33 protein-coding genes and 1 pseudogene are annotated in these 42,835 nt (G+C 60.6%); 16 read left to right on the top strand and 18 right to left on the bottom strand.

Going from position 1 to position 42,835, the window contains the following annotated elements; translation table 11 throughout:
• Positions 1 to 397: 397 nt before the first annotated feature.
• Entirely contained in the window at positions 398 to 1,270 is an 873-nt protein-coding gene (locus tag Q0X28_RS01950) for an SDR family oxidoreductase (protein ID WP_053962082.1), read from the top strand.
• A gap of 188 nt (positions 1,271 to 1,458) precedes the next feature.
• Here the strand turns inward: Q0X28_RS01950 and Q0X28_RS01955 are convergent, their stop codons facing one another.
• The gene (locus tag Q0X28_RS01955; protein WP_298575925.1) at positions 1,459 to 2,025 is read right to left on the bottom strand and encodes a cupin domain-containing protein; all 567 of its coding nucleotides are present in this window, start codon (positions 2,023 to 2,025) and stop codon (positions 1,459 to 1,461) included.
• Positions 2,026 to 2,182: 157 nt separating this feature from the next.
• Between Q0X28_RS01955 and Q0X28_RS01960 the strand changes: the two genes are divergently transcribed.
• Positions 2,183 to 4,042 (top strand): phosphoenolpyruvate carboxykinase (GTP), encoded by a 1,860-nt coding sequence (locus Q0X28_RS01960; protein ID WP_298575927.1) that lies wholly within the window; start codon positions 2,183 to 2,185, stop codon positions 4,040 to 4,042.
• Between the two features lie 407 nt (positions 4,043 to 4,449).
• Here Q0X28_RS01960 and Q0X28_RS01965 read toward each other — a convergent pair whose 3' ends face one another.
• The 4 genes from Q0X28_RS01965 to coaBC form a co-directional block, all read right to left on the bottom strand.
• Entirely contained in the window at positions 4,450 to 6,039 is a 1,590-nt protein-coding gene (locus Q0X28_RS01965) for a hypothetical protein (RefSeq protein ID WP_298575929.1), read from the bottom strand.
• 520 nt (positions 6,040 to 6,559) lie between these two features.
• Positions 6,560 to 6,967, bottom strand: a complete 408-nt coding sequence (panD, locus tag Q0X28_RS01970; protein ID WP_296239619.1) for an aspartate 1-decarboxylase — start codon at positions 6,965 to 6,967, stop codon at positions 6,560 to 6,562.
• 15 nt (positions 6,968 to 6,982) lie between these two features.
• Positions 6,983 to 7,870, bottom strand: coding sequence for a pantoate--beta-alanine ligase (panC, locus tag Q0X28_RS01975; RefSeq protein ID WP_298575930.1), 888 nt, complete (start codon positions 7,868 to 7,870; stop codon positions 6,983 to 6,985).
• 69 nt (positions 7,871 to 7,939) lie between these two features.
• The gene (gene coaBC / locus Q0X28_RS01980) at positions 7,940 to 9,223 is read right to left on the bottom strand and encodes a bifunctional phosphopantothenoylcysteine decarboxylase/phosphopantothenate--cysteine ligase CoaBC (RefSeq protein ID WP_298575931.1); all 1,284 of its coding nucleotides are present in this window, start codon (positions 9,221 to 9,223) and stop codon (positions 7,940 to 7,942) included.
• Positions 9,224 to 9,322: 99 nt separating this feature from the next.
• On the opposite strand from coaBC, the gene panB reads away from it, so the two are divergent.
• Positions 9,323 to 10,123 (top strand): 3-methyl-2-oxobutanoate hydroxymethyltransferase, encoded by an 801-nt coding sequence (panB, locus tag Q0X28_RS01985; protein WP_298575932.1) that lies wholly within the window; start codon positions 9,323 to 9,325, stop codon positions 10,121 to 10,123.
• On the opposite strand, the gene Q0X28_RS01990 is transcribed toward panB, so the two are convergent.
• Positions 10,120 to 12,099, bottom strand: coding sequence for a ribonucleoside triphosphate reductase (locus tag Q0X28_RS01990; RefSeq protein WP_298575933.1), 1,980 nt, complete (start codon positions 12,097 to 12,099; stop codon positions 10,120 to 10,122). The two genes, panB and Q0X28_RS01990, sit on opposite strands and share 4 nt — an antisense overlap.
• A 416-nt stretch (positions 12,100 to 12,515) precedes the next feature.
• Here Q0X28_RS01990 and Q0X28_RS01995 point away from each other — a divergent pair, with 416 nt between their 5' ends.
• The gene (locus Q0X28_RS01995; protein WP_298575934.1) at positions 12,516 to 13,799 is read left to right on the top strand and encodes a lipase family protein; all 1,284 of its coding nucleotides are present in this window, start codon (positions 12,516 to 12,518) and stop codon (positions 13,797 to 13,799) included.
• Between the two features lie 60 nt (positions 13,800 to 13,859).
• Here the strand turns inward: Q0X28_RS01995 and Q0X28_RS02000 are convergent, their stop codons facing one another.
• Positions 13,860 to 14,705 carry a hypothetical protein gene (locus tag Q0X28_RS02000; RefSeq protein WP_298575935.1) on the bottom strand — a complete coding sequence of 282 codons (846 nt, stop codon included), beginning with the start codon at positions 14,703 to 14,705 and terminating at the stop codon, positions 13,860 to 13,862.
• Positions 14,706 to 15,042: 337 nt separating this feature from the next.
• Here Q0X28_RS02000 and Q0X28_RS02005 point away from each other — a divergent pair, with 337 nt between their 5' ends.
• From Q0X28_RS02005 to Q0X28_RS02035, 7 genes are all read left to right on the top strand, one after another.
• A complete protein-coding gene (locus Q0X28_RS02005) occupies positions 15,043 to 16,314 on the top strand; it encodes a GDSL-type esterase/lipase family protein (protein WP_298575936.1) in 1,272 nt (423 codons plus the stop codon).
• A gap of 208 nt (positions 16,315 to 16,522) precedes the next feature.
• Positions 16,523 to 17,500 (top strand): GDSL-type esterase/lipase family protein, encoded by a 978-nt coding sequence (locus Q0X28_RS02010; protein WP_298575937.1) that lies wholly within the window; start codon positions 16,523 to 16,525, stop codon positions 17,498 to 17,500.
• Positions 17,501 to 17,539: 39 nt separating this feature from the next.
• The gene (locus Q0X28_RS02015; protein ID WP_298575938.1) at positions 17,540 to 19,237 is read left to right on the top strand and encodes an ABC transporter substrate-binding protein; all 1,698 of its coding nucleotides are present in this window, start codon (positions 17,540 to 17,542) and stop codon (positions 19,235 to 19,237) included.
• A 3-nt stretch (positions 19,238 to 19,240) separates the two neighbouring features.
• The gene (locus Q0X28_RS02020; protein ID WP_298575939.1) at positions 19,241 to 20,167 is read left to right on the top strand and encodes an ABC transporter permease; all 927 of its coding nucleotides are present in this window, start codon (positions 19,241 to 19,243) and stop codon (positions 20,165 to 20,167) included.
• Positions 20,160 to 21,206, top strand: coding sequence for an ABC transporter permease (locus Q0X28_RS02025; RefSeq protein ID WP_298575940.1), 1,047 nt, complete (start codon positions 20,160 to 20,162; stop codon positions 21,204 to 21,206). The genes Q0X28_RS02020 and Q0X28_RS02025 overlap by 8 nt, the downstream gene beginning before the upstream one ends.
• A 4-nt stretch (positions 21,207 to 21,210) precedes the next feature.
• Positions 21,211 to 22,929, top strand: a complete 1,719-nt coding sequence (locus Q0X28_RS02030) for an ABC transporter ATP-binding protein (RefSeq protein WP_298575941.1) — start codon at positions 21,211 to 21,213, stop codon at positions 22,927 to 22,929.
• Positions 22,930 to 23,020: 91 nt separating this feature from the next.
• Positions 23,021 to 23,488, top strand: a complete 468-nt coding sequence (locus tag Q0X28_RS02035; RefSeq protein ID WP_298575943.1) for a hypothetical protein — start codon at positions 23,021 to 23,023, stop codon at positions 23,486 to 23,488.
• Between the two features lie 149 nt (positions 23,489 to 23,637).
• On the opposite strand, the gene Q0X28_RS02040 is transcribed toward Q0X28_RS02035, so the two are convergent.
• Together Q0X28_RS02040 and Q0X28_RS02045 are read right to left on the bottom strand one after the other, a co-directional pair.
• On the bottom strand, positions 23,638 to 24,198 hold the full coding sequence (locus tag Q0X28_RS02040; RefSeq protein ID WP_367270666.1) for an AMP-binding enzyme: 561 nt from the start codon (positions 24,196 to 24,198) through the stop codon (positions 23,638 to 23,640).
• Positions 24,199 to 24,942, bottom strand: a pseudogene (locus Q0X28_RS02045) (AMP-binding protein); the annotation flags it as partial.
• Positions 24,943 to 24,960: 18 nt separating this feature from the next.
• On the opposite strand from Q0X28_RS02045, the gene Q0X28_RS02050 reads away from it, so the two are divergent.
• Complete coding sequence (locus tag Q0X28_RS02050; RefSeq protein ID WP_298575945.1) at positions 24,961 to 25,164, top strand: hypothetical protein; 204 nt, start codon at positions 24,961 to 24,963, stop codon at positions 25,162 to 25,164.
• Between the two features lie 348 nt (positions 25,165 to 25,512).
• On the opposite strand, the gene Q0X28_RS02055 is transcribed toward Q0X28_RS02050, so the two are convergent.
• The 4 genes from Q0X28_RS02055 to Q0X28_RS02070 all read right to left on the bottom strand — a co-directional run bounded on the left by Q0X28_RS02055 (position 25,513) and on the right by Q0X28_RS02070 (position 32,022).
• Positions 25,513 to 27,237, bottom strand: coding sequence for an FAD-dependent oxidoreductase (locus Q0X28_RS02055; RefSeq protein ID WP_298575947.1), 1,725 nt, complete (start codon positions 27,235 to 27,237; stop codon positions 25,513 to 25,515).
• A 460-nt stretch (positions 27,238 to 27,697) separates the two neighbouring features.
• Positions 27,698 to 29,539, bottom strand: coding sequence for a hypothetical protein (locus tag Q0X28_RS02060; RefSeq protein WP_298575949.1), 1,842 nt, complete (start codon positions 29,537 to 29,539; stop codon positions 27,698 to 27,700).
• 348 nt (positions 29,540 to 29,887) lie between these two features.
• Positions 29,888 to 31,009, bottom strand: coding sequence for an alpha/beta hydrolase (locus Q0X28_RS02065; RefSeq protein ID WP_298575951.1), 1,122 nt, complete (start codon positions 31,007 to 31,009; stop codon positions 29,888 to 29,890).
• A 212-nt stretch (positions 31,010 to 31,221) separates the two neighbouring features.
• The gene (locus Q0X28_RS02070; protein ID WP_298575953.1) at positions 31,222 to 32,022 is read right to left on the bottom strand and encodes an SDR family oxidoreductase; all 801 of its coding nucleotides are present in this window, start codon (positions 32,020 to 32,022) and stop codon (positions 31,222 to 31,224) included.
• Between the two features lie 170 nt (positions 32,023 to 32,192).
• On the opposite strand from Q0X28_RS02070, the gene Q0X28_RS02075 reads away from it, so the two are divergent.
• The 3 genes from Q0X28_RS02075 (at position 32,193) to Q0X28_RS02085 (ending at position 35,447) form a co-directional block, all read left to right on the top strand.
• Positions 32,193 to 32,699 carry a ferritin gene (locus tag Q0X28_RS02075; protein WP_298575954.1) on the top strand — a complete coding sequence of 169 codons (507 nt, stop codon included), beginning with the start codon at positions 32,193 to 32,195 and terminating at the stop codon, positions 32,697 to 32,699.
• 289 nt (positions 32,700 to 32,988) lie between these two features.
• On the top strand, positions 32,989 to 34,239 hold the full coding sequence (locus Q0X28_RS02080) for an acyltransferase (protein WP_298575957.1): 1,251 nt from the start codon (positions 32,989 to 32,991) through the stop codon (positions 34,237 to 34,239).
• A gap of 194 nt (positions 34,240 to 34,433) precedes the next feature.
• On the top strand, positions 34,434 to 35,447 hold the full coding sequence (locus tag Q0X28_RS02085; protein ID WP_298575962.1) for a pirin family protein: 1,014 nt from the start codon (positions 34,434 to 34,436) through the stop codon (positions 35,445 to 35,447).
• Positions 35,448 to 35,629: 182 nt separating this feature from the next.
• Here the strand turns inward: Q0X28_RS02085 and Q0X28_RS02090 are convergent, their stop codons facing one another.
• Positions 35,630 to 35,995, bottom strand: coding sequence for a hypothetical protein (locus Q0X28_RS02090; RefSeq protein ID WP_296239554.1), 366 nt, complete (start codon positions 35,993 to 35,995; stop codon positions 35,630 to 35,632).
• Between the two features lie 117 nt (positions 35,996 to 36,112).
• A complete protein-coding gene (locus tag Q0X28_RS02095) occupies positions 36,113 to 39,142 on the bottom strand; it encodes a leucine--tRNA ligase (protein WP_298575964.1) in 3,030 nt (1,009 codons plus the stop codon).
• Positions 39,143 to 39,681: 539 nt separating this feature from the next.
• On the opposite strand from Q0X28_RS02095, the gene Q0X28_RS02100 reads away from it, so the two are divergent.
• Complete coding sequence (locus tag Q0X28_RS02100; protein ID WP_298575967.1) at positions 39,682 to 40,476, top strand: triacylglycerol lipase; 795 nt, start codon at positions 39,682 to 39,684, stop codon at positions 40,474 to 40,476.
• A gap of 114 nt (positions 40,477 to 40,590) precedes the next feature.
• Here Q0X28_RS02100 and Q0X28_RS02105 read toward each other — a convergent pair whose 3' ends face one another.
• The 3 genes from Q0X28_RS02105 to Q0X28_RS02115 all read right to left on the bottom strand — a co-directional run.
• Positions 40,591 to 40,905: a DUF4298 domain-containing protein gene (locus tag Q0X28_RS02105; protein WP_290598809.1), complete on the bottom strand. Its 315-nt coding sequence runs from the start codon at positions 40,903 to 40,905 to the stop codon at positions 40,591 to 40,593.
• A gap of 279 nt (positions 40,906 to 41,184) precedes the next feature.
• Complete coding sequence (locus Q0X28_RS02110; protein WP_290598810.1) at positions 41,185 to 42,318, bottom strand: hypothetical protein; 1,134 nt, start codon at positions 42,316 to 42,318, stop codon at positions 41,185 to 41,187.
• Positions 42,319 to 42,516: 198 nt separating this feature from the next.
• Positions 42,517 to 42,835 (bottom strand): hypothetical protein (locus Q0X28_RS02115; protein WP_298575969.1); only part of this gene is annotated, 319 nt, incomplete at its 5' end.

Below are 42,835 nucleotides of genomic sequence, written 5' to 3' on the forward strand. Positions count from 1 at the left end.
TCCCCGACCCCTCGGCCTCACCCCTTGCCTGCCCTCACCCTTACCCCTCGCCTACACTCCCCGCCCTTATATAGACTCCCCCACTCCCTACATACACGTTGTGAAACAACCTTCAAGAATCGTCACCCCACCATTAAAATTCCAAAGTTGCCATATTTAATACTCGCTAAGAGTGAATAGAGAGGTTTGTATCCTGCACTTTTTCCTTGATTACCTCGAATTTAAAATTTCGTAAGAAACCTAACCATTTCTGTGAACTAGGCCACTAACGTCAATAGCTGTGATGCACGGCACGCACCGCTCATCCCAAAGCAACAGGTCAAGCGCCACACGTGAATCGTCCCCTAGGTTTCACACCGCTGACCCTTTCCCTATCTTTTCAAGGAATGGTTCGACAATGGTCTCATCCCTCATCAAGAAAATTGGCAACACCCTATCCCTCAACAAGGGAACCAAGATCTCCGGACAAACCGTCCTTATCACCGGTGGCACCAGCGGTATGGGCCTCATCATGGCCAAAGAATGTGCAAAACGCGGCGCCAGCGCCATCATCATCTGGGACATCGCCCGCCTAGACGAAACCGTCGCCACCCTTGAAGGGCTCGGCGTCAAAGCCGGCGGCTACAAAGTCAACGTCGCCGACGTCGAGAACGTCAACGCCCAAGCCGAACAAACCCTCAAGGACTTCGGCAAAGTCGACATCCTCATCCAATGCGCCGGCGTGGTCTCCGGCAAGAGCCTCCTCGAACTCACCGACGAACAAATCGACCGCTCCCTCGACATTAACCTTCGCGGCGTGTTCAGCGTCACCCGCGCCTTCCTCGGCCAGATGAAGTCCCGCAACCACGGACACATCGCCGTCATCTCCTCCGCCGCCGGCACCGTCGGCCCCGCCAACATGACCGACTACTGCGCCACCAAGTGGGGCGTCCGCGGCATGCTGGAATCCCTCCGCAACGAGCTCGCCAAGGAACACTCCGCCGTCCAAATCCTCACCATCTACCCGTTCTACGTCAACACCGGCATGTTCGAAGGTGCCAAGACCAAGGTCCCGCTGCTCTTCCCCATCCTGGACCAGTACAAGGTATCCATGAAGATCCTGGACGCCATCGAAGCTGGCCAGCCGGAACTCTTTATCCCGAAGCTCGTGCAGTACGCCACCAGCCTGGTGCGCGTCCTGCCGACCCACTGGTATGACATCGTCAGCACCTGGCTGGGCATCAACGCCTCCATGGATGACTTCGTCGGCCGCCAGAGCCAAAAGAAGTAAGCCTGGCGCTACTATTACGCGGCTTATCAAGCTGCTCTCAAGATGTCTCGCCCGGCGGCATGTGGAACCTCGGCCACACTGTCGCCGGGTGAGTGCGTCTCTGCGTCTGTGTGTACTGCGTTAATGTGTGCTGCGGTTTCAACGCACCGCTTCTTAGGTGTACTGCGTCTTAGATGTGCCGCGCGCGGCTAGCTTTCGTTGTGCGGCAGCAGCATCGTCACCGTAAGGATCGAATCCTCGTGTGCCTCCACGGAATGCCGCAGCATCGGCGTGAGATGGATGATGCGCCCCGGCACCAATTCCACATCCTCCCCCTTCACATGGAAGGTGACGCGTCCCTTCAACACCTGAATGAGGACGGGGTGACGGGCAGCGTGTTCCTGGAGGGTTTGGCCAGCGGCAAAGGCAAATCCCACGACCTTGTCGCTACTGGTGTTAAGCACCTTGAAGGTGCGGGGGCGGGTGAGGAAAGGCTGCACGTCGGGCTGGAATTGCTCGCCGAGGGTATAGGTGCCGTCATCGGAGCCGGCATCGGGGTGGTCTGCGTCGAGCGGGGTGACGCCTTCGGGGAACTCTTGGGGAGCGTTGCCTGCGACACTATTGACTGCAACGTTGCTGGAGGATGCCGCGGTGCCAGGGGTGTCGTCGACGGGAGCGAGGTTGGCGGGGATGGGGTGAGGTGTCGTCATATCCAGTGCAACACGGGAGAATCCGTCACCTTTCCCAGAAATGAGCTTTTGTGGTGAAGGTCTCATTTGTGCTGGTCTGCGCCCAACATAATTCGCCAGTTTAGTTAGGTTAGGCTACCCTAATTAATACCGGTTGGAGAAAGACCCACGAGCTCCCCTTCCCCGCGAAGCACCGCCCGCTGGACGCTCTGCCGACATCACCCCCAACCCACAAGGAAGCCCCATGAGCACCCTAAACGACATCCTCACCGAGGGTGGCATCACCAACCCGAAAGTCCACGAATTCGTTGAAGAGTGGGCCGCTATCACCACGCCCGCCAAGGTAGAAGTCATCTCCGCTGCAGACGACGACCGCCTTCTCGCCGACGCCCTCGCCGACGGCGAAATCTTCGACGCCGGCAAAGACCTCTACTACTCGCGCAGCTACTACAAGGACACCGCCCGCTCCGAAGAACGCACCGTCGTCGCCACCCACAACGAAACAGATAAGGGCGCCTACAACAACTGGCGGGACGCCGCCGAGATCACCGAACGCCAGAAGAAGTACATGGCCGGAGCCTCCGCAGGCAAGACCATGTACGTGGTGCCCTACCTCATGTCCCCCGCCGGCAACCCCCTGGAAGCCTGGGCACGCGGCGTCGAACTCACCGACTCCCGCACCGTCGCCATCCACATGATTCGCATGGCTCGCGTCGACGCCGCCTACGTCAACGACCTCGACGACGACAACCAGTTCGTCCACGCCGTGCATGTCACCGGCGACCTCCCCAACCTAGGCCAAGGCACCGAGGACGACGAGCGCCTCTTCGCCACTGTCGCCGACGAACGCACCATCCTCCACTACGGCTCCTCCTACGGCGGCAACGCCCTCCTCGGCAAGATCGCCCACGGCCTCCGCCTGGCCTGCTACGACGGCTGGGCCTCCGGCAAATTCCTGGCCGAACAGTTCATGCTCATCGGCATCCGCGACAAGGAAACCGGCCGCACCTACCACATCTGCGGCGGCTTCCCCTCCGCCTCCGGCAAGACCAACCTGGCCATGATGCTCGCCCCCGACGCCCTGGGCGACCGCTTCACCGTCGACTTCTACGGTGACGACATTGTCTGGCTGTGGGTCAACCCAGAGGACGGCAAACTCTACGGCATGAACCCCGAGTACGGCGCCTTCGGTGTCGCTAAGGACACCAACCAGACCACCAACCCCACCGCCGTCGCCGCCATCGCCGAGGGCACCAAGACCCTCTTCACCAACGTCGCCTACAACCCCATGACCAAGGACGTCTGGTTCGAGGGCAAGACTCCCGACTACCCGGAGGACGTCACCGGCTGGCTCGACTGGAAGGGCAACCCCATCGCCGACCGCCCGGTGGAACACCAGCGCTCCGGCAAGCCCGGCGACGAATGGGCCCACCCCAACAGCCGCTTCACCACCACCCTGGCGAACGTCCCCAATGTTGCCGGCGACTTTGAAGACCCGGCCGGTGTGCCCATCGACGCCATCATCTTCGGTGGCCGCTGCCGCGACCGCGAGCCGCTCATTCGCGCCTTCACTGACCTGGCCGAGGGAGTCTACGACGGCCTCACCCTTGGTGCGGAAGCTACCTTCGCCGCAGAGGGCAAGGAGGGCCAGCTGCGCTACGACCCCATGTCCATGCGCCCCTTCATGGCCTACCCCGAGGGCGACTACGCCCAACACTGGCTGAACATCCTGGGCGAGGTACAGGATATGCCGATCTTCGCCCACGTCAACTGGTTCCAGCGGGATAAGGAAGACGGCCACTACCTGTGGCCGGGCTACCGAGACAACCTGCGCGCTCTGTTGTGGCTGATGGACCTGAAGGACGGCCGTGTAGAGGGTGTGGAGTCCCCCGTCGGCACCATTCCCGCCAAGGATGAGCTGCTGCTGGACGGCCTCGACATCGCCGAAAAGGATCTGGATACCGTGCTCTCTATTGACCTGCCGCGCTGGCAGCAGGAGATGGAGCTGCGCAAGGAACACCTGGAGTCCCTGCCGAATATGCCGCAGGAAATTTGGGATGCTCACAATGCGGTGGCAGCCCGCATCGATGACGCTGCCAAGTAAAGACGCCCCCAGTGGCAGGCTCTGCCCTGCCAGCGGCGGACCCGATGTCACCCGCCGTGGCTCATCTGTCCCCTACAAGTAACACCTGTGGTAATGGAACAGCACCATCCCACGTTGGTCTGTTCCCCCACCGCGAGTGAGATTGGACAGAAGAAGACCCGCCTCCGAGTTGTTCATTCGGGGCGGGTCTTCTTTTATGGTCACTCCGGGAGATTCTCCAACGATCTCTCTCCGGTGTGTTCACCAAGGAAGTGCGACTACCGATGCCGGGGTGTGTGGGACAGGAACGTTCCCACACTAGAGCGGAACCCACACGCTGGGACACCCGCGGGGAAGGGACCACAGTGGGGTGCCCTCAGCGTTATGAAGGTGGCATCGACGACGTGGCGCTCGCGAGTTGCCGTGTGCTAGGCAGCCAGGCCGTAATCGCTCGGTCGTGCTGGGCTGGCGGCTAGTGACATGGCTGCCTGAGCACGGAGGGCTACAGGAGCACCCTTCTTTCCTTTCTTGGCGTTCTTCTTCGCGTGGGAAGAAGCTTGTGCGGACGTGTTGGCAGCCTTCTTGCCAGCGGCTTTCTTTGTACTCTTGGTACTCTTGGTACTCTTGGCGCCCTTGGCGTTCTTGTTGGCAGCCTTCTTGCCCTTGTTCTTGTTTTTACCCTTGGCCTTGGCCTTGGACTTGTCCTGACCTGCGGCTGCGGCTTCTTCCTTCTGCTTCTTTGTCTGGTTGACGGCTTCGTACTGCGGTCCGCGGTTGGTGTTACCGGAGACGGCGTAGATGAACATTCCGAAGAGGAACACAGCCAGCGCTGCCAGCATCCACGGCAGAGTTGCCAGCGGGATGGTGATAAGGGCGATGGGTCCGATGATAGCCAGGCTGATGATGAAGGCGAAGAGCCAGATTGCAGCAGTGAGGAGGAACAGGCCGGCGATGAACAGCCACGGAGCAAGGATCATCATGAGGCCGAAGAACACACCCACCAACAGGAGCCCGGAGGCCATCAGCACGATGACGCCGAAGACCACGAGGGCAACACCCAGGAGGCGGGCCACCACGGCGAGGGCGGCGAGCACAATCGGGGTGAAGTTGAGGGGGATGGGGATGATCGGCAGGGTAAACACGAAGGACAACCCTGCGAACAGATCGACCACACCGGCGGCGAGCAGGGCGCCGAAGACGATCATGGAGATACCTGCGCCCACTGCCAACAGCCAGGTTGTGCCGGACAGGATGACCAGCGCAATGCCGTTAAGGAAGGCGACGGGTAGGGCCACGATACCGAAGAATACTGCTCCGGTGAGCAGCAGTGCGGTGACCGGCAGGACTAGAGAAAAGGCGATAAAGACAGCAGCTGCCAGACCGGTGATGGGTCCGAGGACGAGGCCGGTAAGGGCGACGAAGACGGAGGCGGTCCGGAGGATGCGGTAGTAATCGTTCTTCCAGTAGCGGCTGTGACGCATGCCTTCGATGATGTCGTAGACCATTTCACCCAGGACGGGGACGCGGGATGCGGATTCTGCGACGACCGCCCACATTCCGTCAATGTCCTCGCCGAGGTTCTTGATGAACTCGGGCGCGTTGGTCAGAGGGGTGTTGTCCTTCCGGGTATCAACAACGCCGGTAAGGGCGACGAGCTGTCCGTGGTGGGCAGTCGAGGCTGCGGTGGTGATGGTGCCCTGCGCTCCGTGGGAGAGGATGTCCCGGCCGGCGAGAAGCAGGCTGGAGTGGAGGAAGGACAGGATGTCTTGGCTGGAGGGTATATGGCTGGCGGGCTGGGCCGGGGCATTGAGCTGCATACGTGCATCCCGTCCGGGGCTGGATGTTAGCGCGCTGCCGAGGTTGTTCGGCGCAGTCACCTGGACGTCACTGGTGGTGACGATGTCGTGTGCACTGCTGGGGAGTGATGGGGTGGGCGCGTCTGCCGCTTGGGCGGCTCCTACTCCTAGTCCACAGGCCAGTGCCAAGAAACTGGCTGCGACTCCCAAAGCGTGTTTCAAGATATCATTTCAATTCTGACTAGTTGACTTATGTTTAGTGGTCACATCACATGTTCCTGTGATGCTAGAAAAGACAATACGAGGACGAATGTCCAAAAGCCAGGTTCTTTCCTAAGTTTTTTTAAGGATGAGAGAGAAATTTGTTACCACTCCGCTCTGTCCTGCATGTTTTTTATTTTCTCACTCATTAAAAACACTCAGTAGCGGAGTTTTTGTTGCCATTATTTATTGTCGTTTCCACCCCGACTTGCACTCCTATATTTGTTAAGTTTACGCTGATTTCGCACAAGACAAAGGGCGCTTTCCTGCTGCGGGAAAGTGCCCTCTAACTATGTCGTGAACAATGTGGCGAGTCTCTCACCATACAAATTGTAGAGAGTTCCTCATATCTATAGTGTAGGCACCATTTTGGGGGACACTGCACACAGGTAATGTAGAGATACACGCAAAAAGGCCCCGGTGATAACACCGGGGCTCTCATTCTTCAGTCAGCTCACAAACGTCGCGCAGGACACCTCATCTAGCCGCGCGGATCGAGCAACCCCGACCCCTCCGGCACACCAGCAGGATCGGAGCCCTCCTCCAGAATCTGGTTCTTCTCATCCACAAAGATGACCTTCGGCTGGTAACTCCGCGCTTCCTCCTCATCCATCAGCCCGTAGCCAATGAGGATCACCATGTCCCCCGGGTGGATAAGGTGGGCGGCAGCACCATTGATAGAGATAATGCCGGAACCCCGCTCCCCCGCAATGCAATAGGTGGACAGGCGGTTACCGTTAGCGATGTCAACAATGTCCACCTTCTCGCCTTCCCACAGGTCAGCAGCCTCCAGGAGGGCAACGTCAATCGTGCACGAACCCACATAGTGCAGGTCCGCCTGGGTGACGGTGGCGCGGTGGATCTTGGATTTCAGCATGGTTCGGAACATGGTAGTGGCACATCCTTAGTAGTCCCAGGGCTGGAGCATCAGTCCCATGTTGTCGATCAGTCGGGTGGTGCCGACCCTGGCAGCCAGCAGCAGACGGGCAGCTACCGTGGCGTCGGCGTAATCGCCCAGTGGTTGCAGGCCGGCGTCGCGAATCTCAATGTAGTCGACGTCGATCTGCGGATACTGGGCTAGGTGGGTGCGGGTGGCGTCAACCACCTCGCGGGGGGTGGCTCCGCCCTCGGCGGCAGCAACGCCAGCACGCAGGCTGGCGGAGAGCTGCTGGGCCAGCGCGTGTTCCTCGGCGGAGAGGTAGCGGTTGCGGGAGCTGAGGGCGAGGCCGCTCTCCTCCCGGCGGATGGGGACGGGGTGCAGGGTAATAGGCAGGTTGAGGTCCTCCACCATCTGCTTGAGGAGGACGAGCTGCTGGTAGTCCTTTTCTCCAAAGAACGCGTGGTTGGCGCGGGAGATACCGAAGAGTTTGGCGCACACGGTGAGGGCACCGGCGAAGTGGCCGGGGCGGGTGGCGCCTTCAAGTTCAGTGGCGAGGGGGCCGGGGTTGACGGTGCTGCGGTACCCGTGCGGGTACATGTCGTTAGCGGTGGGGGCGAAGGCGACATCGACGCCTTCGGCGGCCAGGAGGTCGAGGTCCGCGGAGAGGGTGCGGGGGTAGGAGTCGAGGTCTTCGGTGGGCCCGAATTGGAGGGGGTTGACGAAGATGCTGACGATGACAGTGGCGTTGGGAAGCTCTTTCGCGGCACGGACGAGCTGCATATGTCCATCGTGGAGGGCACCCATGGTTGGGACCAACGCGATGGAGCGGCCGTCGGCGCGGAGCTGGTCCGTGAGGACGCTGAGGTCGCTAGGGGTGGTACATACGTGCAGGGACGTGTTGTCGCTAGTCACTCTTTAATTATGAGCTCACCTTTGCGGAAAGCCAATTGGCGAAGTATGCCCAGCCTGCCTTCTCTTCTCTTAGGACTCGCGGGTGACCAGGAGGGTGCTCAGTTGGTCGAGGATGCGCATGGCGACGCCACGTTTAGACATGCGCGGGATGGGGGTTTCGGCGCCGTCACGCCCCAACAGCCAGCCGGCGTTGGTGGGCTGGCCGAAGGTGGTGTCGAACCCCACCTCGTTGACCATGAGCAGGTGGCAGCCTTTGCGGGCGAATTTCTCGCGGCCCAGCTGGAGCACCGAGTGGTCGAGGTCGCCGGTTTCGGCGGCGAAGCCGACGGTGGTGAGCTGCGGGTAGCGGGTAACGATGTTCGCCAGAATGTCGGGATTGCGGGTGAGGGCGATGCTGCTGGGTTCGCTGCTGGTGCCCTTTTTGAGTTTGGTGTCTGCGGTGGTGGTGGGGCGGAAGTCGGCGACGGCGGCGGCCATGATGACGGCATCGACGGGCTGGGTGTCGAGGAGGCCAGTGAGGGTGTGGTGGAGGTCGAGGGCGCTGGTGACGGGTTCCACGTGCACGCCGGCGGGGAGGTAGGGGAGGTCGTGGGCACCTAGGAGGAGGGTGACGTGGGCGCCTCGTTGGGCGGCGCAGGCGGCGAGGGCGGCGCCTTGTTGGCCGGAGGAGTTGTTGCCCAGGTAGCGCACCGGGTCGAGGGCTTCGCGAGTGCCGCCGGCGGTGACGATGAGGTGACGACCGGTGAGGTCGCGGGGCATGGCGGTGACGGGTGCGGGCGCGGCGGCGGGTGAGCCTGCGGCGGCCAACTCTTGTTCTTCGAGGAGGGCGATGGCCATGTCGGCAATCTCTTGGGGTTCGGGTAGGCGCCCGGCGCCGGAGTCGGGGCCCGTCAACCTCCCCACTGCTGGCTCCATCACCGTGTAGCCGTGCTCGCGGAGGGTGGCGACATTGTGCTGGACGAGGCTGTTGTCCCACATTTGGGTGTGCATGGCGGGGGCGAGCAGTACCGGGCAGGTGGCCATGAGGAGAGTGGTGGTGAGCATGTCGTTGGCGGCCCCGGCGGCAATGCGGGAGAGCAGGTCCGCGGTGGTGGGGACGACGACCACCAGGTCCGCGGTGGCGCCGACGGAGACGTGCCGCACCTGGGGGATGCCGGTGAAGACGCTGGACGTTACGGGCTGCCCGGTGAGGGCTTCTAGGGTGGCGGTGCCGATGAACTTTTCGGCGGCGGCGGTGGGGATGGCGGTGACGGTGTGCCCGGCTTTGGTGAACTCGCGGATGACCATGCAGGCTTTGTAGGCGGCAATGCCGCCGCCGACGCCCACCACAATGTTCTTCCCTGCTTGTGCCATAACGCCTATTCTAGGCTGCTTGCCGCCTGCCTCCTGGGTTGTTGCGTATTTGTGAGGTCTCAGCTGCCCTTTGTGGGGGGAGGTGGCAGACTTGTCAGTATGCAGACACGCGTTTTGGACCTTGCTCAATGGAAGATTGATGGCCACAAGTGGGCCATGTTGACTGCTTACGACTACTCCACTGCCCGCGCTTTCGCCGCCGCCGACATTCCGGTGTTGTTGGTGGGCGATTCGGCCGCGAATGTGGTGTACGGCTACGACACCACCACCCAGGTGAGTTTGGATGAGATGATCTTTTTGACGCGCGGCGTGGTGCGGGGTGCGCCGAAGGCTCTGGTGGTGGCTGATATGCCCTTCGGTACCTATGAGGCGTCCGACGAACAGGCTATCCTCTCCGCCACCCGCATGATGCGCGATTCGGGGGCGCAGATGGTGAAGCTTGAAGGCGGCGTGCGGATGGCGAGCCGGATCCGCGCGCTGGTGAACGCGGGTATTCCGGTGATGGCCCATATTGGGTTTACGCCGCAGTCCGTGCATGCCCTGGGCGGGTTTAAGGTACAGGGGCGGGGTGACGCTGCCGCCCGATTGTTGGCGGATGCGCGTGCCGTGCAGGAGGCGGGGGCCAGCGCGGTGGTGTTGGAGATGGTGCCGGCGGAGGTGGCGAAGGAGGCAACGGAGACGCTGGCTATTCCGACGGTGGGGATTGGGGCTGGCCCGGATACGGATGCGCAGGTATTGGTGTGGTATGACGCTATGGCGGTGCCACAGGATGGCCGTCGCCCTCGTTTTGTGAAGGTATTTGCTGAGGTGGGAGCAGAGATGACGGCAGCTGCTCGCGCCTACCGGGAAGAGGTGGAGGCGGGCACGTTCCCGGCGGCGGAGCACTGCTTCAACGGTTAGCCTCGGTCGTTGGCGGTGGCCATACGGTCGCCGGGGAGGGAGGAAACGGCGCGCGGTGCGGCGACGGGGGAATGCAGGGCGACGCCTTCCCGGAAGCTCTTGCGTTCCTTCTGCTCGGACTGCTTGCCTTTATTGAAGGATTTCACGGGGCGGAAGTAACCCATGACGCGGGTCCACACTTCACACTCCACCGGTTCCCATTCGGCTTCTAGCTGCTCGGCGGTCTTCTTCACTGGCTTGCCGGCGGCTTCGGCGGCGCGGGCGGCGGCAACTTCGGCGTCGTGGTCTGCCTGGCACTTGGGGCAGTATTGGTGTTCGCCGGAGATGTAGCCGTACTTGGGGCTGATGGAGAAGGTGGGGGTGATGGTGATGTAGGGGACGTGGAATGCGGTCAAGCTGCGGCGGACGAGTTCGCGGCAGGTCTTGGCGTCGCTCACGCGTTCGCCCATGTAGAGGTGGAGGACGGTGCCGCCGGTGTACATGGACTGGAGGTCCTCTTGCTGTTCGAGGGCTTCGAAGGGGTCATCGGTGTAGCCGACGGGGAGCATGGAGGAGTTGGTGTAGTAGGGGGCATCGGGGAAGCCGGCCTGCAGGATGTCGGGGAAGCGTTTCTTGTCTTCGCGGGCGAAGCGGTAGCAAGCACCCTCGGCGGGGGTGGCCTCCAGGTTGTAGAGGTGCCCGGTTTCTTCTTGGAAGTCAATGAGGCGGGCACGGATGTGGTCGAGCAGCTGGTAGGCCATTTCGTGGCCGGCGGGGGCGGCGATGTCGTCGTTGTCGTCGGTGAAGTTGCGCACCATTTCGTTGATGCCGTTGACGCCGATGGTGGAGAAGTGGTTGTCGAGGCTGGCGAGGTAGCGCTTGGTGTAGGGGTAGAGGCCGCGGTCGATGAGTTCGTTAACCTTGACGCGCTTCTTTTCCAGGGTGTCTTTGCCCAGTTCCATCAGTTCGTCGACGCGGGCGAGGAGGCCTTTCCAGTCCCCTTTGTGCTGGTAGCCTAGGCGGGCGCAGTTGAGGGTGACGACGCCGATGGAGCCGGTTTGTTCGGCGGATCCGAAGAGGCCGTTGCCGCGTTTGAGTAGTTCGCGGAGGTCGAGTTGGAGGCGGCAGCACATGGAGCGGATCATGCCGGGGTCGAGGTCGGAGTTGATGAAGTTTTGGAAGTAGGGCAGGCCGTATTTGGCTGTCATTTCAAACAGCGGCTCCATGATGGGGGCTTCCCAGTCGAAGTCTTTGCCGATGTTGTATGTGGGGATGGGGAAGGTGAAGACGCGTCCGTCGGCGTCACCTTCTGTCATGACCTCGATGAAGGCTTGGTTGATGAGGGTCATTTCCTCGTGGAGGTCGCCGTAGGTGAAGTCGACGGGTTCGCCGCCGATGAAGGGGACCTGCTTGGCGAGGTCTTCGGGGCATTGGAGGTCGAAGGTGAGGTTGGTGAAGGGGGTTTGGGTGCCCCAGCGGCTGGGGACGTTGAGGTTGAAGATGAGTTCCTGCATCTGCTGCTTGACCTCGTCGAAGGAGAGGTTGTCGAGGCGGACGAAGGGGGCCATGTAGGTGTCGAAGGAGCTGAAGGCCTGCGCACCGGCCCATTCATTTTGGAGGGTTCCCAGGAAGTTGACGATTTGCCCGCAGGCGGTGGAGAAGTGCTTGGGTGGGAGGGAGGCGACGGTGCCGGGGACGCCGTTGAAGCCTTCTTCGAGGAGTTGACGGAGGGACCAGCCAGCGCAGTAGCCGGCGAGCATGTCGAGGTCGTGGATGTGGATGGAGCCGTCGCGGTGGGCGGCGCCGGCTTCGGGGCTGAAGACGTTGCTGAGCCAGTAGTTGGCGACGACCTTACCGGAGGTATTGAGCATCATTCCGCCCAGGGAGTAGTCCTGGTTGGCGTTGGCGTTGACGCGCCAGTCGCTGCGGTCGAGGTATTCGTCGATGGTGGAGGTGACGTCGACGATGGGCCTGGTGGTGGGGTCGGTGTTCGCCATGGTGGTGTCCTTCTGTGTCCTGCGGTGTGTCATCTTCGGGGGTCTCACCCGGGGGAGGGCGCTAAGGATGCCCTTACATTCCCTGGTGGGTGCGCATGTCTAAAGCTACTAGGAAGGTGTGACACGTTTGTGCAGCATATTGCGGCACTATATTTCCTAACCACTAGATGTAGTGGCTTAATGGCGATTTTCTCAGGTTTTTCACAAAAACCGAGGACACTCGTTGTGGTGCGAAAAATCACAATCTCATTTTTTGTTTGGGCGTGTCGTGCGCGCACTACATGGGGTCAGTTCGCTAAGGACACTCGTGGCATTTCTCGGTACATATGGCTTAGCTCATCACCTCTTGTGAAAAGCCCGTAAAAAATGTGAACAGGATCACTTATTTATGGCGAAAAGATGACAGCATATACACCATGAACGTTGCACACCACCACCCACTGCGCCGCACCGGCGTGCTCATCGCCGGTGCCGCCCTCGTCGCCAGCACCACCACTGCCCTCACTCCCACCGCCTCCGCAGCACCCCAGCCCATCTGGGACGACTCCCCCACCCCCGCCTTCTACCAAACCACCCAAGCCCAACGAGGCATGAAGCACGGCACCCTCATCCGCTCCCAGCGGGTCTACGGCAATCCCGTACTGGGCAGCCACCGCGCCTACCGCACCGTCTTCGCCTCCCGCAACACCTTCAATAAGCCCATCACCGGCTCCGCCGCCGTCGTCCTCCCCACCAAGGTCAAGGCCGGCACCCCCATCGTCGTCATCAACGACATGATTAACTCCCTCGGCCGATCCTGCCAGCCCAGCTTCGCCCTCGACGCCAAACACGGCACCGTCTACGCCGAACACAACGAACGCGCCTACAAAGAAGCCCTCGGCTATCTGAAGCGCGGATGGGCCGTCATCCTCCCCGACTTCCTCGGCATGAACGGCGAATACGGCGCCAATATCATGAGCGGGCGCGTCATCCTGGATGCTGTTGACGCCGCCACCACTTCCACCGTCTTTGGCCTCCACACTTCCAAGGCTGTCCTCACCGGCTACTCCGGTGGTGGCATGGCCACCATGTACGCGGCCGCCCAGCAACCCTTCTACTCCCCCCACAGCCACATCATCGCGGCAGCCGCAGGCGGCACCCCCGTCGACTTACCCTGGATGGTCAACCTCTTCCAAAAACTCGGGGACATCCCCAACCCCGCCTTCGGCTATGCCACCGGCGTACTCATCGGCATGGAACGCGAATACGGCTCGCACCGCATGAACGTCTACGGGCGCATGACCCCCCTCGGGAAGAGCATCGTCCGAAAATCCCGCACCCTCTGCCACGACGAGATGCTGAAACTATCCGAAAACCAAACCCCCAAAACCATGTTCGGTGTGACGGACCTACTCTCTATGCAAGACCTAGTGAAGGTTGGCCGGGAGAACTCCCTCACCTACTACCGGCCCATCCCCACGATGCCCCTGTTCATCTACGGCGCCTACACCGACATCGGTGTACCGCTCAGCCTGATGCAGCGCGTCGTCATCCGCTACAAGAAAGCACGCCCCCAGCTTCCCATCGTGTTCGCACCCCAGATTGGCCCCAACCACATGGATGCCTTCCGCCAAGCCCAGCCGCTGGTCCAACGGTGGATGGCCGACCGCTTCGCAGGTAAACCCGCCCCCAACACAGCCATCGCCTTCCCAGAAGGGTGACGGGTCCCAGCACGCTCAGCCGCCTGCTGCGGGGGTTCCCTTCACCTAACCAGTACCACCTTAACCAGCCGGCACCACCGTGGCCTGAGCCTTCAATTTCGCACGCTCCTTCACCACCCATGAAGGGGTGCGGAAGAGCAGACTTTGGTAGTGAAATCCCCATTGTGGATCCATAATTAGCGGGAATGGGACTGGCGTAGTTGACCATGGCGCTTTATCCCCATAGCGCGCCTCGTCCCACCAGTAGATGGAGCACACTACCCCTTTCGGTAGTTTCACCCATGGATTATCACACTGCACCCGCGGCTCAACCCTCAGTGAGAGGGGCAATGTGTCCGACTGTCGCAACAGACGTATCCCGACCGCTGATCGATTGGACGCCAGTGCCCGAACACGTACTGGGCCGGTCAGACTGGTTGGATAGTCCGTTTTCAGTCTTACTCTATTGTCCTTGAGGTTCCGCCATGTCACCTGGTCGGGTATGAAATTCAGCAGAATCCTTTGATTGAGAAAAGGGTTCCTAAACAAGGTGGGATGAGGATCGTGTTCATCCTTAGTCCAGTAGAGAAAAGCTTCCTGAGGGTCAGGAGAAAGCACTGACAATGCATCCTCTAACTGATAGAAAACGGGGTCACCATGATCCTCCTGTAGGTCCTCAATAATCGTGTATCCAGAAATAGGTTCGATGCTGAGAAACCTACTATCAACTGAATTGATAGCCCAATACGGGTCACACCGTTCTGCTTCACTGAACTCTTCACCGTCATCCCCCATCTTCCCGCATTTCATAAGCTGCTGAAGGAAACTCTTTTTGTGGGGATAGATCGACGGCCCATCAGAATGAATCGAAGGATCCCACACCGCAGGGAAATACCCTTCAGGAATCCGAGGCTGGGGACTATTCACTGTCGGAGTCGATGTCGGCACAGTAAAGTCATACATCGGCCCAGCAGAACACGCCGTAAGGCCAGGTATACAGAGGGATAGGACCACAACAGTCCAGAGTGATTTATTCATTCGAGTTCCTCAATATTTTGTGATCTCACTGTTGAGGGGACATCGGTGTACATGAGGGGAGCGTGTCCGGGGGTATGCAGAGTGTATTCCGCTGATGACGCGCCCGTATAGTGTGTGACTATAGTTGGCGTGGGCGAGGTAGACGCTGCTTATTAGGGGGATACTGAGCAGGTTTTTCGCCACTTTCCTCTAGGATTGTCCAATAAGGAAAGAAAGGACGATCAGCATGCTCCGAAAGGCCTCTAGTCTAGCCCTCGGTTCTCTGCTGGCGGTGGGCCTCACAGTGACTATTTCGCCGGCAGGTTTTGCCGACCCTGCACTCGCTGCTGCCCCCTCAGCTTCTCAGTCGGCGGTGCCTGCTGCCCTGATTGCTGCTGCGCACCAACGCCCTGCGGCTGATGATGCGCAGGCTCCGGGTGGTAATGCGCTGGATATTGACTTCGATGCTTTTACGAAGCCGCTTGATGAGCCGAACTATGTGGCTATTGGGGATTCGTATTCCATCGCATCCTTTGCCCTCACCACCATCTGGGAGCCGTGTTTCCGTAACCTGTTGGATTACCCGCATCTCACTTCCGCGCAGACGGGGTTGCCGCTGGTGGAGCCGGCCTGTATTGGCGGTAGTGGTACCGGCTACTGGTATTCGTCGAAGATGAAGGGTACCGATGTGGCGGTGAAAGTGCCGTATCGGGAGCTGCTGAATAAGCAGACCAAGCTGGTGACTATCAACCTGGGTTTGAATGACATCATGCTGGCGTACGACAAGAAGTTGGTGCGCGAGTGCTTCGACGCTACCTACCACAGCAGCGATCGGGACCATAGCGCGTGCGCGGCGAAGGTGGAGAAGCAGTTCCGTCCTCTCATTAAGATCCTGCCGAAGGTGCTGGAGGGCGTTTATAAGGATGCCAAGACGCGCATTGCGAAGGATGGCATGGTGGTGGCCGTCGGCTATGTCGAGATGTTTGACGGCGACAACCTGTGCTGGGATAACGGGTTTATTGGCCCGGCTGACCGTGCCTACATCAACTCGGTGTTTAAGCGGGTGAACCGGGCGGTGCGTATTGCTGCCCGTAAAGCCCGTGTGGCCCAGTACATTCCAGGCGACTATCAGACGGCGGTGACGTCGACGTGCGGTGTTCCTTTCCTACGTTGGTCCAGCTTTACCGGTTTGCCGGAGTTGGCGTACCCCCTGCATCCAACGTTTGCGGGTGCCGTCATGACGTCCCGTGCACTGAGCTCCATGTATTTAGCGAAGCACCCGTACAACGTTCGCCCCACCACGGTAGAGCCTGCTTCCGAGGATAGTGACGAGTCCACCACGCCGACCACCCAGGCGGAGCCTAAGGCTGCACCAGCTAGCAAGGCCACACCATCAAGCAAGGCCACACCATCAAGCAAGGCTGCACCGTCAGCTACGGTGACGTCCTTGCCCAAAGCAACCGCCACGGCGAAGGCCTCCGACACGCCTTCAACTCCAACCATGGAACCGGCCGCCTAACGTGCGTTTGCCGCCGGCACACAGTGCTGGTACCGCCCCTCAGAAGTGCAGAACAAGGACTCTGCGGTGCAAGCCGCAGGCTCCTCTATCTATGTCAGCCCCCTACCACCACGTAGAATTGGTGGATAACAATCTGCAATGCCGCTCCGAGCGGTCCCTCGTGAACCCTCGTGCCAGCGCATAAAGCCACCTAGAAAGAATGCCTAAGATGAAGCCTTCACGACTTATCGCCGGCCTGACCACCAGTACCATCCTCGTCGGTAGCCTCGCCCTCGCACCGCACGCTCTCGCTGAACCCACCACCCCCACCCCCAAGCCAACCCCCGAACCCAACGCGGCACCCGCCAGCCCCTACAGCTACGCGGCCATCGGGGACTCCGCCACCGTCGGAGGATCCTGGTTCGCCCCCATGGGAGATCTGTGTGGCCGTAACCGTACGGACTACCCCAACGTCCTGGCCTCCAACACTGGCCTGCAGCTGAATGAAACCGCCTGCTACAACGCCACCACCCAGAACTACCAGTGGATACGCCCTGCCGGCATCCTCAACTCCCCCAACCCGCCGCAGGTTAAGGCCATCGACAAGAACACCCGGATGGTCACCATCCAGCTGGGCTTGCGCGACATTGTGGGCGACGGCACGAACTCGCTGCTCACCAAATGCGTCAGTAAGTGGGGCAAGCAGTACACCAGCATGGTCAGCGGCCAGCCCACGGAACTCACCGGCAGCCCCTGCCGCGACGCCTACGGCACTACCACTATGAAGAAGTTTGATGGCCTGCAAGCCCGCCTGGCTGCCATCTACGCCAACGCCAAGGCCCGCACCACCAGCGACACCCTCGTGGTTGCGGTCGGCTACGCCCCGCTGTTTAACGGCACCAAGAATTGCTGGGAGGGGCAGCTGATTCCGGCCCGCGACCGCCAGTTCTACAACGACATCTACCGCAAGCTCAACCGCACGATCCGCCAGGCCGCCCGCCAGGCTGGGGTTCCCTCCTTCGTCCCCTCTAAGGACTTGGGTATCCGCTCCAGCTGCGGCGTTCCCGGTTTGCGCTTCACCAGCCTCACCGGCCTGCCGGAGGCCTCCTATCCGATGGGCCCCACTGTTGCTGGCCAGGCACACATCGCTGTCACTCTTGAGCAGATGTGGAAGGACTGGACGAGCACCCACTCGTCGCTGAAGTAGCGTTCCTCCACCGTCACCCACCTAAGGACCCTGGCCACCATGGACCACGCCACCCCCTCCACAGGCACCACCCCCTCCTCGGCCACCCGCCCCCGACGGCTTCCCCGTGCCCTCCTCGCCGGCACCAGCGCCCTCCTCCTGGTCGGAAGCCTCGCCACCCTTACCGGCTGCGGCGGCGGAGGAGACACCACCCCGCCCGGCGTCATCCGCGTCTACGGGTCCGAACCCCAACACCCCCTCATCCCCACCAACACCAACGAAACCGGCGGTGGCGACATCCTCCGCTACCTCTTCACCGGCCTCATCCAATACGACAACGACGGCAAAATGGAGATGGCACACGCCAAATCCATCACCGCCAACAGCAACTCCACCCAATTCACCATCACCCTGAAGCCCGGCTGGACCTTCAGCAACGGCGAACCCGTCACCGCACAAAGCTATGTGGACGCCTGGAACTACGGGGCCTGCGGCAAAAACCTCCAGCTCAACCAAAGCTTCTTCAGCACCATCGAGGGCTACAAAGACGTCATCCCCGCCAACAACACCAACTGCCACATGCGGGGCCTCACCGTCACCAGCCCACTCAGCTTCACCGTCACCCTCAACCAGCCCGAAGCCGGCTTCCCCCTCCGCCTGGGCCACACCCCCTACATGCCGCTCCCCCGCGTCGCCTACCAGGACATGAAAGCCTTCGGCGAACACCCCATCGGCAACGGCCCCTACAAACTCATCGACGGCACCGCCTGGCTCCACAACGACCGGGTCATGACGGAAGTCAACCCCACCTTCAAAGGCGACCCCAAAACCCGCAACAAAGGCATCTGGTGGATCTTCTACACCAACCCCGACACCGCCTACGCGGACCTCCTCGGCGGCATGCTCGACACCGTCGGCAGCACCGTCGGCCCCACCGCCCTCCCCAACTTCCAAACCGACTTCCCCCACAGCAACAGCAACAAACCCACCGCCAGCTCCACCGCCTTCGTTATCCCCGAATGGCTCCCCCACTTCAAGGGCGAAGAAGGCCGCCTCCGCCGCGCCGCCATCTCCATGTCCATCAACCGGCCGCTCATCACAGAGAAAATCTTCTTCGGCACCCGCACCCCCGCCAAAGAATTCACCTCCCCCACCCTAGGCGATGTGGACCTTGACGTGCCCGGCAACAGCGTCCTCACCTACAACCCCACAAAAGCCCGCCAACTGTGGAAACAAGCCAACACCATCAGCCGCTGGAGCGGCACCTTCCACATCGGCTATAACGCTGACGGCGGCCACCAGCAGTGGGTCGACGCAGTCTGCAACAACCTCCACCAGACCCTCGGAATCGCCGCCCACGGCAAGGCCTACCCCACCTTCAAACAACTCCGCGACGAAATCACCCAACGCACCATCAAAATAGCCTTCCGCTCCGGCTGGTCCGGCGACTACCCCTCCGTCTACAACTTCCTCGAACCCCTCTACGTGACGGGCGCCTCCTCCAACGACGGCGACTATTCCTCCCCCGCGTTCGACATGCTCATCTCCCAAGCCGCTGCCTCGTCCTCCGTCACCGAATCGAAGAAGTTCTACCGCAAAGCCCAAGCCATCCTCATGCGGGACCTCCCCGCCATCCCCCTCTGGTACCCCAACGCCTCCACCGCCTGGAACCCGGAGCTGCGGAACGTCCACATCATGTGGAACGGCTACCCCAACTACACGCTCATCGAGAAGCCCACACCTGCCAAGGAGAACTAACACATGGGCTGGTACATCGTTAAACGGATAGGGCAGATGCTCCCTGTCTTCTTCGGCGCCACCTTCCTGATCTACGCCATGGTGTTCCTCACCCCCGGCGACCCCGTGGCAGCCCTCGCAGGTGACAAACCCCTCACCCCCGAACTCGTTGACGCACTCCGCAACCAATACCACCTGAACGACCCCTTCATCGTCCAATACGGGCTCTACCTCAAAGGCATCTTCACCGGAGACTTCGGCACCACCTTCAGCGGCCGCCCCGTCATCGACGAAATCTCCCGCGCCTTCCCCATCACCGTAAAACTCGCCCTCATGGCGCTCGTCATCGAAACCGTCTTCGGCATCGGCTTCGGCGTTATTGCCGGCCTCAAAAAAGGCGGCTGTTTCGACTCCACCCTCCTGGTGGTCTCCCTCGTCATCATCGCCGTCCCCACCTTCGTCCTCGGCTTCGTCGCCCGCTTCCTCTTTGGCATCAAATGGGGCATCGTCCCACCCACCGTCGGAGGCAACCCCAGCTTCGTCAACCTCCTGCTACCCGCCTTCGTGCTGGGGTTGGTGTCCTTCGCCTACGTCCTCCGCCTCACCCGCTCCAGCATTTCTGAGGTGATGGAGGCGGACTATGTGCGTACCGCCACCGCCAAAGGCCTCAGCCGGCCCACTGTGGTGGTTCGCCACATCCTGCGCAACTCGCTGATCCCCGTCGTCACCTTCATCGGCACCGACCTGGCCGGCCTTATGGGCGGCGCCATCATCACTGAAGGCATCTTCAACGTGCCCGGTATTGGTGGCCTGGTCTACCGGGCAGTCATGCTCGGCGAGGCCCCCACCGTAGTGTCCATCGTCACCCTGCTCGTCATTATCTACATGGTGGCCAACCTGCTGATCGACCTCCTCTATGCCGCCCTCGACCCGAGGATCCGCTATGCCTAAACACCCCAACAACCCCACTGCCAAGCTCACCACCAATGCCGGCCAGCCCGACATCGCAGTGAACCAGCCCACCGGTAACCCAGCCGGGCGCATCACCGAGCTCACCACCAGCAACCCGCAGGAAAACTCCGCAAACACCTTTGTGGCAGAAATCGACCAGCTCGAACCCGACACCCCACCCGCCGGCATGTGGATGGAAGCCTGGCGTCGCCTCCGCGTCCGCCCCCTCTTCTGGATCTCCGTCACCATCATCCTCCTGGTCCTCCTCGTCGCCGCCTTCCCGGGCCTCTTCACACACGTCGACCCCGCCGAAGGCAACCTCCTCAACTCACTCGAAGGCGCCCAACCCGGCCACCCCTTCGGCTTCACCCAACAGGGCTACGACGTGTACGCCCGCGTCATCTACGGCGCCCGCGCCTCCGTCGTCGTCGGCATCTCCGTCACCCTCCTCGTCACCCTCATCGGCATCCTCATGGGAGCCCTCGCCGGCTACTACGGCGGCTTCCTCGACTCGCTCCTCAGCCGCATCACTGACATTTTCTTCGCCATCCCCCTCCTGCTCGCCGGCATCGTCCTCATGCAGCTCTTCCCGCAACGCACCATTGGAACCGTCATCCTCGTCCTCTCCGTCTTCGGCTGGTCACAGATGGCCCGAGTGGTGCGCGGCGCCGTAATCACCGCGAAGAATAACGACTACGTGCTGGCCGCCCGAGCAATCGGAAAATCCCGCCTCTCTATCCTCTTCACGCACGTCCTCCCCAACTGCCTGGCCCCCATCATCGTCATGGCCACTACCTCCCTGGGCGTCTTCATCGTCGCCGAGGCCACCCTCTCCTTCCTCGGTATCGGCCTGCCCACCACCACTATCAGCTGGGGCAACGACATCTCCGTCGCCCAGCAAACACTCCGCCAAGCCCCGCTCACCCTCTTCTGGCCCTCCCTCGCCCTCGCTCTCACCGTGCTCGGCTTCATCCTGCTGGGTGATGCGCTGAAGGACGCCCTGGACCCGAAGGAACAACGCCGCGGACGGAAGGGATAACACCATGACAGACCGCACGCCCAGCAGCACCAACACCGCTCCCGTTTCCAGCAGCAGCGCCCCAGCAGCTACCACCGCCCCAGCTACCACCGCCCCCGCGGGCGAGCCACTCCTCGAGGTGAAAAACCTCAACATCGCCTTCGGCTCCATCAAAAACCCCAAGCCCACCGTCCACGACGTCAACTTCCAGATCTACCCCGGCGAAACCGTCGCCATCGTCGGCGAATCCGGCTCCGGCAAATCCACCACCGCCCACGCCATCATCGGCCTCCTCCCCGGCAGCGGCCACGTCACCAGCGGCTCCATCACCTTCAAAGGTGACGAACTGGTCGGCGCCAGCAGCAAAAAAATGACGTCCCTCCGCGGCAGCCACATCGGCCTGGTCCCCCAAGACCCCATGACCAACCTCAACCCGGTGTGGACCATCGGCCGGCAAATCACCGAAGCACTCGCCGCCAACAACATCGCCAAAGGCTCCGCCGCCACAAAACGCGCCTGCGAACTACTGGCCGAAGCCGGCATACCCAACCCGGAGACCCACCTTAAGCAGTACCCGCACGAGTTCTCCGGCGGCATGTGCCAGCGCGCCCTCATCGCCATCGGCCTACACGCCCGCCCCGACCTCCTCATCGCCGACGAACCCACCTCCGCCCTCGACGTCACCGTCCAGAAGCAGATCCTCGACCACCTCCAAGGCCTCATCGAGAACCTCGACACCGCCGTCCTCCTCATCACCCACGACCTCGGCCTCGCCGCCGAACGCGCCAGCCGCGTCATCGTCATGCAGCACGGACACATCGTCGAACAAGGCCCCTCGCGGCAGATCCTCACCAACCCGCAGCACCCCTACACCAAGCAACTCATCGCCGCCGCCCCCAGCCTGGCAGCCCACCGCTCCGAAACCCGTCACCAGCGGGCCGTCGACGGCGGCCTCACCCTCCTCGAGGTAAAAGGCGTCACCAAGCGCTTCCTGCTGCCCAACTCTCGCCCCTGGGAAAAAAACTACTTCACCGCCGTCGACAACGTGGACCTGGCTATCCGCCAAATGCACACCACCGCGATCGTCGGTGAATCCGGCTCCGGAAAATCCACCCTCGCCAAAATGATGCTAGGTCTCTTGGAACCCACCGAAGGCGACGTCACCTACGAGGGCAAATCCATCCGCAAGCTGCACCGCGACGACGAGCTGAGCTTCCGCAAACGCGTCCAGCCCGTCTTCCAAAACCCCTACGGCACCCTCGACCCCATGTGGTCTGTTTTCAACATCATCGAAGAACCCCTCAAAGTGCACCACCTGGGCGACAAGAAAACCCGCGCCCGGCGCGTCAGCGAGATCCTCGACCGGGTTGCCCTCCCCCAATCCATGCTGCGCCGCTATCCCATGGAACTGTCCGGCGGCCAACAGCAGCGCGTCGCCATTGCCCGCGCCCTCGTGCTGGAGCCGGAACTCATCATCTGTGACGAGGCCGTCTCTGCCCTGGACGTACTGGTGCAGGCGCAGATCCTGGAGCTGCTCAACGATCTCCAGCGGGACCTCGGCCTCACCTACGTGTTCATCACCCACGACCTGGCTGTGGTGAAGCAGATCGCCGACGACGTGGTGGTGATGCGTGACGGCGCCATTGTGGAGCGCGGGGAGACGGACGAACTGTTCGCTCACCCGCAGCAGGAGTACACGCAGCGGCTGCTGGACGCCATCCCCGGCGCGAAGATCCTCGGTTAGGTTGCGGTGCCGTACCGCTAGCGGAGAATTCACTTGTCCCCGCTAGTCGCACTGCTGGCTGCTGCTATTGGTGCGGAGTAACGTCAACAATATGAAGAATCGTCGCTTTGCAGCTGCCGGCCTCGTTGCCGTGGCCGCCGCTGCCATTCTTACCGGTTGTCAATCCTCCTCCTCGACCGACGCCACCAGCAGCAGCTCCAGCTCCAGCGCCGCCTCTACCGCCACCCCAACGACCCCCACACACATCCCGCTCCCCGCCTCTGCCCTGGAGAACGGCGTCACTCACAACTGTGGTGCCGTCGAAGGGCAGGGCACGCTGTTCATCAAGGAAAGCACCCTGCCCTGTATGGAAGCGAAGGGCATCATCAACATCTACCTCAACGACCCCAGTGTGCCGCACGAGGGTGAGGCCAGCGTCGCCAAATTGGGCGACTGGACGTGTTCCACCAGTATCCCCTCGGTTGCCGCCAGTGACGGCTTCGCGCTCTCCTGCACCCGTGGTGCCGACCCGGAGATCATTGTTATCCCCGCGAAGCCCATCGACGCCCCCGCGCAGTAGCCCTGCCACGCAGCAGTGTTGCCGCGCAGTTGCTTAGCTGCACAGCGACAGCAGTCGTGCCGGTGGCCGCACACAGCAGCAGCGAGAGCAACAGCGGCGACAGCGGCCAGCCACTCAGCCGGTCGAGTATCGAGTATGGCTAACCGCGCCTAGAACGCGCCGCGGTTAGCGCGCTCGTCACGGATGCGGTCCACAATGCCCGGATCCACCAGGGTAGACAGGCCGCCCAGCGGCTTATCGGTCTCCAACGCCCGCACCACCCGGCGCATAATCTTGCCAGAACGGGTGCGCGGCAGGTCGCCCACAAAGTAAATGCGGGCCGGCTTGGCGATGGGGGAAATCTGCTGGGAGACACTATCCATCAGGTCGGCGGCCAGTTTCTCGGCATCCTCCCTGCCCTCCAGCAGGTGGTTGGAGCGGCCGCGCACCACCACGTAGGCCACCACAACCTCGCCCTTGCTCTCGTCGGGAACACCAATGACGGCAGTTTCCGCCACATCGTAGGCGCTGCCGATCACGGACTCGATCTCGGCGGTGGACAGCCGATGCCCAGCCACGTTAATAACATCGTCGGCGCGGCCAAGAATCCAAATGTCGCCGTCCTCGTCCCGCTTCGCGCGGTCGCCAGTTGCGTAGTAGCCCTTGTTGGCAAACTGCTTGAAGTAGGCGCGGTAGAAGCGGCCTTCGTCGCCCCACACACCGCGCAGCATACTGGGCCACGGGTGGGTAATGACAAGGAAGCCTTCTTCCCCGTTGGGCACTTCTTCTCCCTGCTCGTCGACGATGGCGACGGCGATGCCATCGACTGGTTGCTGGGCGGAGCCGGCTTTCAGCGGCTTGTAGCGCCAAAGGGGGCGGATGGCGTGGGAGCCGGTTTCGGTCTGCGACCAGGTGTCGACAACGGGGGTGGTGCCGCTGGTGTAGAGCAGGAACAGCGGGTGTTCGGCGGGCATGGGGCGGTAGCGGTGGGTGGCGGATTGGGGGTCGACGACGTCGTGCCACCAAAAGTCGCGGCCGTCCTCCATGGGGGTGTCTTGGCCGGTGCGCTTCACGACCAGCACGGATTCCACCTGTAGCTCGCCGTCTTCGTCCTCAGCTGAGGTGCTGAGGGCGTCGTCAACGATGGTTTTGAGGGCAAGGGGTTTGCCGCTGCGGAATTGGCCGTCGGAGGTGATGACGATGCGGGCACCGGAGTCGATGAGGCGCTGGCGGAGTGCCGGGGCGCTGAAGCCGCCGAAGACGACGGTGTGAATGATGCCGAGGCGGGCGCAGGCCAGCATGGCGATGACGGCTTCGGGGATGCCGGGCAGGTAGATGGCAGCGCGGTCGCCGGTGCGGAGACCCAGGGTGGTCAGGTAGTTGGCGGCTTTGCACACGTCGTCGAGGAGTTCACGGTAGGTGATGTCGCGGGTGTCGTTGGGGTCTTCGCCGATCCAGTGGTAGGCGATGACATCTCCGCGGCCGGCGTCGACGTGGCGGTCGAGGCAGTTGGCGGCGGCGTTGAGGGTGCCGCCGTCGAACCAGCGGGCGCGGGGGGCGTCGCTTCAGTCGAGGGCGGTGGTCCAGGGGGTGTCCCAGTCAAGGTCTTGGGCGGCTGTTTCCCAGTATTCGACAATGTCGTCATCGGTGGTGATGACGTTGTGGTCGAGCCGGGTGACGGGGGCGGCAGGGTCTAGGTGCTACTCACTGGGGTTGTGGGGAGTAGCTGCCTGTTCGGTGGAGGACATTCTCTGTCACCTCCTGTGTGTTTGGCGGTGTATATGGTGTAGAACAGTGGGGCGCGCTGGGTTATTCCGTGGTATTCCGCATGTACAGTTTTTCGTGGGTGGCTGGGATACTCCGTGCCTTAATTGCTTTAATGCGGCAAGGTGGCCTGCGGTGCTGGTGCACTGCAGGCCACCTTGTGGTGCGCGATGACGCGGGTGATGGTGCCCTCGCCCCTGCTGGCTGTACCGGTTGGCGGTCAGCTGTACTAGTCGGCTGTGCCGGTTGGCTGTATTAGGGGCGAGGTTGCCCTTGTGTGGTTAGTGGGCAACCATCTCGATGCCGGCCTTTTCGGCGATGGTGTTGGCGGCGACGTGGCCGAACACCAGGGCTGCACCGATGGAGGTGCCGCCGGCGGTGTAGGTGTGGCCGACGATGGACTTGGTGGTGTTACCGGCGGCGTAGAGGCCTTCGATAACGGAGCCGTCTTCGCGGGTCACTTCTGCTTTGGGGTTGATGACGAGGCCGCCGGAGGTTCCGATGTCACCGGGGTAGACCTGGGTGGCGTAGAAGGGGCCCTTCTCCACGGTGCCCAGGGACGGGTTGGGCTTGTGGTAGCGGTCGCCGTAGAACCAGTCGTGTTCGTTTTCGCCACGGTGGAAGTCTTCGTCGATGCCGGTCTTGGCGTAGCCGTTGAAGGTGTTGACGGTCTTCTTCAACTGGTCGACCGGCACGTTGATCTTGCTGGCTAGTTCTTCCAGGGTGTTGGCCTTGACCATGGCGCCGGTCTTGAAGAATTCCTTCGGCAGCGGGATGCGCGGCATGTAGCCGTAGGCGAAGGCGTACTTGTTGCGGCACTGGGTGTCGAAGATGAGCCAGGCGGGCATGTTGTCGGCGGGGCCGTCACCCTTACCGAACTTGCCACCGTAGAGGCCTTGGCCGGCGGTGCAGTACGGCAGGGCTTCGTTCATGAAGCGGTTGCCGTCGCTGTTGACGATGATGGTGTGGGGGACGGAGCGGTCGGGGACAATGAAGCGTTCTTCGTCGTCGACGACGATGACGGTCCACATCTTGGCCTTGGGCAGCTGGATGACGGGCGACCAGATGGCGTCTGCCATGTTGTCGATGGCGGCGCCGTACTTGAGGCCGATATTGATGCCGTCACCGGTGTTGCCTTCGGCGCCCACGGTCCAGGTACCGTTGATGGGGTGACGCTGGTACTTCTTGCGCATTTCATCGTTGCGTTCGAAGCCGCCGCAGCCCAGGATGACACCGTTCTTGGCGTTGACGGCGATCTCCTTGCCGTTCTGTTCGAAGACGGCGCCGGTGACCTTGTTTCCGGTCATGACGACGTCCTTGAGGGCGGTTTCCATCTGTACGTCGACGCCGGCGCGCAGGCAGGAGTGCATGATGGAGGCGGTGAGGCCGGCACCCATGGTGCGGGGAGTCTTGCCGAAGACGATGTTGGGGATGTTGCGGAGGGCCAGTTTGGCGATACGCAGGTAAGGCTTCCAGTGCGACATGAAGAGCAGGATGTCGGCGGAGTCGAAGGAGTTGAGGTCCATCGGGATGGCTGGCTTGAAGTAGGCGCTGACCTGGTTGTCCTTCCACTTGCCGAGGAGGTTGGCGTCGAAGGGGCCGGCTTCTACGCCGCGGCCGGTGGGCTGGGCGCCGGGGGCGTCGAGCCAGTAGTCGGGGTAGCCGTCCATGCGGCGCCAGATGAGGCCGGGGCAGTTCGCGGAGAGGAAGTCCATGGCTTTCTCACCGTTGTCCAGGAAGGAGTCGATCATTTCGTCGGAGGTGCAGTCGCCGACGCAGGCCTTCAGGTATTGGCGTCCGAGTTCCTTATTGTCGTTGCCGCCCACGCGCTGGAGCTGCTTGTTACCGGGAACCCACACCATGCCTGCGGACTTGGCGGTGGAGCCGCCCCACTTGTCGGTTTTTTCGGCAAGGAGGACTTTGAATCCGCGCTTGGCGGCGGTAAGCGCTGCGCTGAGGCCTGCTGCGCCGGATCCAACTACGACGACGTCATAATCTTTATCCATGCAATATCACAACCTTTGTGTGAGAGCAGGGGAAAGCCTGCTCGGTTAATGAGCCACTACCGGCAACTATACGGGCAGTTGTTGGGCAGTAGGAGGGAATGAAAAACTATTTTGGGCACCACTAGCGTGAGGTGTACGCATTCTTCTCAGCGGGTGCTAGGGAGGCCGAGTTTGCGCAGCTTGCTGCAGCTTCGAGCAGTCTGGAGGGTGCTGGAGCTGCTGTTACTGGCATGGCAATGAGCATGAACTCTAGCCTGTTGTTTTTGTGATGCCGGTTTCTTGTGGTGACAGGGTCGTTATTCCCCGTGTTTCAAATACTAGAATCGCCCCTCCGCTTGCTGCTAGAAGGGCGATTCTAGTGACTGTTTCTGTGGCGTTAGAAGTCCAATGCTACGTGTCAGGTGCTTCGTCTCTCATGGTTGTTCACCATGCCTCTAACGCGTGTTCTTTTGTGTCTGCGTTAGGCTTTCGCCGGGGTGACGGTGGCCTGCGGGATCGTGTCGAAGACGCCTTCGCGCTTCGGGACGTCCTTGTCGTGCTTCTTCCACTTCTTGTCGCGTCCGAAGGGCTTCGGGAGCTGTTTGTTGATCAGTGGAACGGTGAAGTACAGATCTGAGGGGAGCGTGTACTCGCCACGCTTGGCGGCAAGTTCCGCGTCCTCTTCGATCATGTCGGGGCTGCGACGCCACTGGGCGGGCTTGCCCTGGTCCCGGGTGAGGCAGATGGAGCGGGTCACACCGTGCACCACCGGATGGACATAGTCGGGGTAGAAGAACATGAGCGGCACAAAGTCGGGAACGACCTGGAGGGACCACTCGGGGAGACCGAGGATGCTCCATGCTGTCTCGCAAGGTTTACCGATCTCTGTATCGATGATCTTGGTGGCGAGTTTACCGGCAACCGTTCCGATAACCTTTGTGGAAATCTTCACTGGAAGAGCGCTGGCAACGGCCTTGCCGGCAACCTTGCTGACAACGGGAACGCCAACTACGGCAGCTACGCCCTCTTCAATAAGTTTGCCAGGGATAGCTCCTACAACCTTGCCGCCAACAAAACCTGGGACGCCACACACCGCTTCACCGAAGCCGGGGATGACCATCTGGACGGCCTTGGTGGCAATCTTGTCACCAACACCCTGGACAATGAGCTTCCACATAATGCTGGTGATTTTCTCAGCGATGTCAGCCACGAGCGTGTAGGTGTTCATGCCGTTTTCAACGGTAAGGTCACCTGCTGGAATCCACTTCCAGGCACGTCCATCAAATGGGGAAGTGCCAACGGTGTAGACGTAGGTGACGGTCGGGTCATCGATGAGTTCGATGAGGCCGCCCACCTGGTCGGATCGCATGGGGATGGTGCCCTGGTTCACCTTGATGAATTCAAGCTGGCCGAGATAAACCTTGGCAGCAAAATTGAAGATGCTCGCAAATTCCGGACGAACCTGCTTACGCATGCCATCAACAACCTCGGTGGAGATTTCCCGGAGGGTGTATTCACTGAGCGGGCGGCAGGTTTCGCTGGCGACGCTGAGGCCGTCAACGATCTTCTGCACGTTCATGGCCTGCTTGCCGGGGAACTTGTTGGGGTTCTTGATGGGCTTGGGATTGTGGTTGTACTCGTGTGGAGTAGAACCAGAGGGCTTGGTACTGAGGCAGGCATTCTGCAGTTTGCCCTGCACGAAGTCAGCAATCTTCTTGATAAGTTTGGGGCCATACTTGGCGGTCAACTTGGGGAGTGTCATCGGCGATACGCTGAAGATGTGGAGGAAGCTCACTTGGAGAAGGTCAGGCATAACCTTCCCCCATAGTTCCACTGGGATGGACCCGAAGTAGAGCACAGTGAGGGCAGCCTCAATGGCTTCGTTGATGGTGATGTTCTTCAGCTGGACGGTGTCGTTCCACCCGTTGTCGCGCCCTTTCATAAGGGTGCTGACAACAAGGTTGACGGCGTGGTCGTCCACTTCACGGGCTGGGCCGCCGATTTGGGAGGCGGGGGTGGTCACAAGGAGTCGATTGATCTCCAAGTTGCCCAACCGTGCAGCGTATTTACGGGCGTTATTCTCAAACTTTGCCTGCTGTTCTGGATTACCGGCAAAAGTTTTCGAGATCGCCTCAACAGTCAGATTAAATACTCCGCCGAAGGTTAGCTCGTCGGAGGTTTCGCAGTAGGATTTCTGCGCAGCGGCACTGGATTGGAGTGCGGGTGCGGTAGTGGCTGCGGCGGGGGCCGGGGCAGTTACTGCAGGGGCTGCGAGTGCTACTGCCGTCACCAAAGACACGATTGTCGTGGCGCAGCGTGACACGGGCGCGTTCCTTTCAGGAGATGTGGGAGCGTTACAAGGTGTATACACCAGAGATATACGTTACCAGTGTAGATCTAGAGAGCTTTTTCGTTACAGTTTTGCAACACTATTTTTGTGTTGTTCATCTGTACATAACCACGTGAACTTCGGTTTTATAAGGTCATTTGTCCAATAACAATGCTCAGAGGGGCTGTTTGGAGACTCCATGGGCACTGTCACTGTATTAATATTTGGCGGATAGACTACTGCCCCAATTCTTTCGAATCGGGGCAGTAGTGGCGTTATGCAGTTAGCGCGTCGGGGTGGGTCCGTCACCAGAGGAGAGGGTGACGGGCCCCGTCGACGGGTTTAAACGTGGCGGTTGAGCCATCCGATGGCGTAGTCGATGACTTCGTCACGCACAACCTCGTTAAAGGTTTCGTGCATGAGACCTTGCCAAATCACCATGTGCTTATCCTTGGAGGCGACTGCGTTGTACCAGTTGACGTTGAATGCGTAGGGGACAAGTCCATCTTTTTGACCGTGCATGATGAGGGTCGGACGGGTGTAGTTCTTAGCGTGGGCTGCTGCGTACCGGAGGCCAGCGAGGACCTGGACTGCAGTGGAAGCACTGAATTCCTTAGAGTTCAGCGGGTCCTTGGTGTAGTCCTCGGTGACGACGCTGTCGGAGCAGACGCCGGAGGCCAGTGCGTTAGGAATGTCCACCTGTTGAAGAACCTTGGGGCTCTCGAGGGAGATCTTGTCGCCGGGCTTGCTGGAAACCACGGAAGGAAGCACGGTCTTGAATGCCAGAATCTTGGTGAGAGGGTACTTCTCGGAAAGGGAAGGTTCAATCTTATCGTTGGCAGCGGGGAGCTTCTTTGCCCTGATGTACTGCGGCTCGAGGGTGTTCTTGCCGTAGGGGTTGACGACGATGCCGCCACCGTTGGTGATGGTGCCGTCCATATCGTTGGGGTACTTGGTTTCGAGGGCCTCGGTAGCCATGGCACCCATGGAGTGGCCGATCACGAAGACCTTCTTGCCCTTGTTCTGTGCCTTAGCGGACATCAGTACATGGTGAACATCGTCGACCATGTAGTCGAAGGAGTTAACGTTTCCCTTCTTGGTGGCGGTGTTGGGAGCAGCAGACTTGCCGTGGCCGCGGTGGTCCATGCGGTAGACGCTAAAACCAGCCATATTGAGGCGGTAGGTCAGGTAATCGTAGCGGCCGAGGTGTTCGGCGAGACCGTGAACGAGCACAACAGCTGCCTTGGGATTCGCCAGGGTGTTGTACTTGTAGTAGATCTTGGCGTGGTCGGGGCTCGTGGAAGTGAAGTAGCCGTCGGTCACCTTGGCGGTGGGAGCCACCATGCCGTGGATCTGGTGCGGGTAGGGATTGTAGGTTGCAGCGGCGGCAGTGCTGACAGTACCGAAGCTGATGGCAACTACAGACACCATGGCGACTGCGCCGGAGAGAATACGATTCCGCATGGGAGTGGTCCTATCTCTGTGAGTAGTGGGAATGCGGCGTCACCGCATGCTGCGTAATAAAGAGCACAGGTTTCGGGAGATGTGCTTTATCAGCTCATTCTAATCTTTTATCCAGCACGTGCTCTGGAAGTTACCGCTGGTTGCACACACCCCCTCAGCCGGGATGTTGGCTGAGGGGGTGTGGAGGTGTTCTCGTGTGGGGGTGTTAGCGCTTACTGGCCTTTTTTGGCGTTGCGCTTAGCCATGGCACGGGTGAGAGCACGCGGCACAGCGTTGGGCATGAAGTGCTGGTGGCTGAGAACGCGGGCCTGCTTGCCGACGGCCCAGTGGAGGCGAGTGCTCTTCTGCTTCTCCGGGCGGGTGGCGGTCCAGACGACATCGGTGACGTCGCTGGCGGTGAGCTTGAGACCGAGGGTCTTGAGAATCGGGATGGTGTAGCCCTTTTCGAGTTCCTTTTCCACCATGTCGGTCTTGACGAAGAGCGGGTTCACATCGATGATGCGGATGCCATACTTCATAAATTCAATATCGAGGGCTTCGGTGAGGCCACGGATGGCGAACTTGGCGGCGGAGTAGACGGCCAGGTCCGGAGTGCCGACAAAGGAGGCGGCGGAGGAGATGTTGACGATCTGGGCACCGGGGGTGTTCTTGAGGTAGGGCAGGGCGGCGTGGATGCCGTTGATATAGCCCATAACGTTGACGTCGAAGAGGCGCTTTTCGTCTTCGAACTTCTGGGTTTCAAATTCACCGATGACGGCGACGCCGGCATTATTGATGAGAATGTCGAGGCGACCATCGGTGTGCTTCATGAAGTCTTCGATGGCGCGCTTGTAGTCCTCGGGGTCCGAGGAGTCCATTTTGCCTTGCACAACGTTGGGATCGTTCTGTCCCCATTCGAAGTGTCCCGAACGGGTGTAGGCACCGACGAGGTAGCCTTCCTGGGCGAATCGTTCAGCGATGTCGCGGCCGATGCCACGTCCGGCACCGGAAACAAATACGGTTTTTTGCGTCATGCCCTCTTTATCGGTTCCGCTGCGAGATGCGTTACACCCTCTCTTTTTCGCTGTCGACGATTTTCCTCGGGACTCGTCACCCTATCTCTGCTGGTGAAGGCTCCACCATGATTTATAACTGTAGCCTTGCATTGCTTGCGAAAAGATAAGGGAACGAGTTGAATGAAAGTATGACAAGAGCTAACTCTGAATTCCACAAGCTGCTGCAAGAGCAGATCGAACACGAACTGGCCTCCTCCAACCAGTACCTGGCCATGTTCATCCACTACGACAACCTCGACATGCCCCAAATGGCAGGCGTCTTCAAAACCCACGCCACCGAGGAATACAACCACGCCATGCAGATGATCCAGTACCTGCAAGACGCCAACATCAAGCCCGACGTCCCCGCCGTACCGGCCGTCCGCAACGACTACGACGGTATCGTCGAGCCGGTCCGCGAAGCCCTCAAGCAGGAGCAGTTCGTCACCGCCAAGATCGACAAGCTCGCCCGCGTCGCCCGCGACTCCTACGACTTCCCCGGCGAATCCTTCATCAAGAAGTTCGTTGACGAGCAGCTCGAAGAAGAGGCCTACTTCAACCGCCTCCTCACCATCGTCGAAGCCAAGGGTGCCACCGTCTTCGAGGTGGAAAACTGGGTCGCCCGCGAAATCGCCGCAGCCGGCACCGCTAACTAACGCCCACCGCGCGCACCTAGCGCGTACTCTGCGCACCCTGCGCACACCTAGCGCGCACGTCAACCTGCGCATCGCGCGCACCTCACCCACCCTGCGCACACTAGGGACGTGAAGCGGCGAACTGCACACGGCACGAAGCCCGCAGCGTCACCTCACGACACCACACCCCCAGTGTGCCGCACCTCTGTGGCGTTCAGTTGTGTCATCCTCCTAACGGAATATACGAAAGCTCTTCCCTCTGCCCGGAAGGGCTTTCGTATATCTGCAGGCCACCGGTAGGATGTGCGCTATGCAACCAGCCACGCCCCTTTTCGCGCCCGGCACACGCCGCCCCGCCCTCCCCTCCCTCACGGGCGCCCGCTGGTACGCCGCACTGGCAGTGTTCATCCTCCACTGCGTCATCTTCCTCCCCGTCTACCCCTTCCAACGGACGGAAGCCTTCGTCACCCTCCACAAAGCCATCCCCATGCAGCTGGGGTCGCTGGGCGTCACCTTTTTCTTCCTGCTGTCGGGGTTCATCATCTACTACTCGTCCCGCAGCGACGACACCCCCCTTCTCTTCTACCGCCGCCGTATCCTCAAAATCTTCCCCACCCACTGGCTCTCCACCCTCATGCTGATGGCGCTGGTGGCGGTACCGTTCGGCCGGCTCATTACCTGGCTGCCGGAAGTACTGCTGGTGCACACCTGGAACCCGCAGTCGACGTACCTGGGTGCACTCAATGTGCCGGCGTGGTCGCTGTGCTCGGAGACGCTCTTCTACTTCTCCTTCCCACTGCTGAAACCGCTGGTGGAGAAGCTGCGGACGAACAAGCAACTGCTCATTGCCTTTGCCAGCATCCTGGTGACGCTGGTGGTGATGCACGTGTGCTTCTACCTCCTTGCGGATGGGCCGAAGGGTATTCACAACGCTTTCTCCGTGCGCATCCTGGATACCACCACCAGCCCGTTCTACCCTGCTAACTCGGATCCCAGCTGGTTCCAGCGCGAACACATCGCCTACTACCCCAGCTACTGGCTGAGCTACTACTTCCCGCTGGCCCGCTTCGGTGAGTTCTGGCTGGGTGTGCTGGCCTGCGAACTGGTGCTCTCCGGCTGGTGGCGCAACACCAAGATCTGGTGGCCGGCCCTGCTGCTGGCCGCCTCCTACGCCGCCACCTGGTTTGTGCCCATCAACTTCAAGATGTCGGTACTGTTCCTGCTGCCAACTGCCCTGTGCATTGCTACCTTGGCCCGGCGCGATGTGGAAGGCAAGACCGTCTTCTTGGGCAGTAAGGCGAATGTGTGGCTGGGTAATGTGTCCTTTGCCTTCTATATGGTGCAGTATCCGGTGATGGTGTGGGTGACGCGGACGTTCATCGGCGGCAAGAGCTACGGCTGGGCTGGGTGGCTGGGCTTCAGCGTGCTGGCGTTTGTGGTGTCCGTGGTAGTGTCCGGGCTCATCTACACCTACGTGGACAAGCCGATCATGAAGAATTGGGCGCGTCCGAAGGCTGGGTCGAAAGCGCCAGCGCAGGCACAGCAGCCATCAGCGAAGTAGCCATTGGCACGGCAGCAGGCGCACTCAGGCGTCCAGGCGAACGCGCAGGCGCCCACACCGTCACCGAACACCGAGGGGATTGAGAGGAAATAAAACCGGCGGAGGCTCCGTTGTGCTAAGTGAAGCCAATCAAAATATGGCTGATTATTAGGTATTAGTTAGCAGTTAGTTTTCCCACAGAACAGGAGCCCACCATGCCTGCCGTAACCGCAGACACCCTCACCCTCCCCCACATCAAACATCCAGAACTGGCCGAACTCAACAGCCACACTTACCGCCCCGTCTCCACCATCACCACCGCCCCCAGCGGCTACGAAGGTGACGGATTCCCCGTCCGCCGCGCCTTCGCCGGCGTCCCCAAGAGCGTCCTCGACCCCTTCGTCCACATGGACCAGATGGGCGAGGTCGAATACCTGCCCAACGAAGCCCGCGGCACCGACTGGCACCCCCACCGCGGCTTCGAAACCGTCACCTACATTATCGACGGCGAATTCCAACACCAGGACTCCCACGGTGGAGGCGGCAACATTAAAGACGGCGACACCCAGTGGATGACCGCCGGCTCCGGCATCCTCCACATCGAAAAACCACCAAACGAGCTCGTCGACAAGGGCGGCCTGTTCCACGGCGTGCAACTGTGGGTCAACCTGCCCGCCAGCGACAAATTCGTCCAACCCTCCTACCAGGGCATCGACCGCAACCAGGTGACGCTCGTAACCTCCTCCGACGGCGGCGCCCTCATCCGCATCATCACCGGCGAAATCGATGGCCACAAGGGCCCGGGCAGCACCCACAGCCCCATCAACATGGCCCACGCCACCCTCTACTCCGGCGCGGAAATGGACATCCCCTGGAACCCCAGCTACAACGCACTCGTCTACGTACTGTCCGGCCGCGGCAGCATCGGCACCGCGGGGGCTGACGGCACCGCCCGCCCCATCTACGAGGGCCAACTGGCGGTACTCGGCACCGGCGACCGCATTGTAGCCCGCGCCGACGAACTGCAGGACGGCCGCTCCCCCAACCTGGAGCTACTGCTGCTGGGCGGCCAGCCCATCGGCGAGCCCGTCGCCCAGTGGGGTCCGTTCGTCATGAACACGCGTGCCGAGTTAGCGCAGGCCATTGAGGACTTCCAGGCCGGCCGTATGGGACAGGTGCCGGCAGATGGACTGCGGGTCTACCACGGCAAACAATCCCAAGGGAACTAACACCATGAAATGTGCGGGTGAAGGCTTCGGCCTGTCACGCTCGTGACGTTGTCACAGTGGAAGGCCGGCTAGCGTACGTGCTAGCCGGCCTTCTCCATGCCTTACGCGGTTATCGGTACCGCAGCGCGCCGAGCTTAGTAGCTTGTTAGCCTAGTGGCTCAGTACCTCAGTGGCTCAGTACCTTAGTAGCCGACGACGGGGCCGTCGTCATTACCGGGCACCAGCACCGGACCATCGGAGGTGCTGGTGGGGGCCGGCTTCTTGCTGGTCTTAGTGGCCTTCTTGGTCTTAGTGGCCTTGCTGGACTTCTTGCTGGTAGGGGCCGAGGTGGAGGACGAGGTACGCACCTCCACGCTCTTCTCCTCAACCTTGCCGCCCTTGCCCTTCTTCACCTCGGTCTTCTTCTCCACCGTGCTAGTGACAGTGGCGGTCTTCGAGGTGGTCTGGGTGCTAGTGACGGCAGCGTCATCATCATTGCTGCATCCAGCCAGGCAGGTGGCACCCAGGGTGATGGCCAGCAGAGCGGCACCCACGGACTTCGTCTTCATTGGTACTCCTCAATGTCGATGGCGTTCCCGCGGCGACGGAAGCTAAAGACAGGAACACCCCCAGCATAGCAAGCCGGGGGTGCTCCCAATAGCAGGTATAGAGGTGACGGTGGCTTGCTAGCCCTTCACCACCAGGTTCACCATGCGGCCGGGGACCGCAATAACCTTCACGGGCTCCTTGCCGTCCAGCAACTCCACCACCTTCTCGTCGGCGAGGGCGACGGACTGTAGAGTGTCGCGGTCGGCGTCCACCGGCACCTGAATGCGGGCGCGGACTTTGCCGTTCACCTGCACCGGGATCTCCACAGAGTCGTCCACCAGCCACTTCTCGTCAAATGTGGGGAAGGCGGCGTGGGCCAAGGACTCGTCATGTCCTAGGCGTTCCCACAGTTCCTCGCAGATGTGCGGGGCGACGGGGGCGAGCATGAGCACCAGCGGCTCCACTGCCGCCTGCGGTACCCCGTCCAGGCCCTTGGCGCCACCGTACTTCTTGGTGAGGAAGTTGGTGTATTCGATGAGCTTGGCGATGGCGGTGTTGTCTCGCAGGTTGCTGTACTCTTCGCGAACAGCGGCCACAGTGCGGTGCAGGTGCTTAGTGGCTTCGTCGTCCAGCATTTCGTCGGTGGTGGTGAGCTCGCCGGTGTCCTCGTTGACGGCCAGGCGCCAGACGCGCTGCAGGAAGCGGTGGGCGCCGACGACGTCTTTGGTGGCCCAGGGGCGGGACTGGTCGAGCGGGCCCATGCTCATCTCGTAGACGCGCAGGGTGTCGGCACCGTAGGTGTCACAGATTTCGTCGGGGCTGACGGCGTTCTTGAGGGACTTGCCCATCTTGCCGTATTCGCGGTTGACCTCCAGCTCCTCACCCACGGCCACGCCGCAGTTTTGGGCGATCAGTTGGGACGCTTCGGTGGGGGTCCAGATGTAGCGGCCATCGCGTTCTTCTACTTCGGCGGCGGGCACGTAGGTGCCGCGTTCGTCGGTGTAGGCGAAGGCCTGGATGTAGCCCTGGTTGAAGAGCTTGCGGTAGGGTTCGGCGGAGCTCAGGTAGCCCAGGTCGAAGAGGACCTTGTGCCAGAAGCGGCTGTAGAGCAGGTGCAGGACGGCGTGTTCGACGCCACCCACGTAGAGGTCGACGCCGCCCAGGTCCTGCTCGCCGTGTTGTTCCTTGCGGGGGCCCACCCAGTATTCTTCGTTGCGGATGTCGCAGAAGATGTCCTCGTTAGTGGGGTCGATGTAGCGCAGCTGGTACCAGGAGGAGCCGGCCCACTGGGGCATGACGTTGGTGTCGCGGGTGTAGGTTTGGAGGCCGTCACCCAGGTCGAGTTCAACGTTGACCCAATCGGTGGCTTTAGCGAGCGGCGGGCTGGGGACGGAGTCGGCGTCGTCGGGGGCGAAGCTGACGGGCTTGTAGTCCTCCACTTCGGGCAGCTCGATGGGGAGCATGCTTTCGGGGAGGGCGTGGGCTAGGCCGTCTTCGTCGTAGACGATGGGGAACGGTTCGCCCCAGTAGCGTTGGCGGGCGAAGAGCCAGTCGCGCAGTTTGTATTGGATGGTGCCGGCGCCGGCGTTGTTCTCCTCCAGGTAGGCGATGGTAGCGGCTTTTGCATCGGCGATGGTGAGGCCGTTGATGTCCAGGCCACCTTCGCGGCTGGAGTTGATGAGGGTGCCGTCACCAACGTAGGCCTCGGTGAGGTTACCGTCCTGGTCGTGTTCGCCGCCGTCAACAACGTCGATGATGTCGAGGCCGAACTTGGTGGCGAATTCGAAGTCGCGGGTGTCGTGGGCGGGCACGGCCATGATGGCGCCAGTGCCGTAGCCGGTGAGCACGTAGTCGGCGATGAAGATGGGGATGTGCTTGTTGTTGAGGGGGTTGACGGCGTAGGCGCCGGTGAAGACGCCGGTCTTCTCCTTGTTTTCCTGGCGTTCCAGGTCGGACTTGGCGGCGATGGCCAGGCGGTAATTGCGGACGGCATCGGCGGGGCTTTCGCAGGGGTTGCCGGTGCCATCGTCACCCTTCCAGCAGTCCGGGATGTCCTCGCCGGTGGTGAGGGCGGCCGGCCAGGAAGGGGCGAGGATGAGATCGACCAGGCTGTGCTCGGGGGCAAGCACCATGTAGGTGGCGCCGAAGAGGGTGTCGGGGCGGGTGGTGAACACCGTGATGGGGGTGCCTTGCTTGCGTTCGGTGGAGATGGCGAAGTCCACATAGGCGCCCTGGGAGCGGCCGATCCAGTTGCGCTGCATGGCTTTTACCTTGTCCGGCCAGTCGAGGGCGACAAGGTCGTCAATGAGGCGGTCGGAGTAGGCGGTGATGCGCATCATCCACTGGCTGAGGTTCTTGCGGAACACGGGGAAGTTGCCGCGCTCGGACTTACCTTCGGCGGTCACTTCTTCGTTGGCCAGCACGGTGCCCAGGCCGGGACACCAGTTGACGGCACTGTTGCTGCGGTAGACCAGGCGCTGCGAGTCGATGACGTCGGCGCGCTCCGCCTTGTCCAGGTCGGCCCAGGTGCGGCCGTCATATTTGCCGTCGCACGCGCCGTCGAGGCTGCGGGAGCCGTCTTCGTAGGCGGCGATGAGGTCGGAAATGGGGCGGGCTTTGCCTTGGCTGCCAGTGGCGTTGGTGGCGGCGGTGTCGTACCAGGCGTTGTAGACCTGCAGGAAGATCCATTGGGTCCAGCGGTAGTAGTCCACGTCGGTGGTGGCGAAGGCGCGCCGCTTGTCGTGGCCGAGACCCAGGCGGCCGAGCTGCCGTTCCATGTTCTGAATGTTGGCTTCGGTGGTGGTGCGCGGGTGGGTGCCAGTTTGTACCGCGTACTGTTCGGCGGGCAGGCCGAAGGCGTCGTAGCCGAGGGTGTGGAGGACGTTGTGGCCCAGCATACGGTTGTAGCGGGCGAAGACATCGGTGGCGATGTAGCCCAGTGGGTGGCCGACGTGCAGGCCGGCGCCGGACGGGTAGGGGAACATGTCCTGCACGAAGAGTTTGTCGGCGGGGACGTCGGAGCTGTTGGCGGGGGCGAGGTCCCCTACGGGGTTGGGGGCTTCGAAGGTGTGGCGTTTTTGCCATTCTTTTTGCCAGCGGGGTTCAATCTGGACGGCCAGCTTGGCGCCGTAGCGGTAGGCGGGGCCGATTTCGATGTTCTCCGACACGATGTGCTTCTCCTGGGGTGAGGCTACAGGTGAAAGGTGTGCGTGCGGCGAAGTGCGCGGATGGGGCACGGGTTGACATAGAGCCCTGAGTCCCTGAACCCGTGCCCGTAAGACCGTGGGACCGTGGCCGTAGGCTCGTAGCCGGGAGACCGCAGTCCGGGAGCCGTGAGCCGGGAACCATGAGCCGTGGGACGCGCGGATTTCGCTGCATAGTGCTGGTTCCAGGATAGGCGTTGTGGGGGAAAAGATGCACATCGAGGCCGGTAAACGGCACGCAGCGGGTGCGGTGGAGCCGGCAGGCGAGTGTGGCTACATCAAAGGATCGACTTAACTTGCGTACTGACGGGACTATAAAGAATGAGGCTGAGAAAAACGAGGCTGAGAAACCTGCCTGCACCCTGGATTCAGTTAAATATGTTGTGCGAATCTACTTCTTCGCTCCTTGCAGCCCGCTATACTCGGTGGCTAAGACGTTCCTTGGACGTTGAATCGGAGGAACGTGCCGCTTCTTCTATATGGATCGAGACTCTCTCATACTCATGAAACACCGCACTCTTGCATGCACCGCAGTAACTGCCGTCTTCCTTATGACATTGTCTCCTGCTGCTAACGCTGCTCCCAGCCCTCGAACTTTCACCACCCGTGACACTTCGTCGCTACCTGTTGTGTACTTGAGCGGAGCTAACGACGTTGCGCTACTCAACAGTGATGTGAAGAAGAACATCACCGCTGCGGGCATGCAGTTTTTTGAATGGGATCCGCTAAAGACTTCCCTCAAAGAATCCCCCACGCTTTATGACCATATGGATGCCTACGCTGAATCTGTCGACGCTTTTGTCAAGAGTGTCCTCAAGAAAACAGGCGCAAAAAAGGTCAACATTATTACCTATTCACAGTCTGGCCTTATCAACCAGAGCTGGATGAAAAACCATGGAGGCGCGCAGTACGTCGCTAAAGTCATTAACTACTCAGGTCTTCTCCAGGGTTCTCCCTTTGGTGCTATCGCAACCAACTTCACTGGAAACTGCCTGGGCTTCGGCACCTGCGTCGACTTCGACCCCTGGGGGCCGGTCGTTACGAGACTCAATGAGAATGGTGAAGCGCTCGCTGGCATCATTTACTACAACCTCACCAGCAAATACGACGAAATGGCGATGCCCTACCAAATTAACTTCATGTACTCCCCCACCGGCAACTACAAAAACGTTCTCCTCCAGGATTATTATCCCGCAGAACGGGCAGGGCATCTTATGGTCCCCCACGCGAAATCTACTAAGACCCTCACCATCCAAATGCTTAAGGGTCTACCTCTCACCGCACTACTCAAAAAATAAGTAATTGCTAACGCTGTGTCGGCCATATTCATTTTTGGGTATGGCCGGCACAGCATAATCACCTGAGGGTTGACCATTAGTATGGCCTTTAACTCCGCTATGGCTGCCGTGCGATCAGGCGGTTTTTACCATCGTGGTGGCTAATTCAAGCATGCGAATCGCGATGTTCTGATACTCAAAGAACAGGTCATAGATGGCATCCTCGGAGAGGACTCCGCATGGCACGTCTGGTGGAATATTTCCCGCATTGTAAGCGTCAACGTCCGCTCTTTGAAGAGGACCACAGTAATACTCCTTGAGTTTTTCATAAGAGGGTACGGCGCCCTCAATCTCAGTGAGAACACTGTCAGCTTCGCCCAGTAATGCCGTAACGCGATTAAGAATCGATTCCATTTCTTCTATACGGGCAAGCAGCTTTTTATCGTCCATAATCCTGATCTTTCACTGAAGTACAGAGAAGAGTCCCGCACCCCTACGAACTACACCAGTCAAACCTCATACTAGAGTGAAAACCGGCTTCCTTCGCCAGCGTGAGTAGTATTTTCCCCTGTATCTTCTGATTTTTCTTCCCCACCCATCAATTCACATCGCCAAGGGTGTTTTGGGGCGGGTTTGTGGATGTTGTCAGGATTATTCGTGGAAATGCAGCTGTGGGCACCCTTGCGCGTGCCCACAGCTTATTCGTTTGTGTTGTTATTCAGATGTCACTTAGATTCCGAATGCCTTGGCGCGGCACTTGATGGGCTTGTTGGCGTTGCCTTGAAGTGCGTTGACGGCGATCTCGAGGGCATTGGGATCGTAGGAGAAGGTGAAGTGGTCGGAGTGGTCGTTGGCGCAGTAGTCCTGGACCACAACGTTGGTGACACCGGGCTCGAAGATGAAGGCGTTACGGTAGGGGGTAACGACGTCATCGAAGCGGGTGGTGATGACGGTGTACTTGACACCCGGCATGGTGATGGGGGTGCTGCTGTACTTCTTGAGGAACTCAGAGTTCTTGGTCTGCTGTTCGCTGGAGGTCATGTTGGCGGCATTCATTACCTTGACCATGAGGTCACGTCCACCGGGGATGGTGTCGATGACGTCAGAGAGGCCCTTACCGCTGCCGTAGTTGGAGGAGGCGAGGGTGAGGGGGTTGGGGATGAAGGCCAGCATGGTGCCGGTGGTGGGGTCTACCACGGGGATAGATCCGAGGCTGAGGTTGGTGCCGAAGTTGGAGGCTACCAGGCCAACAGTGTGGCGCACTGTCTTATTTCCGCCGTACCACTTGATGTAGGCGTTGGGGAGGACACCGCCGCCCTGGGAGTGACCAATGAAGTCAACCTTGGGGGCGCCCGTGCGCTTCAGAACCATGTTGACGAATTTCCCAAGAGCCTTGGCGGACGCGTGGAGGTCACCTTCGAAGGGGAGAGACGCCTGTGCGAACTTATTGCCCACGGTTGCAAGCGCAGGACCGTAGTTGAAGGTGTAGACGCAGTATCCGCGCCGGGTCAGTTCAGGAGCATAGTATGCCCACGTGGCGTAGGCAGACTCGCCAGTTCCGGGGACGAGGACGATGGGGAGTGCACCCTTAACCTTGGGCTTGCAGTTGAAGTTGTTGGCACCTTCGGGGGTGCGTCCAGGATTCTTGTGGTCGTAGCGGGAAGCTTTACCCCACACAGTCTGTGCCGGGCCATAACCCTCGGTGGGCATGCCGTATTCATCAGAGTAGGGAGCGGGGTAGCCGCCGAACTCGTCTACTGGGGCGAGTGCTGCTGAAGCGAGGGCCGGTGACAGAGCAGCCACGAGAGCAGTAACGGCTGTTGCCACGGTTATCCGGTTACGGGTCGAACGATTCGTGTGCATTGAAATGCCTCTCAAGCTGGTATTTTTGGAGCTATCTGCATACAGTAGACTTTTGTTATCCGGCTCACCAGCTTGTTGCACAATTTTGTCACCCAAAGCCACTTCACTGTAACCTATTTCATATATCGATATAAATTGTACTGTACATCACAAAACTATCGATATCTGCAGACACAGTGATGAATACAGGGCCAACGTCTAGGACGTAGCACCAAAAGTAGCCACACTGGTCCCACTCACTGCAGCTTTCTTCACAGAGGACGACGGGATCGACTTCTCCGTCATTGTAGAGGACGCAGGTTTCTTGTTGCTGCTGGTGGACTCCGCGGGTGCCGTCCTCTTAGTGTTAGCGGCTGACGCCGTGGGCTTCACAGTAGTGGAGTTGGTTGAGCCGGCGCTACGCCCGGTGTCGTCACGGGAATTAGCCACACCGGCATCCGACGACTTTTCATCCAAAAACGCGTCGCCGTCGTCGTCATCGTCAATCGTTTTGTTGAGGATTCGCTCCTTTGTCTCC

Source organism: uncultured Lawsonella sp. (assembly GCF_947252745.1).
GTDB lineage: Bacteria > Actinomycetota > Actinomycetes > Mycobacteriales > Mycobacteriaceae > Lawsonella.

Excerpts from the sequence above, each read along its gene's own strand:
- Q0X28_RS01950 (WP_053962082.1), top strand. The coding sequence starts at position 398 with ATGGTCTCATCCCTCATCAAGAAAATTGGCAACACCCTATCCCTCAAC.
- Q0X28_RS01955 (WP_298575925.1), bottom strand. The coding sequence starts at position 2,025 with ATGAGACCTTCACCACAAAAGCTCATTTCTGGGAAAGGTGACGGATTC.
- Q0X28_RS01960 (WP_298575927.1), top strand. The coding sequence starts at position 2,183 with ATGAGCACCCTAAACGACATCCTCACCGAGGGTGGCATCACCAACCCG.
- panD (WP_296239619.1), bottom strand. The coding sequence starts at position 6,967 with ATGTTCCGAACCATGCTGAAATCCAAGATCCACCGCGCCACCGTCACC.
- coaBC (WP_298575931.1), bottom strand. The coding sequence starts at position 9,223 with ATGGCACAAGCAGGGAAGAACATTGTGGTGGGCGTCGGCGGCGGCATT.
- panB (WP_298575932.1), top strand. The coding sequence starts at position 9,323 with ATGCAGACACGCGTTTTGGACCTTGCTCAATGGAAGATTGATGGCCAC.
- Q0X28_RS01990 (WP_298575933.1), bottom strand. The coding sequence starts at position 12,099 with ATGGCGAACACCGACCCCACCACCAGGCCCATCGTCGACGTCACCTCC.
- Q0X28_RS01995 (WP_298575934.1), top strand. The coding sequence starts at position 12,516 with ATGAACGTTGCACACCACCACCCACTGCGCCGCACCGGCGTGCTCATC.
- Q0X28_RS02005 (WP_298575936.1), top strand. The coding sequence starts at position 15,043 with ATGCTCCGAAAGGCCTCTAGTCTAGCCCTCGGTTCTCTGCTGGCGGTG.
- Q0X28_RS02010 (WP_298575937.1), top strand. The coding sequence starts at position 16,523 with ATGAAGCCTTCACGACTTATCGCCGGCCTGACCACCAGTACCATCCTC.
- Q0X28_RS02015 (WP_298575938.1), top strand. The coding sequence starts at position 17,540 with ATGGACCACGCCACCCCCTCCACAGGCACCACCCCCTCCTCGGCCACC.
- Q0X28_RS02020 (WP_298575939.1), top strand. The coding sequence starts at position 19,241 with ATGGGCTGGTACATCGTTAAACGGATAGGGCAGATGCTCCCTGTCTTC.
- Q0X28_RS02025 (WP_298575940.1), top strand. The coding sequence starts at position 20,160 with ATGCCTAAACACCCCAACAACCCCACTGCCAAGCTCACCACCAATGCC.
- Q0X28_RS02030 (WP_298575941.1), top strand. The coding sequence starts at position 21,211 with ATGACAGACCGCACGCCCAGCAGCACCAACACCGCTCCCGTTTCCAGC.
- Q0X28_RS02035 (WP_298575943.1), top strand. The coding sequence starts at position 23,021 with ATGAAGAATCGTCGCTTTGCAGCTGCCGGCCTCGTTGCCGTGGCCGCC.
- Q0X28_RS02040 (WP_367270666.1), bottom strand. The coding sequence starts at position 24,198 with ATGCTGCGCGGTGTGTGGGGCGACGAAGGCCGCTTCTACCGCGCCTAC.
- Q0X28_RS02055 (WP_298575947.1), bottom strand. The coding sequence starts at position 27,237 with ATGGATAAAGATTATGACGTCGTCGTAGTTGGATCCGGCGCAGCAGGC.
- Q0X28_RS02065 (WP_298575951.1), bottom strand. The coding sequence starts at position 31,009 with ATGCGGAATCGTATTCTCTCCGGCGCAGTCGCCATGGTGTCTGTAGTT.
- Q0X28_RS02070 (WP_298575953.1), bottom strand. The coding sequence starts at position 32,022 with ATGACGCAAAAAACCGTATTTGTTTCCGGTGCCGGACGTGGCATCGGC.
- Q0X28_RS02075 (WP_298575954.1), top strand. The coding sequence starts at position 32,193 with ATGACAAGAGCTAACTCTGAATTCCACAAGCTGCTGCAAGAGCAGATC.
- Q0X28_RS02080 (WP_298575957.1), top strand. The coding sequence starts at position 32,989 with ATGCAACCAGCCACGCCCCTTTTCGCGCCCGGCACACGCCGCCCCGCC.
- Q0X28_RS02085 (WP_298575962.1), top strand. The coding sequence starts at position 34,434 with ATGCCTGCCGTAACCGCAGACACCCTCACCCTCCCCCACATCAAACAT.
- Q0X28_RS02090 (WP_296239554.1), bottom strand. The coding sequence starts at position 35,995 with ATGAAGACGAAGTCCGTGGGTGCCGCTCTGCTGGCCATCACCCTGGGT.
- Q0X28_RS02100 (WP_298575967.1), top strand. The coding sequence starts at position 39,682 with ATGAAACACCGCACTCTTGCATGCACCGCAGTAACTGCCGTCTTCCTT.
- Q0X28_RS02105 (WP_290598809.1), bottom strand. The coding sequence starts at position 40,905 with ATGGACGATAAAAAGCTGCTTGCCCGTATAGAAGAAATGGAATCGATT.
- Q0X28_RS02110 (WP_290598810.1), bottom strand. The coding sequence starts at position 42,318 with ATGCACACGAATCGTTCGACCCGTAACCGGATAACCGTGGCAACAGCC.